Annotated in this window: 51 protein-coding genes and 5 tRNA genes; 44 read left to right on the forward strand and 12 right to left on the reverse strand. The window is 39.6% G+C overall.

The window, feature by feature from the left end:
• The first annotated feature begins 182 nt into the window (after positions 1-182).
• On the forward strand, positions 183-824 hold the full coding sequence (locus AACU98_RS08105) for a hypothetical protein (RefSeq protein ID WP_004243864.1): 642 nt from the start codon (positions 183-185) through the stop codon (positions 822-824).
• 95 nt (positions 825-919) lie between these two features.
• Here the strand turns inward: AACU98_RS08105 and hmpA are convergent, their stop codons facing one another.
• A complete protein-coding gene (hmpA, locus tag AACU98_RS08110) occupies positions 920-2,110 on the reverse strand; it encodes an NO-inducible flavohemoprotein (RefSeq protein WP_161735803.1) in 1,191 nt (396 codons plus the stop codon).
• A gap of 365 nt (positions 2,111-2,475) precedes the next feature.
• On the opposite strand from hmpA, the gene glyA reads away from it, so the two are divergent.
• The 4 genes from glyA to AACU98_RS08130 all read left to right on the forward strand — a co-directional run bounded on the left by glyA (position 2,476) and on the right by AACU98_RS08130 (position 7,120).
• Positions 2,476-3,729 carry a serine hydroxymethyltransferase gene (gene glyA / locus AACU98_RS08115; RefSeq protein WP_004243862.1) on the forward strand — a complete coding sequence of 418 codons (1,254 nt, stop codon included), beginning with the start codon at positions 2,476-2,478 and terminating at the stop codon, positions 3,727-3,729.
• 71 nt (positions 3,730-3,800) lie between these two features.
• The gene (locus tag AACU98_RS08120) at positions 3,801-4,976 is read left to right on the forward strand and encodes a 3-phenylpropionate MFS transporter (protein WP_017627964.1); all 1,176 of its coding nucleotides are present in this window, start codon (positions 3,801-3,803) and stop codon (positions 4,974-4,976) included.
• A 175-nt stretch (positions 4,977-5,151) separates the two neighbouring features.
• The gene (locus AACU98_RS08125; RefSeq protein WP_004243858.1) at positions 5,152-6,420 is read left to right on the forward strand and encodes a M24 family metallopeptidase; all 1,269 of its coding nucleotides are present in this window, start codon (positions 5,152-5,154) and stop codon (positions 6,418-6,420) included.
• 25 nt (positions 6,421-6,445) lie between these two features.
• Positions 6,446-7,120: a CerR family C-terminal domain-containing protein gene (locus AACU98_RS08130; protein WP_004248440.1), complete on the forward strand. Its 675-nt coding sequence runs from the start codon at positions 6,446-6,448 to the stop codon at positions 7,118-7,120.
• Positions 7,121-7,226: 106 nt separating this feature from the next.
• Here AACU98_RS08130 and suhB read toward each other — a convergent pair whose 3' ends face one another.
• Positions 7,227-8,030, reverse strand: a complete 804-nt coding sequence (suhB, locus tag AACU98_RS08135) for an inositol-1-monophosphatase (RefSeq protein ID WP_004243855.1) — start codon at positions 8,028-8,030, stop codon at positions 7,227-7,229.
• A 124-nt stretch (positions 8,031-8,154) separates the two neighbouring features.
• Between suhB and trmJ the strand changes: the two genes are divergently transcribed.
• The 23 genes from trmJ (at position 8,155) to AACU98_RS08250 (ending at position 34,447) form a co-directional block, all read left to right on the forward strand.
• Positions 8,155-8,883 (forward strand): tRNA (cytosine(32)/uridine(32)-2'-O)-methyltransferase TrmJ, encoded by a 729-nt coding sequence (trmJ, locus tag AACU98_RS08140; protein ID WP_012368128.1) that lies wholly within the window; start codon positions 8,155-8,157, stop codon positions 8,881-8,883.
• Between the two features lie 129 nt (positions 8,884-9,012).
• The gene (iscR, locus tag AACU98_RS08145; RefSeq protein WP_004248437.1) at positions 9,013-9,507 is read left to right on the forward strand and encodes a Fe-S cluster assembly transcriptional regulator IscR; all 495 of its coding nucleotides are present in this window, start codon (positions 9,013-9,015) and stop codon (positions 9,505-9,507) included.
• A gap of 67 nt (positions 9,508-9,574) precedes the next feature.
• The gene (locus AACU98_RS08150) at positions 9,575-10,789 is read left to right on the forward strand and encodes an IscS subfamily cysteine desulfurase (protein ID WP_004243849.1); all 1,215 of its coding nucleotides are present in this window, start codon (positions 9,575-9,577) and stop codon (positions 10,787-10,789) included.
• 24 nt (positions 10,790-10,813) lie between these two features.
• A complete protein-coding gene (gene iscU, locus AACU98_RS08155) occupies positions 10,814-11,200 on the forward strand; it encodes a Fe-S cluster assembly scaffold IscU (RefSeq protein WP_004243847.1) in 387 nt (128 codons plus the stop codon).
• Positions 11,201-11,290: 90 nt separating this feature from the next.
• Positions 11,291-11,614, forward strand: coding sequence for an iron-sulfur cluster assembly protein IscA (iscA, locus tag AACU98_RS08160; protein WP_004243846.1), 324 nt, complete (start codon positions 11,291-11,293; stop codon positions 11,612-11,614).
• A 48-nt stretch (positions 11,615-11,662) separates the two neighbouring features.
• Positions 11,663-12,184, forward strand: coding sequence for a co-chaperone HscB (gene hscB / locus AACU98_RS08165; protein ID WP_004243844.1), 522 nt, complete (start codon positions 11,663-11,665; stop codon positions 12,182-12,184).
• An 11-nt stretch (positions 12,185-12,195) separates the two neighbouring features.
• Positions 12,196-14,046, forward strand: coding sequence for a Fe-S protein assembly chaperone HscA (hscA, locus tag AACU98_RS08170; protein WP_012368127.1), 1,851 nt, complete (start codon positions 12,196-12,198; stop codon positions 14,044-14,046).
• A gap of 2 nt (positions 14,047-14,048) precedes the next feature.
• Positions 14,049-14,384, forward strand: coding sequence for an ISC system 2Fe-2S type ferredoxin (fdx, locus tag AACU98_RS08175; RefSeq protein ID WP_004243842.1), 336 nt, complete (start codon positions 14,049-14,051; stop codon positions 14,382-14,384).
• Positions 14,385-14,399: 15 nt separating this feature from the next.
• Positions 14,400-14,594 (forward strand): Fe-S cluster assembly protein IscX, encoded by a 195-nt coding sequence (iscX, locus tag AACU98_RS08180; RefSeq protein WP_004243841.1) that lies wholly within the window; start codon positions 14,400-14,402, stop codon positions 14,592-14,594.
• 280 nt (positions 14,595-14,874) lie between these two features.
• A complete protein-coding gene (pepB, locus tag AACU98_RS08185) occupies positions 14,875-16,170 on the forward strand; it encodes an aminopeptidase PepB (protein ID WP_004243837.1) in 1,296 nt (431 codons plus the stop codon).
• 27 nt (positions 16,171-16,197) lie between these two features.
• Entirely contained in the window at positions 16,198-16,623 is a 426-nt protein-coding gene (locus AACU98_RS08190) for an enhanced serine sensitivity protein SseB C-terminal domain-containing protein (protein WP_004248435.1), read from the forward strand.
• A 268-nt stretch (positions 16,624-16,891) separates the two neighbouring features.
• On the forward strand, positions 16,892-21,976 hold the full coding sequence (locus AACU98_RS08195; protein ID WP_004248434.1) for an alpha-2-macroglobulin family protein: 5,085 nt from the start codon (positions 16,892-16,894) through the stop codon (positions 21,974-21,976).
• A 47-nt stretch (positions 21,977-22,023) separates the two neighbouring features.
• On the forward strand, positions 22,024-24,345 hold the full coding sequence (pbpC, locus tag AACU98_RS08200) for a peptidoglycan glycosyltransferase PbpC (RefSeq protein WP_004250636.1): 2,322 nt from the start codon (positions 22,024-22,026) through the stop codon (positions 24,343-24,345).
• A gap of 235 nt (positions 24,346-24,580) precedes the next feature.
• The gene (gene ndk / locus AACU98_RS08205; protein WP_004243827.1) at positions 24,581-25,006 is read left to right on the forward strand and encodes a nucleoside-diphosphate kinase; all 426 of its coding nucleotides are present in this window, start codon (positions 24,581-24,583) and stop codon (positions 25,004-25,006) included.
• Positions 25,007-25,147: 141 nt separating this feature from the next.
• The gene (locus tag AACU98_RS08210; protein ID WP_004243825.1) at positions 25,148-26,329 is read left to right on the forward strand and encodes a bifunctional tRNA (adenosine(37)-C2)-methyltransferase TrmG/ribosomal RNA large subunit methyltransferase RlmN; all 1,182 of its coding nucleotides are present in this window, start codon (positions 25,148-25,150) and stop codon (positions 26,327-26,329) included.
• A gap of 85 nt (positions 26,330-26,414) precedes the next feature.
• On the forward strand, positions 26,415-26,849 hold the full coding sequence (locus AACU98_RS08215) for a hypothetical protein (protein WP_004243824.1): 435 nt from the start codon (positions 26,415-26,417) through the stop codon (positions 26,847-26,849).
• A gap of 72 nt (positions 26,850-26,921) precedes the next feature.
• A complete protein-coding gene (gene rodZ / locus AACU98_RS08220) occupies positions 26,922-27,884 on the forward strand; it encodes a cytoskeleton protein RodZ (RefSeq protein WP_004243822.1) in 963 nt (320 codons plus the stop codon).
• Between the two features lie 47 nt (positions 27,885-27,931).
• A complete protein-coding gene (gene ispG, locus AACU98_RS08225; RefSeq protein WP_161735805.1) occupies positions 27,932-29,053 on the forward strand; it encodes a flavodoxin-dependent (E)-4-hydroxy-3-methylbut-2-enyl-diphosphate synthase in 1,122 nt (373 codons plus the stop codon).
• A 122-nt stretch (positions 29,054-29,175) separates the two neighbouring features.
• Positions 29,176-30,459 (forward strand): histidine--tRNA ligase, encoded by a 1,284-nt coding sequence (hisS, locus tag AACU98_RS08230; protein ID WP_004243819.1) that lies wholly within the window; start codon positions 29,176-29,178, stop codon positions 30,457-30,459.
• Positions 30,460-30,469: 10 nt separating this feature from the next.
• A complete protein-coding gene (locus AACU98_RS08235) occupies positions 30,470-31,090 on the forward strand; it encodes a YfgM family protein (RefSeq protein WP_004243818.1) in 621 nt (206 codons plus the stop codon).
• A gap of 14 nt (positions 31,091-31,104) precedes the next feature.
• Positions 31,105-32,277: an outer membrane protein assembly factor BamB gene (bamB, locus tag AACU98_RS08240; protein WP_004243816.1), complete on the forward strand. Its 1,173-nt coding sequence runs from the start codon at positions 31,105-31,107 to the stop codon at positions 32,275-32,277.
• 119 nt (positions 32,278-32,396) lie between these two features.
• A complete protein-coding gene (der, locus tag AACU98_RS08245; protein WP_004248431.1) occupies positions 32,397-33,887 on the forward strand; it encodes a ribosome biogenesis GTPase Der in 1,491 nt (496 codons plus the stop codon).
• Between the two features lie 200 nt (positions 33,888-34,087).
• Positions 34,088-34,447: a hypothetical protein gene (locus tag AACU98_RS08250; protein WP_237612246.1), complete on the forward strand. Its 360-nt coding sequence runs from the start codon at positions 34,088-34,090 to the stop codon at positions 34,445-34,447.
• 79 nt (positions 34,448-34,526) lie between these two features.
• Here AACU98_RS08250 and hemF read toward each other — a convergent pair whose 3' ends face one another.
• Positions 34,527-35,435, reverse strand: a complete 909-nt coding sequence (gene hemF / locus AACU98_RS08255) for an oxygen-dependent coproporphyrinogen oxidase (protein ID WP_161735807.1) — start codon at positions 35,433-35,435, stop codon at positions 34,527-34,529.
• Positions 35,436-35,568: 133 nt separating this feature from the next.
• Between hemF and AACU98_RS08260 the strand changes: the two genes are divergently transcribed.
• From AACU98_RS08260 to cysM, 8 genes are all read left to right on the forward strand, one after another.
• Positions 35,569-36,006, forward strand: coding sequence for a GNAT family acetyltransferase (locus tag AACU98_RS08260; RefSeq protein WP_161735809.1), 438 nt, complete (start codon positions 35,569-35,571; stop codon positions 36,004-36,006).
• 294 nt (positions 36,007-36,300) lie between these two features.
• Positions 36,301-36,891 carry an RpoE-regulated lipoprotein gene (locus AACU98_RS08265; RefSeq protein WP_036918706.1) on the forward strand — a complete coding sequence of 197 codons (591 nt, stop codon included), beginning with the start codon at positions 36,301-36,303 and terminating at the stop codon, positions 36,889-36,891.
• A gap of 148 nt (positions 36,892-37,039) precedes the next feature.
• Positions 37,040-37,936 (forward strand): Dyp-type peroxidase, encoded by an 897-nt coding sequence (locus AACU98_RS08270; RefSeq protein ID WP_161735811.1) that lies wholly within the window; start codon positions 37,040-37,042, stop codon positions 37,934-37,936.
• Positions 37,937-38,199: 263 nt separating this feature from the next.
• A complete protein-coding gene (gene cysP, locus AACU98_RS08275; RefSeq protein WP_049218880.1) occupies positions 38,200-39,219 on the forward strand; it encodes a thiosulfate ABC transporter substrate-binding protein CysP in 1,020 nt (339 codons plus the stop codon).
• A complete protein-coding gene (cysT, locus tag AACU98_RS08280) occupies positions 39,219-40,052 on the forward strand; it encodes a sulfate/thiosulfate ABC transporter permease CysT (RefSeq protein ID WP_004243805.1) in 834 nt (277 codons plus the stop codon). Before cysP ends, cysT begins: the two co-directional genes overlap by 1 nt.
• Positions 40,052-40,894 carry a sulfate/thiosulfate ABC transporter permease CysW gene (gene cysW, locus AACU98_RS08285; RefSeq protein ID WP_004243804.1) on the forward strand — a complete coding sequence of 281 codons (843 nt, stop codon included), beginning with the start codon at positions 40,052-40,054 and terminating at the stop codon, positions 40,892-40,894. The genes cysT and cysW overlap by 1 nt, the downstream gene beginning before the upstream one ends.
• A gap of 19 nt (positions 40,895-40,913) precedes the next feature.
• Positions 40,914-42,002: a sulfate/thiosulfate ABC transporter ATP-binding protein CysA gene (cysA, locus tag AACU98_RS08290; protein ID WP_049197546.1), complete on the forward strand. Its 1,089-nt coding sequence runs from the start codon at positions 40,914-40,916 to the stop codon at positions 42,000-42,002.
• Between the two features lie 205 nt (positions 42,003-42,207).
• A complete protein-coding gene (gene cysM / locus AACU98_RS08295) occupies positions 42,208-43,089 on the forward strand; it encodes a cysteine synthase CysM (RefSeq protein WP_004243801.1) in 882 nt (293 codons plus the stop codon).
• Between the two features lie 90 nt (positions 43,090-43,179).
• On the opposite strand, the gene crr is transcribed toward cysM, so the two are convergent.
• From crr to cysZ, 5 genes are all read right to left on the reverse strand, one after another.
• Positions 43,180-43,689, reverse strand: a complete 510-nt coding sequence (crr, locus tag AACU98_RS08300) for a PTS glucose transporter subunit IIA (RefSeq protein ID WP_004243800.1) — start codon at positions 43,687-43,689, stop codon at positions 43,180-43,182.
• A gap of 49 nt (positions 43,690-43,738) precedes the next feature.
• Positions 43,739-45,466: a phosphoenolpyruvate-protein phosphotransferase PtsI gene (gene ptsI, locus AACU98_RS08305; RefSeq protein ID WP_004243799.1), complete on the reverse strand. Its 1,728-nt coding sequence runs from the start codon at positions 45,464-45,466 to the stop codon at positions 43,739-43,741.
• Positions 45,467-45,609: 143 nt separating this feature from the next.
• Positions 45,610-45,867 (reverse strand): phosphocarrier protein Hpr, encoded by a 258-nt coding sequence (gene ptsH, locus AACU98_RS08310; protein WP_004243798.1) that lies wholly within the window; start codon positions 45,865-45,867, stop codon positions 45,610-45,612.
• A gap of 330 nt (positions 45,868-46,197) precedes the next feature.
• The gene (gene cysK / locus AACU98_RS08315) at positions 46,198-47,151 is read right to left on the reverse strand and encodes a cysteine synthase A (protein WP_004248422.1); all 954 of its coding nucleotides are present in this window, start codon (positions 47,149-47,151) and stop codon (positions 46,198-46,200) included.
• Positions 47,152-47,299: 148 nt separating this feature from the next.
• Positions 47,300-48,070, reverse strand: a complete 771-nt coding sequence (cysZ, locus tag AACU98_RS08320; protein ID WP_004248421.1) for a sulfate transporter CysZ — start codon at positions 48,068-48,070, stop codon at positions 47,300-47,302.
• Positions 48,071-48,292: 222 nt separating this feature from the next.
• Between cysZ and zipA the strand changes: the two genes are divergently transcribed.
• The 4 genes from zipA to AACU98_RS08340 all read left to right on the forward strand — a co-directional run bounded on the left by zipA (position 48,293) and on the right by AACU98_RS08340 (position 53,348).
• Complete coding sequence (gene zipA, locus AACU98_RS08325) at positions 48,293-49,348, forward strand: cell division protein ZipA (protein ID WP_041701191.1); 1,056 nt, start codon at positions 48,293-48,295, stop codon at positions 49,346-49,348.
• Between the two features lie 174 nt (positions 49,349-49,522).
• Positions 49,523-51,550: an NAD-dependent DNA ligase LigA gene (ligA, locus tag AACU98_RS08330; RefSeq protein ID WP_046334448.1), complete on the forward strand. Its 2,028-nt coding sequence runs from the start codon at positions 49,523-49,525 to the stop codon at positions 51,548-51,550.
• Between the two features lie 228 nt (positions 51,551-51,778).
• On the forward strand, positions 51,779-52,963 hold the full coding sequence (locus AACU98_RS08335; RefSeq protein WP_004250649.1) for a NupC/NupG family nucleoside CNT transporter: 1,185 nt from the start codon (positions 51,779-51,781) through the stop codon (positions 52,961-52,963).
• A 163-nt stretch (positions 52,964-53,126) separates the two neighbouring features.
• A complete protein-coding gene (locus AACU98_RS08340) occupies positions 53,127-53,348 on the forward strand; it encodes a DUF3820 family protein (protein WP_161735813.1) in 222 nt (73 codons plus the stop codon).
• Here AACU98_RS08340 and AACU98_RS08345 read toward each other — a convergent pair.
• The gene (locus AACU98_RS08345; RefSeq protein WP_004248417.1) at positions 53,345-53,785 is read right to left on the reverse strand and encodes a MarR family winged helix-turn-helix transcriptional regulator; all 441 of its coding nucleotides are present in this window, start codon (positions 53,783-53,785) and stop codon (positions 53,345-53,347) included. The two genes, AACU98_RS08340 and AACU98_RS08345, sit on opposite strands and share 4 nt — an antisense overlap.
• A 156-nt stretch (positions 53,786-53,941) precedes the next feature.
• Between AACU98_RS08345 and AACU98_RS08350 the strand changes: the two genes are divergently transcribed.
• Positions 53,942-54,694, forward strand: a complete 753-nt coding sequence (locus AACU98_RS08350) for an SDR family NAD(P)-dependent oxidoreductase (RefSeq protein ID WP_161735815.1) — start codon at positions 53,942-53,944, stop codon at positions 54,692-54,694.
• Positions 54,695-54,788: 94 nt separating this feature from the next.
• Here AACU98_RS08350 and AACU98_RS08355 read toward each other — a convergent pair.
• The 3 genes from AACU98_RS08355 to gltX all read right to left on the reverse strand — a co-directional run bounded on the left by AACU98_RS08355 (position 54,789) and on the right by gltX (position 56,543).
• Positions 54,789-54,864, reverse strand: a tRNA-Ala gene (locus AACU98_RS08355).
• A gap of 26 nt (positions 54,865-54,890) precedes the next feature.
• Positions 54,891-54,966: transfer RNA gene (locus AACU98_RS08360), tRNA-Ala, on the reverse strand.
• 158 nt (positions 54,967-55,124) lie between these two features.
• Positions 55,125-56,543, reverse strand: a complete 1,419-nt coding sequence (gltX, locus tag AACU98_RS08365; protein WP_004243784.1) for a glutamate--tRNA ligase — start codon at positions 56,541-56,543, stop codon at positions 55,125-55,127.
• Between the two features lie 348 nt (positions 56,544-56,891).
• Here gltX and AACU98_RS08370 point away from each other — a divergent pair.
• The 3 genes from AACU98_RS08370 (at position 56,892) to AACU98_RS08380 (ending at position 57,201) form a co-directional block, all read left to right on the forward strand.
• Positions 56,892-56,967, forward strand: a tRNA-Val gene (locus AACU98_RS08370).
• Between the two features lie 39 nt (positions 56,968-57,006).
• A tRNA-Val gene (locus AACU98_RS08375) sits at positions 57,007-57,082 on the forward strand.
• Positions 57,083-57,125: 43 nt separating this feature from the next.
• Positions 57,126-57,201, forward strand: a tRNA-Val gene (locus tag AACU98_RS08380).
• Positions 57,202-57,303: the final 102 nt, after the last annotated feature.

Here is a 57,303-nt window from a genome sequence, read left to right on the forward strand (position 1 = left end):
CCTTTCTTTGTTCATAAAATGTTTTTTTATGTTTCACCTATTGTGCTATTTATATCTTATACAAGTCTATTGATGATAATAAACAATTTATTTTACTAAAATTCTCACCTTTTAAGGCACAAAATGTTATTCAATAACTTTTGTAGACAGTTATTATCATCAACTTAAATATTTATTATTCTATGGGTAATATCGTGCTTAGCTATTTATTAAAGCGTTTTGCTTTATTTTTGTTTTCCGCCATGATTGTGGCAATAACAACAGGGTTTATTTTCCTCGATATTTTGGTGCTGAATAATGGTATTTCTGAAACCTCAGCAACCGAACTGGGGCAAGAACTTATTGTGGCTATAATATGTCTTCTTTTCTTTATACCTGCTTATAAACAGCCAGAAATGAGAGGGGGATACACACTGATTATGGGCTTTTTCTTGTGTATCTTAATTCGTGAGTTAGATGGTGTTTTTGACCAATTAGCACATGGTTCATGGGTTTGGTTTGCATTAACGGTAACATTTGTCTGTATAGCGATCGCTATCAGAGAAGGGAAAAAAACATTATATGGCTTAACCCATTTTATAACGCATTCTAGTCAAGGAATGCTTATGGCGGGTTTACTCAGTGTTTTACTGTTCTCTCGCTTATTTGGTATGGGGATTTTGTGGGAGAAATTGTTAGGTGAAGACTATAACCGCACAGTAAAAAATATGGTGGAAGAAGGTAGCGAGTTGTTCGGCTATACACTCTGTTTAATTAGTGTTATTTGGTATCGCTATTCGTCTAAATATCATGTTATACCGACATCAATAAAAGTTACTTATTAAATAGTTAGTTGTTTCCAATATAAAAAGCGCTGAATAGTAAAATAATCAGCGCTTTTCCCTTATTATTTAATTTATTCTCTTACCTATTCTGGCTGTTATTGGCTAATAACAGTATGAGGGCCAAAGCACTCATAATGAAGTTTATCGCTTTCAATACCGAGAGTAATAAGTTGTTTAGCGACAGATTGCATAAAAGGTAATGGACCACAGAAATAGAACTGCATATTAGGTATTGATAGCCATTCATGCATCTTGGTTAAATCCATCAACCCTTCAAATTGATAGTCTTTATTGATTATATCTTCAGTACGAGGGAGACGATACCATACGGCTTGTTGATATTGTTCAATTTGCTTTCCTGCTTGTGCGATTTCTTCCTTAAAAGCATGCACGCCACCATGCTCCGCTGCATGTAACCAATTGACTTGTGCTTGGTGAGAAGAGAGGGTGTGCAACATCGCTAACATAGGAGTTAAGCCTACACCTGCTGAAATTAATGTGACAGGCGTTGTTGATGAGATATCTAAATAAAAATCGCCCCCTGGTGCGGCAACTTGTAAGATGTCTCCTTCTTGGATATGGTCATGAAGAAAATTAGATAAAATTCCTTTGTCTTCACGTTTTACCGCAATACGATAGGTTTTATTGTTTGCCGATTGCGTTAAGGAATATTGACGAATTTCTTGATTTGCAAGTTTCTCATCACGAATATAAATACTTAAATATTGGCCTGCACGGTAAGGTGTAACCGCTTGTCCATCTTCAGGCTCTAATTCAAAGCTGGTAATAACCTCACTTTGTTTTACTTTATGCTTAACTTTAAAGTGGCGTAATCCTCGCCAGCCTCCAGAAGCTTGTTCTTTTTGTTGATAAATTTGCTCTTCCCGATTAATAAAAACATCAGCCAAAACTTGGTAAGCGGCTCCCCAAGCATCAAGCACTTCTTTGCCCGGGTTAAACATTTCATCAATGGTGGCTAATAAGTTTTCTCCAACAATAGGATAATGTTCAGGAAGAATATTCAAACTGGCATGTTTTTGTGCAATTTTTTCTACCGCCGGCAAAATAGCAGGTAAATCCTCAAGGTGCGTTGCATAAGCACATATCGCATTAAATAACGCTTCACGTTGTGCGCCACTGCTTTGGTGGCTCATGGTAAAAATATCTTTTAACTCAGGATGGCGAGAGAACATTCTGTCGTAAAAATGCGCCGTTAACGCGGGGCCTGTTTTAGCAATAAGAGGAATAGTGGATTTAATTGTCGCGATAGTTTGTGCATCTAACATAATTGCTCCTGAAAAATATTCAGTTTAATATGATTTTTATAACATGTATTTTTAATACAACTTATATCTTTTTGCTTTATTTGTAAATCTGAGTTTTTATTTTTTTTAGGAAAATGGGGAAATCTTAGAGAATGATGTTGAGGGTTTACATAAATTAGCGAGATGTGCCTCAAAAAGAACAAAAACAGCAGATAAAATGAGGTTATCAAAAAGTAATAGAACTGTGTTATAGTGGCTTAGCAAACGATTGCGTATTTTTTCTTTTGGGACTATCTCAATGAGGAAAAAGAGTTTACACTGTATGTCATTCTTACTCCCGTAAGGGAGTTCGCCTTTAGTGAAGTTAGCTGAGTCAGGAGATGTGAATGTTAAAACGTGAAATGAATATTGCTGATTACGATCCGGAATTATGGAATGCAATGGAAGGTGAAGTGACTCGTCAAGAAGAGCACATCGAATTAATTGCTTCTGAAAACTATACTAGTCCTCGTGTTATGCAGGCGCAGGGATCTCAGCTGACCAACAAATATGCAGAAGGTTATCCAGGTAAACGCTACTACGGCGGTTGTGAATACGTTGATGTTGTTGAACAATTAGCTATTGATCGTGCCAAAGCACTATTTGGTGCTGATTATGCAAACGTACAACCTCACTCTGGATCACAAGCGAATGCGGCTGTGTATATGGCATTACTTAAACCGGGTGATACAGTATTAGGGATGAATTTGGCCCAAGGTGGTCACTTAACTCACGGCTCTCCGGTTAACTTCTCTGGTAAACTCTACAATATCGTTCCTTATGGTATTGATGAAGCCGGTAAAATTGATTACCAAGATATCGCTGAGCAAGCTAAAAAGCATAAACCAAAAATGATCATTGGTGGTTTTTCAGCTTATTCAGGTTTGGTTGATTGGGCTAAAATGCGTGAAATCGCAGATAGCGTAGGGGCTTACTTATTTGTCGATATGGCTCACGTTGCAGGTATGATTGCAGCGGGTGTCTATCCAAACCCAGTACCACATGCTCACGTTGTGACTACAACAACACACAAAACATTAGCGGGTCCTCGTGGTGGTCTTATCCTTGCTAAGGGTGGCGATGAAGAGTTTTATAAGAAATTAAACTCTGCCGTATTCCCTGGCTCTCAAGGTGGTCCTTTAATGCATGTGATCGCGGGTAAAGCCGTTGCATTAAAAGAAGCAATGGAACCTGAGTTTAAAGTTTACCAGCAACAAGTTGCAAAAAATGCGAAAGCAATGGTAGACGTTTTCTTAGCGCGCGGTTATAAAGTAGTATCTGGTGGCACAGAGAACCACCTGTTTTTATTAGACTTAGTTGATAAAGATATTACAGGTAAAGATGCTGATGCTGCACTGGGTCGTGCTAATATCACTGTGAACAAAAATAGTGTGCCAAATGATCCTCGCAGTCCATTTGTTACATCTGGTATTCGTATTGGTTCTCCAGCGATTACACGTCGTGGTTTTAAAGAAGCGGAAGCAAAAGATTTAGCCGGTTGGATGTGTGATGTCCTTGATAATATCAATGATGAAGCGAACATTGAAAAAGTGAAACAAAAAGTCTTGGATATCTGCGCTAAATTTCCAGTTTACGCATAAGTTTGTAACGATATAATAAAACCCGTTATACAAGCCCGCTTCGAGAACATGTTCTTGGCGGGTTTTTTTGCATGTTAAAAATGGGGGGTTGGATGGTTATTCCATCAACACTGTGGCTTGCCTTAGATTATTTTACGTATTTTTTCTCATATGGTATTTTCTTGCCTTTTTGGTCTATCTGGTTAAAGGGCGAGGGGGTTGATCCTGCGATGATAGGCTTACTACTTGGGGTGGGCTTAACCGCTCGTTTTGTAGGAAGCTTGATTTTAACGCCGGCTGTAAAAGATCCATCAAAGCTCATTACTGCACTGCGACTTTTTGCTTTTTTATCTCTCCTATTTACCGTTGCATTTATGTTGGGCACTCATTGGGCTTGGCTCTTTTTGGTAATGACCGGATTTAACGTTTTTTTTGCACCCATGGTGCCTTTGGGAGATTCACTTGCGGGAACATGGCAAAAACAATTTCCTTTAGATTATGGAAAAATTCGGGTTTGGGGATCTATTGCATTTATTATTAGTTCCTCATTATTGGGGATATTGATTGATGCTTTTGGACACCCGATTATTCTTTATGGATTGATTGCCAGTACTCTTGCATTATTCCTTACCTCAATGTTACGTCCGAAAATCATGCCCCAAGGTAAGGTCAAAAAAGCGGAACACCATCATGTTTCATTTATGAAACTGATTTCAGATGGCCCAGTCTGGCGTTTTCTATTATGTGTTTCTTTACTACAAGGTGCTCATGCTGCTTATTACGGTTTTAGCGCACTCTATTGGGAAAAAGCAGGCTATGATACAGCAACGATTGGTTATCTTTGGTCCTTAGGCGTAGTTGCTGAAGTGGTTGTCTTTATGTTTAGCCGTCGTTTATTCCGCCGTTGGAGTGCTCGAAACTTATTATTACTTTCAGCATTTGCAGGGCTATTGCGCTGGGGGATGATGGGCAGTTTTACAGCATTACCGGCACTTATTATTGTACAAATTTTGCATAGTGGCACATTTACCGTATGCCATTTAGCGGCAATGCGTTTTATTACTGCACGTCAAGAGCATGAAATTATTCGTTTACAAGCGGTTTATTCTGCTCTAGCAATGGGGGGAAGTATCGCTATTATGACGATTGTATCGGGATGGTTATATGAAAAACTTCCTAACCAAGAATACCTTATTTTCTGGTTGATGGCGGCATTAACTATTCCTGCAATGTTTATTAGACCGAAAGTACAACCGCAAAATACTTAATCCTTTTATTTCCTATTTTTCATAAACGTCTAAGCCTGTAATACCTTTTGATATTACAGGTTTTTTTCTTTTTATTTTTTAAAGCGCATTTTTTGATCAACCAAACGATTGATCATTTTAAATATTAAAGCTAAATTTAATTCATTCAAATGAATGAATAAAAAAAGGTATTACTATGAAAAGTAAATCAGTGATCCCAGCTAGTTTTTCTTTACAAGAAAGAGACCGACGCTGGCAGTTAGCTAGAGACATTATGAGAGATAACCAATTAGATACATTGATTATTTATGGTGATAGAGAATCTGCAGCACCTGCACCGTTCTGTATTGACCACTATTTTACAAATGACAGATTAGGATCGGTTGTTATTTTTCATGAAGATAAGAAACCATTGATAGTTACTTTTGCACCAATGATGATAGCTGATCATATGCAGGCAAAACTACGTGGTGATTTGCAGTGGGTTGATGAAGATAATCTTGTTGTAGGAAAAACAGGGCGTAGTATTGCTCATTTTCTAAAAGAGATGGGAGTACAACAAAATGCACATATTGGTATTATTGGCTTAGAACCTTATCCCCCATTTTATTTTGATGGTGCAATGCCATTTAATACTCTAAATGGTATTAAAGAAGCATTTCCTTATGCAAAATTTAGCAGTGTGTATCGTGATTTCTTTAGACGGGCATCAGTTAAAAGTGAAGAAGAGCTCGCTCATGTAAGATATGCTGCCGCCATTGGTGAAGCAATGAGCGAGGCAATGCGAGTGACAGCAAGGCCTGGTGCAACAGAGGCGGAGCTTGCGGCTGCAATTACTGCCACTTGTTTATCAAGGGGAGGATTTACCGCTGAAATTTTAATGGGATCAGGATCTGAGTATATCGGTTGGGGGCCTCCTGCTTGGCAATATCGCTCACAAGCACCTCGTGAAATTCAAATGGGTGATATTATATTATCAGAGATTTTTGCTTTATATGGAATGTATGAAACGCAACATCAAGCGGCGGTTGCTGTAGGTAAAATTCACGAAAACTTAGAAAAAGCAGCATTAGTTGCACGTGAATGCTATGAAATTGGCGTTGAACATTTAAAAGCAGGGATAACCTTTGGTGAAGTCGTTGATTTAATGGAAAAACCACTATTAGAATCAGGGGGATGGCATGTTCATCCACTTATTCACAGTATTAATCCTTATGGCCCAATCGGCTTTGGCACAGCGCCAGGTATTGAATCATTACCTCTTGCTCATCGTTATAAACAAATTGAGCGATTACCTAATCCAGGGAGAGAATTGGTATTACAAGAAGGTATGACATTTGCTTTTGAGCCTAATTGTGGCTTCGGCCACCACTTATGTAATTTAGGTGGCACTGTTGTGGTTGGCAAAAGCAAAGGGATTGAGTTAAATTCTAACTCAACACAATTAATGCGGGCAGATATATAGTCCTAATAGTAACCAGTTGATTATAATGAAAAACACCAGTAAAACTGCAGTAAGTACAGAACAAACTCAAGAGAAATTAGTGCAAGAAGGTATTAGGCTTTTTGCACTATATGGGATCAGTGGATTGAGAACGCGACAACTTGCGCAAGATGCTGGTGTTAATCAATCAGCAATACCTTACCACTTTGGCGGAAAATTAGGGGTTTATACAGCAGTGATCCGATATATTGCTACAGAATTAGCCTCTGAAATTCAGTTTGACCAATTTGATAATAAGCTTCAGTTTTTATTGAAAGAAAACCGACCTTATAAAAATGAAAAAGTGGCTGAATTAGTTCTATTACTAGTCACAGGTTTAACTCGTGCATTATTATCACCAAAACGCCATTATTACAGTCAGTTGATCCTACGTGAACAGTTAGAACCGACGGAAAATTACGATCTTATTTATAGTAATCTGATAGAGCCTTTTCATCTTCGCCTTTCTCGCTTAGTTGGATTAATGGATACAAAGAGTGATGAAGTAACAATCACTATTCGTGCTCATGCTCTTATTGGTCAGATATTAGGGTTTGTCATTGCAAGAAAAGCTTTTCTATTACGTGTTAATAAGCAAGAGATAACATCACAACTATTAGATAAGATTGCACAAGAAATTAGCCAACTTTCAGTAAATGCCCTTTTAATTGAAAACGCATAGGCAATAAAAAAGACCCCCAGTAATTGGCTGTCCAACTACTGGGGATCATTTTATAAGATAGTTTTTTTAAGATAGTTTTTTTATATTTTATTGTTATTCGTATCAATTAACGTTTTAAAGCATCAGTTAATTCGCTACGAATTTCTGCCAATAATGCTCGGACAACTCGAGGATTACCCGCAACAATATTACCAGTTTGTAGATAGCCGTGATTACCAGTAAAGTCAGATACAATTGCACCCGCTTCACGAGCAATAAGTTCACCTGCTAAGAAATCCCAAGGTTTTAAACCAATTTCAAAGAAGCCATCCACACGACCCGCGGCAACATAAGCTAAATCTAATGCTGCTGAACCTGTGCGACGAAAATCAGCGCATGGTACAAACAGTTTAGTCAGCATATTCATATAAGCTGCTGAATGTTGTTTTGCTTTGAATGGGAAACCAGTTGCTAAAACAGCACCATCTAAATCACGTGCATTAGAGCCACGGAGGCGGTAACCATTTAATTGTGCACCTTGACCACGAACAGCTGAGAAAAGTTCGTTACGCATAGGATCGTAAACCACAGCAACTTCTGTGCGACCTTTGATACGTACAGCGATAGAAACAGAAAAATGTGGTAGGCGTTTAATAAAGTTAGTGGTGCCATCAAGTGGATCTATAACCCATTGGATATCGTGATCTTCACCGAGTAACTCGCCACTTTCTTCCGTAATAATGGTGTGTTTTGGATAAGATTTACGAATGATTTCAATGATTGCCTGTTCCGCTTCGCGATCAACATTAGTGACAAAATCATTGCTACCTTTCTGGCTCGTTTCTACAGATTCAGGATTTTCGTAATTTTTGGCGATTAAATTACCAGCCTTACGTGCAGCACGTATGGCAATATTCAGCATCGGATGCATGGTTATCTTCCACAAGATGTTAAAGAACGGGGATAAAAAACGAGGCGAAGTATAACAGGCGTTCGCGTTTTTGGCTACATTTGTGATAAAATAGATGGATCATAAAACAATTAGTTAGAAATCAATGTTAGAAAATATTCGCATTATCCTTGTCGAAACTTCACATACAGGCAATATGGGCTCGACAGCTCGTGCTATGAAAACCATGGGATTAACGAATCTTTATTTTGTTAATCCTAAAGAAAAACCCGACTCTCACTCTATAGCCTTATCAGCAGGGGCAAGCGATGTTATTGGCAATGCCCATATTGTTGAGACTATTGATGATGCCATTGAAGGCTGTGGGTTAGTGATTGGAACAAGTGCGCGTAATCGTACGCTCTCTTGGCCAATGCTAGCACCTCGTGAATGTGGTGAACGTTGCGTAAAAGAGGCAGCAAATAAGCCCGTTGCGGTGATCTTTGGCCGTGAACGCACAGGCTTAACTAATGAAGAATTACAAAAATGTGATTACCACCTCTATATTCCTACCAACCCTGAATATGGCTCTTTAAACTTAGCGATGGCGGTGCAACTTGTTTGTTATGAAATTCGCATGGCTGCACTTGCTCAACAGGAAAAACAAGAGGAAAATGCTTCATCAGAGATTGATTATCCACCCGCTGAAGATATTGAACGCTTTTATGTTCACTTAGAGCAGGTACTTAATGAGTCTGGTTTTATTCGTCCTAAACATCCAGGACAAGTGATGAGTCGTTTACGCCGTTTGTTTACACGCGCACGTCCAGAAACACAAGAGCTTCATATCTTACGTGGTATTTTAACATCCGTTGAAAAATGGGCTAAGAAATAAAGGATTAAGTTGATTAACATGCGTCATTGTTGCTGAGCTTAATACCTGACTAAAACACTCAGATAAATAGTTGACTAAATTACTCAGGAATGACACAATTTGACTATTGTTCACCACGGAGTATTTGTTATGAGACTGACATCAAAAGGGCGTTATGCAGTTACTGCTATGCTTGATGTTGCATTGCATTCGCAGCAAGGCCCTGTCCCCCTCGCTGATATTTCTGAGCGTCAAGGGATTTCCCTTTCTTACCTTGAGCAGCTTTTTTCACGTTTACGTAAAAATGAATTAGTCGCAAGTGTGCGTGGCCCGGGTGGTGGTTATTTACTCGGTCGTGAAGCGGGGCAAATTTTTGTTGCTCAAGTCATTTCAGCAGTTGATGAATCTGTTGATGCTACCCGTTGTCAGGGTAATAAAGAAGGATGTCAAGGTGGCGATCGTTGCCTGACTCATACTTTGTGGCGTGATTTAAGTGATCGTATTACCAGTTTCCTTAGCAGCATTAGCCTTGAAGAGTTAGTTAATAACGAAGAGGTTATGGATGTCGCTGATCGTCAAGACAATGAAAAACGTCATGCTATCAATGGTCGTTTACAAGAAACCATTGTTAATATGCGAGTTTAACGGCGATCTCTAGGCAAACAAAACAAAATTATTAAAGAAGATCTGTCGTCTTTGGAGTTAGTGAGCAATGAAATTACCCATTTATCTAGATTATTCAGCAACCACACCCGTTGATCCTCGAGTTGCTGAAAAAATGATGCAATGCCTGACTATTGACGGCATTTTTGGTAACCCAGCCTCTCGTTCGCACCGTTTTGGATGGCAAGCTGAAGAAGCGATCGATATCGCTCGTAATCAGATTGCTGATCTTATTGGTGCTGATCCTCGTGAAATTGTTTTCACCTCAGGGGCAACTGAAGCAGATAACTTGGCACTAAAAGGTGTTGCAAACTTTTATCAGAAAAAAGGTAAGCACATCATCACATCAAAAACTGAGCATAAAGCGATTTTAGATACTTGTCGTCAGCTTGAGCGTGAAGGTTTTGAAGTGACCTACTTAGCACCAAAAAGCGATGGCTTAATTGATTTGAAAGAACTCGAAGCCGCTATGCGTGATGACACTATTTTAGTTTCTATCATGCACGTGAATAATGAAATTGGTGTGGTGCAAGATATTGCTGCTATTGGTGAGTTATGCCGTAGCAAAGGCATTATTTACCACGTTGACGCAACGCAAAGCGTTGGTAAATTACCAATCGATCTCTCCAAATTAAAAGTCGATTTACTTTCTCTTTCTGCACATAAAGTTTACGGACCTATGGGTATTGGTGCGCTTTATGTTCGCCGTAAACCACGCATTCGCTTAGAAGCACAAATGCATGGTGGTGGGCATGAGCGTGGTATGCGTTCAGGTACATTAGCCGTTCACCAAATCGTGGGTATGGGTGAAGCTTACCGTATATTGAAAGAAGAAATGGCTGATGAAACTAAACGTTTAAATGAATTACGTTTACGTTTATGGAATGGCATCAAAGATATTGAAGAAGTGTATATCAATGGTTCTTTAGAACATACAGCGCCAAATATTCTTAATGTCAGCTTCAACTATGTTGAAGGTGAATCATTAATGATGGCACTGAAAGATCTTGCTGTATCTTCAGGTTCAGCCTGTACATCAGCAAGTTTAGAGCCTTCTTATGTACTACGTGCTTTAGGATTAACCGATGAATTAGCACATAGTTCTATTCGTTTCTCTTTAGGTCGTTTCACCACTGAAGAAGAAATCGATTATGCAATTGAACAAATTCACAGTGCAATTGGTCGCTTACGTGATCTTTCTCCACTTTGGGAAATGCATAAACAAGGCGTTGATATCAACAGTATCGAATGGTCTCACCATTAATCAGACGTTTTCAGGAGTTAAATCATGGCTTATAGCGATAAAGTAATTGATCATTATGAAAATCCTCGTAATGTGGGTTCATTTGATAACAACGACCCTACAGTGGGGAGCGGTATGGTAGGCGCACCAGCTTGTGGTGACGTCATGAAGCTACAAATCAAAGTTGATGATAACGGTGTAATTGAAGATGCACGTTTTAAAACTTATGGTTGTGGCTCAGCGATTGCATCAAGCTCTTTGGTTACCGAATGGATGAAAGGTAAAACCTTAGATGAAGCAGAAGCGATTAAAAATACCGCAATTGCTGAAGAGTTAGAATTACCACCAGTGAAAATTCACTGTTCAATTCTGGCTGAAGATGCAATAAAAGCCGCGATTGCAGACTATAAAAGCAAACGCCAAGGCAAATAATTGCCTGTTATAATAAAAAAATAAAATATTGGCGGATGCTGAAGGTTATGTTTCAGTGTCCGCTTTCGTTCTTTATGAGTGAGGTGTGCCATGTCAATTTCCCTTACAGAAGCCGCTGCTAACCGTGTTCGCTCTTTTCTTGCTAATCGTGGCAAAGGCGAAGGTTTGCGTTTAGGCGTAAGAACATCAGGCTGTTCTGGGATGGCTTATGTTCTTGAGTTTGCTGATGTCATCAATGACGAAGATACCGTTTTTGAAGATAAAGGTGTGAAAGTTATTATTGACGGTAAAAGCATGGTCTATTTAGATGGAACAGAGCTTGATTTCGTTAAAGAAGGATTAAACGAGGGCTTTAAGTTTAACAACCCAAACGTGGCTAACGAATGTGGTTGTGGAGAAAGCTTTACCGTGTAATCAATATTTATACACGGTATTAATATCAATTAATCCAAGAGCAGAAGTATGGACTATTTCACCCTATTAGGCATGCCTAATCGTTTTGATATTGATAAACAACAGCTTGCTTCTCGTTATCAAGAGATGCAACGTCAATATCACCCCGATCGTTTTGCGGGTAAATCTGACAAAGAGCAAGTACAAGCAATTTCGTTTGCTTCGACTATCAATCAGGCTTATCAAACCTTAAAAAATCCACTTTCAAGAGCTGAATATATGCTCTCTTTACAGGGCATCGATATTGCTAATGAGCAACAAACGATGCACGATACGGCTTTTCTTATGGAGCAGCTTACGCTTCGTGAAGAGCTGGATGATATAGAGCATAGTACTGATGCTGAAAATTTACTGGCTGATTTTTCTGCGCGCTTAGAGAAAATGTACACTGTACGCTATGATGAAATGGTGAAAACACTGGACAGTCAGACTTGGGACATTGCCGCAGACAATGTGAGAAAATTACGTTTTCTCGCGAAATTAAAAGAGCAAGTCGAGCATCTTGAAGAACGCTTGTTTGATGGTTTTTAAGGAAAATTGTTATGTCATTATTACAAATTAGCGAGCCAGGACAAACACCTGCGCCACATCAGCGTCGATTAGCTGCGGGTATTGACTTAGGAACAACACACTCACTTGTTGCCACTGTACGTAGTGGGCAAGCCGAAGCGCTTTCTGATAGTGAAGGTCGCTATTTATTGCCATCTGTTGTGCAGTATCAAGTTGATAATATTAATGTTGGCTGGCAGGCGAAACAAGAAGCCGAAAAAGATCCCGCCAATACTATCAGCTCAATAAAACGAATGCTGGGGCGCTCGCTAAATGATATAACCAGTCGTTATCCTAACCTCCCTTACCATTTTCATGACAATGATAGTGGACTGCCATTAATTAAAACACCTGCTGGCATTGTCGATCCTATTCAAGTTTCTGCGGATATTTTAAAAGCCTTAGCAGAGCGTGCAATACAATCATTAGGTGGTGAACTTGATGGTGTGGTTGTCACTGTACCTGCTTATTTTGATGATGCACAGCGTCAAGGCACTAAAGAAGCAGCACGTCGTGCAGGTTTACATGTATTACGTTTATTAAATGAACCTACTGCTGCCGCGATTGCTTATGGATTAGATTCCGGAAAAGAAGGCACTATTGTCGTTTACGACTTAGGGGGCGGAACTTTTGATATCTCTGTCTTACGTTTAACTAAAGGGGTGTTTGAAGTCTTAGCAACTGGTGGTGATACTGCGTTAGGCGGTGATGACTTTGATATGATGTTAGCCGACTGGATCAGAGAGCGTGCGGGATTTGGCTATCAAAATGATGTTATTTTACAACGTCAATTACTTGATATTGCTTCAGAAACTAAAATCGCTTTAAGTGATAATGATGTGGCTGATATCAATATCAATGGTTGGAAAGGGGAAATTACCCGCGCTGAATTTGAATTATTAATTCAACCTTTAGTTAAACGTACGTTGTTATCTGTTCGTCGAGCATTAAAAGATGCTGATGTTGACGTGGATGAAGTGCTCGAAGTGGTTATGGTGGGCGGATCAACTCGCGTGCCGCTGGTGCGCCAAATGGTAGGCGATTATTTTAAACGTGAACCATTAACTTCGATTGACCCTGATAAAGTTGTTGCTATTGGTGCCTCTATTCAAGCAGATATTCTGGTAGGTAATAAACCTGATAGCGAAATGCTCTTGTTGGATGTTATTCCGCTTTCATTAGGTTTAGAAACCATGGGCGGGCTGGTTGAAAAAGTGATCCCACGAAATACCACTATCCCTGTTGCGAGAGCACAAGAATTTACCACTTTTAAAGATGGTCAAACTGCCATGAGTGTTCATGTGGTACAGGGTGAACGTGAAATGGTGAGTGATTGTCGCTCATTAGCCCGTTTTACTTTGCGGGGTATTCCGCCAATGGCGGCGGGAGGAGCACATATACGTGTTACCTTCCAAGTGGATGCTGATGGTTTATTAAGCGTTAGTGCGATGGAAAAATCCACTGGTGTTGAAGCCTCTGTACAGGTAAAACCTTCTTATGGTCTTAGTGATACAGAAATCGCTAATATGATCCAATCTTCAATGGAAAATGCCAAAGAAGATTTACAAGCTCGTCGTCTTGCCGAGCAAAAAGTCGAAGCCGCTCGCGTGTTAGAAAGTTTAACCGCAGCATTACAAGAAGATGCTCATCTCTTAACTGAAGATGAGAAAACGGCTATCGATAATGTTGTAGATACTTTAATAGAAAGCGTTGAGGGAACAGATCCTGTTGCCATTGAAAACGCCATTAAACAACTGGATAAGCAAACTCAGGAATTTGCTGCGCGTCGTATGGATACTTCCATTCGTCAAGCGTTGGCAGGTCATTCTGTGGATGAGATATAACTATGCCTAAAATTGTATTTTTACCCCATAGCACACTTTGCCCGGAAGGTGCTGTTGTTGATGCCACTGAAGGTGAGTCTATTCTTGATGTTGCATTACGTAATGGCATTGAGATTGAACATGCGTGTGAAATGTCGTGTGCGTGTACCACTTGTCACTGTATCGTTCGTGAAGGTTTTGACTCTCTTGATGAAAGTACAGAGCTGGAAGACGATATGTTAGATAAAGCGTGGGGATTAGAGCCAGAAAGTCGTTTAAGTTGCCAAGCGAAGGTAACTGATGAAGATTTAGTCGTTGAAATACCTAAATATTCTATCAACCATGCGAGAGAACACTGATTTTAGGAGTTTAAAATGAAATGGAGTGATACACGTGAAATAGGGGAAGCGCTTTATGATCTCTACCCCGATACAGATCCAAAAACCGTTCGTTTTACCGATATGCATCAGTGGATTTGCCAATTAGACGATTTTGATGATGATCCACAAAAATCGAATGAAAAAATTCTTGAAGCAATTTTATTAGTTTGGCTTGATGAATTTGAATAATCGAGTAAATGATTAATGCGAAAGACTGGTTAATTGCCAGTCTTTTTGTTTTTATTGCTCAGTATGATTTAACCTTAAAAGAGGAATAAATACCTCAAAAGACTGAGTAACCAGCGTTTGTTTATGGGATATTGCTCGTAAAGTAACATGCAATTAGCTAAAAGGCTTTAATGAGATTGGTCGTGACTGATTTTTTGCAGTAAATTGATCACGCTAAAAGGTAAATATCTGGTAGTCTGAATAGGTTAACTGCCATCAGTAATAATAAGTGAGATAATAAATGAATAAACAAATTATGCCTATCATGCTGTCTAATGAACCTGCAGCAGCATGTTGGGGAGAAAAAGCACTAATTAGCACTAACGAAACTGGCATGACCGTTCACTTAACGGAAGAAAACCGCTTAGGGGCCATTCAGCGTGGTGGACGCAAAATTGATGGTCAAGGTATTCGTAATGTTGCCCTAGTTGGTGACGGCTGGGATTTAGAACGTAGTTGGGCGTTTTGGTTAGGTTTTAGAGCACCTAAAGGCGCACGTTCAATCGAATGGCCACAATTAAGTGAAGCGGACAAAAAAGAATTAGAGTCGCGTATCCGCATTGTTGATTGGGTGCGTGACACAATAAACACCCCAGCAGAAGAGTTAGGGCCAGAACAACTGGCACAGCGTACTGTTGATCTGTTTTGTGGTTTAGATAAAGAAGATATCAGCTATAAAATCACCAAAGGGGCTGATCTTCGAGATCAGAACTATGCGGGAATTTATACTGTAGGTCGAGGCTCTTCACGTGATCCCGTCTATTTAGCATTAGATTTTAATCCAACTAAAGATGCCGAAGCCCCTATCTTTGCCTGTCTTGTTGGTAAAGGGATCACCTTTGATTCAGGCGGATATAGCATCAAACCTTCTTCTTCCATGAATTCTATGAAAGCGGATATGGGCGGTGCTGCAACCTTAGCTGGTGCTTTGGCTTTAGCTATTACACGAGGTTTAAATAAACGCGTAAAACTATTGCTCTGTATTGCTGATAATATGGTTAGCGGCAATGCCTTTAAGTTGGGAGATATTATCCGTTATCGTAATGGTAAATCCGTTGAAATCATGAATACGGATGCAGAAGGTCGTTTAGTTTTAGCAGATGGTTTAATTGATGCTAGCAACTTTGCCCCTGAATTGATTATCGATGCGGCAACATTGACAGGTGCTGCTAAAGTGGCCGTAGGCAATGATTATCACTCTGTATTAAGTTTTGATGATAAATTAGCGAATGAATTATTAGCAAGTGCAGATCAAGAAAATGAACTGTTCTGGCGCTTACCATTAGCTGATTTCCATCGTAGCCAGTTACCATCAAGTTTTGCTGATCTCAATAATATTGCTGCACCTTCACATACCGCAGGCGCAAGTACAGCAGCCGCTTTCCTTTCTCACTTTGTGAAAGATTATAAAAAAGGCTGGGTACATATCGATTGTTCAGCAACTTACAGAAAATCATCTGTAGAACAATGGGCTGCTGGGGCAACAGGATATGGTGTTCGTTCTATCGCTAATTTATTATTAACAAAAGCAAAATAATAAACATTATGTGATTTGGAGTTTGTAATGGATGTATCTGAACAATTTGAAGTACAAGAAATTGTTGCTGTTGAAGGTTCTTCTCTACAACTGAGTGTGCTTGAGCCACAGCCTGAAAAATTAACACAAGCATTGAGCGAATTTTTTGGTCAACATAAGCCTATTCGTCGTGCATTTATTGTTAATGCTTTGGAGCAAGGTGATGATGAGTCATTTTATTTGATTGGGCTAGAAATCACTGGAGAAGAAAATATTATTGCTCAGATACTCCCACAAGCTGCTGAAGCCGCTTTTGAGCACCTAGAAGAAGGACAATCTCTTGATTTCTGTTTTGTGAATAAAGATGAGCAAGGTGTAAGTCATTTTATGACTCACCATGTAACACCTTTTTATCAACGCAAATTAGGGGGCTTTCTTCGTAAGGGTATTCCAATCGTTAATTTGAATACCTAACCTAGTTTTTTTGCAGTTTAGGCGATATCTCATCAGATATCGCTTTTTTTTACCCTATAATAAGAAAATGATTAAAATAGCAAATGGTTTGCATTTATATGTAACTCTTTGTTTTACTATTATTTTGCTTAAAAACGCACAAACAAATAATTAGTAAAGCCTAAATAAGGCTGTAGTATTAGATAATTAATTTACTTAATACGTTGTATATTATTATAGCCTGCATAAAACATCATATAATTCAGGGGTTGAATTAAAGGAAATGGATATGAATCGAGATCAATTTAGACAGTACACGGAAAAAAGAGGGTACCGTTGGTGTACACTTGCAGTGGTACTGGCTTCAGCATTAGCTTTAACAGGCTGTGATGATAACAAAACAGAAGATGAGCAATCTTCGACGAGTGATAACTCACAACCAACACAAGTTGCGGAACAAAAAAGCACATCGCAACAAACGACAACACAACTTGGTGATAAAACCGCAGTTACAACCAAAACGAATAATCAAACTGCATTAACTAGCCAAGAAGTGCGCAATGAACTTGCTCGTCGTTATGCAGGTAAAGAGGTGACTGTACTAGATGCCTCTGAATTACAACGCGATGGCGCAAGTACGATGGTAGTGACTTTTTCAGTACCACTCGATCCTGACCAGAAATTTGATGATGTTATCCGTCTTGTTGATACTAAAAAAGGTAAATTAGAGGGGGCTTGGGAGCTATCTGATAATCTGATGGAGTTACGGTTCCGCCATTTGCCACCTTCAACAGAGTTAAACCTGACTATTGATGCTCAAATTAAAGGAATTAACGAACGTAAATTAGTAGAGCCATTTAGCCAAAAATTTACTACAGAAGAGATTTTTCCATCGGTTGGCTTTACCAGTAAAGGCTCATTATTACCGTTAGAAGCAACGGAAGGTTTGCCAATTAGCGCATTAAATGTCGAACAAGTCGATGTTAACTTTTTTCGAGTTAAAGATGATCGGTTAACACAATTTTTAACTCAATGGGAAAGCCGCTCTAATATTAACTATTGGGAATCAGACGATTTTCTGTCACAAGCGGATTTGGTGTATAGCGGGCGCTTTGAACTTGATACAGAAAAAAACACCCGTGAAAATGTCTTATTACCACTCAAATCTATTGAAGCCCTGAAAAAAGAGGGTGTCTATATCGCTGTAATGCAGCAGGCAGGTAAATACTCCTATACCATGCCGGCAACGGTATTTACTTTTAGTGATATCGGTTTATCAGTACATAGCTACCTTAATACGCTAGATATTTTTACTCAATCCCTGAAAAATGGCGCAGCATTAGACAATATTGAAATTCGTCTTTTAGATGAAAAAGGTAATTTAATATCTAAAACAAAAACTGATAATCAAGGGCATGCCACATTAGAAAAGAGTGATAAAGCACGTTTATTACTCGCTATTCGTAATGGGCAAACCAGTATGATTGATTTGCGTAAACCGGCCCTTGATTTATCCGAATTTGATATCGGCGGGCCACAAGGTTATAGCAAACAATTTTTTGTTTTTGGTCCACGCGATCTGTACCGCCCCGGCGAAACCTTAATCGTTAATGGTTTATTGCGAGATGGTGATGGAAACCCGATTAAAGAGCAACCTGTTAAAGTTGACTTATTAAAAACGGATGGTCAGGTTTCCCGTAGTTTTGTTTGGCAACCTGAAAATGGTTTTTATCAGTTGAAACTGATGATCCCTGAAAATGAGAGTACAGGTATTCGGAAATTACGTTTTGATTTAGGCGATGGCACTCCACGCTTCTACCAATTCCAAGTTGAAGATTTTATGCCTGAGCGTATGGCATTAGAGATCACCGGTAAAAAAGGCATTTTACTCAGTGGTAATAATGCTTATTTTGATATTAAAGGTCGTTATCTTTATGGTGCACCGGCAGCAGATAATCGCTTACAAGGGCAGGTTTTCTTAAAAGCTTCGCGAGAAGCCGTCAGTCAACTGCCGGGTTATGAATTTGGTGCCGTAAAAGATGAAAATTTAAGTCGTTTATTAGATGAATTTGAACTTACTCTTGATACGGATGGTGAAGGGGCATTAACGGTTGATAAAGACCGTTATGCTGAAGTGAAATCACCGATTAATATTATCTTACAAGCAAGCTTACTTGAAGCCGGAGGGCGTCCTGTTACTCGCCGTTATCAACAAGCGGTATGGCCAGCGACACATCTTGCGGGAATTCGCCCTGTTTTTGCTAAAAAAGAGGTGTATGACTACCGTAATGATAAATATAAATCAGGCTATAGTGTTGATGAAAACTCAATGGCGGAGTTTGAAATCGTTTATACCGATCAAGAGGGTAAAAAATTACCTGCTGATGACCTAAAAGTAAGATTTATTTACGAACGTTATGATTATTATTGGCGTTGGTCTAATTCAAATGGTTGGGAGTCTGGCTACAATCAAAAAGATCTGCAAATGGATGAGCAGACTATCAAAATAGCTAAAGATGGTACCGCAAAAGTGGCTTTCCCTGTTGAATGGGGTTCTTATCGTATAGAAGTGGTCGATCCTAAAACAGAACTTGTCAGTAGCTTACGTTTTTGGGCGGGCTATTCTTGGATGGATAATACTGGCGGAACCGGGGCAGTAAGACCTGATCAAGTTAAATTAAAATTAGATAAAGAGAGTTACTTACCGGGTGAAAAAGTCAAACTCAATATTGCAGCCCCTCATCCTGGTAAAGGTTATGTGCTATTAGAATCGAGTGATGGGCCGCTATGGTGGCAAGAGATTGATGTACCTGAAAAAGGGCTTGATGTTGAAGTACCTATTAATAAAGAGTGGGCAAGACACGATTTATATTTGACTTCGGTGGTGGTAAGACCGGGGGATACATCCAAACAAGCGACGGTAAAACGTGCCGTAGGTATTTTGCATTTACCACTACAAGATAACAATCGCCGTATAGATATTGCACTGGATGCACCTGAAAAAATTCGTCCAAATCAAGATCTAAAAATTCGGATTAAAGCTAAGCCCGTTGCAGGCCAGCCATTGCCGGAAAACATCAATGTATTAGTGTCTGCAGTTGATACAGGTGTCTTAAATATTACCGACTATAAAACGCCTGATCCGTACGAAGCTTTCTTTGGTCGTAAGCGTTATAGCGTTGATCAATACGATGTTTATGGTCAGTTAATTGAAGGTGAAGGGCGTTTAGCCAACCTACGTTTTGGTGGTGATGGAAGCGAAGAAAGCGCATTATCTCGTGGTGGTAAAAAGCCATTAACAGATGTGCAAATCATTGCTCAACAAGCCACACCTGTAAAATTAAATGCACAAGGTGAAGGTGAGGTTTCTTTACCTATACCTGAGTTTAATGGTGAAGTCCGCCTTATGGCTCAAGCATGGACTGCGGATAAATTTGGTAGCCAAGAAGGTAAAGTTGTTGTTGCCGCGCCATTAGTTACTCAACTCTCATTACCACGCTTTATGGCTGGGGGAGATGATGCGTTACTGTCATTAGATTTAACTAACTTAACGGATGCACCACAATCTATTACGTTAAATTATACGGCATCAGGATTAGTTGATTTAGCGGGTGTCGACAGTAAAACCGTTTCATTATCGAAAGGTGAACGAACTCAAGTTCAAATCCCTATTACGGCAAAACATGGATTTGGCCAAGGAGAATTTTCCCTGTCTATTTATGGTATTAAAGTACCTAATGAAGAGATAAAACCTTATCAAAATACTTGGAAAATAGGTGTACGCCCTGCGTATCCTGCTGAGACAATACATTACGCCAATACATTAGCAGATGGTGAGTCTTGGCGCCTACCAAACGAAGCATTAAATCAATTTAATCGCTCAACGCTTGAGGGGGAATTATTACTTACTAGTCGCCCTCCGTTACAGGTAGCGCGTTATGTTAGAGAGTTATTTGCATATCCTTATGGATGTCTTGAGCAAACTGTTAGTGGATTATATCCATCCTTGTATTCAACAGAGAAAGAGTTGAAACAATTGGGGATCAAAACACAAACAGATATGCAAAGAAAAGAAGCCATAGAAAAAGGGATTGCTCATATCTTAACAATGCAAAAATCCGAAGGAGGATTTGCCTTGTGGGCTCAAGGTGGGCGTGAAGAGTTTTGGTTAACGGCGTATGCAACAGATTTCTTATTTAGAGCGTCTCAACAAGGTTATGAAGTTCCTACTGAGGCATTAAAACGGGCAAATGATCGTCTACTACGTTATTTACAAGATAAAAATATTGTTAATGAAGAGTATGTGGTTAACCAAGATGCGGCTCGATTCTCAGCAAGAGCATATGCGGCTTTAGTTCTGGCTAATCAGCAAAAAGCCCCTTTGGGAGAATTGCGCCGTTTATATCTAGAACGTAATCAAGCGGGTAGTGGTTTAGCGCTTGTGCAGTTAGGTGTTGCTTTGAAATTGATGGGAGATAACTCTCGTGCTGAAAGCCTAATTGCTGAAGGTGTCACCATGCCACGTAAATATAATTACGGTTTAGGTGATTACGGCAGTACTATTCGTGACCAAGCGTTGATTATTGCGCTACTCAGTGAAAACAATTTGGAAACTCAAACTCGTGATGCCAGTGTTATTACATTATCTGATAACTTAACAGGGCGTGAATGGTTCTCTACACAAGAGAGTAACTCACTATACCTTGCTGGTCGTTTCTTTATTGATATGGCAGAGAAGCCTTGGGAAGTAACCATTAATCGTCAAGTGCCAGCAATGAGTAGTGATCGCGCAGTTAATGAAGCATTGACAGCAACACAATTGCAAGAAGGTTTAGAGCTAAACAACCAAGGTGGTACAACCATTTACTCTCGAATGAATGTTGTCGGATATCCAAAAGTTGCCCCAGCGCCTTATAGCAATGTATTGAAGATCAATCGTAGTTATTACGATCTAAAAGGCAATCGAGTCGATCCTAATCGCTTACAAAGTGGTGAAATGCTGGTGGTAAAATTAGAGGTTTCAGCTAATAGAGATGTACCTGATGCCTTAGTGGTTGATCTATTACCTGCGGGGCTTGAAATTGAAAATCAAAACTTAGCATCAAGTAGCGCAAGCTTAAGCGATAGTGCTGCTGATTTGCAGGAGTTTATTGATGATATGGGACAAGCCAATATTAAACATCTTGAATATCGTGATGATCGTTTTGTTGCCGCAATAGCGGTTGATAAATATCGTCCTACGACATTACTTTACTTAGCAAGAGCGGTAACTCCGGGGAGTTATCAAGTACCGCCACCGCAAGTTGAGTCAATGTATGTGCCTTATTGGCGTGCCGTAGGGGCAACAAAAAATAAAATTGATGTTGTGCCTTAAGCTAGACAGCCCTTTCTTCGGAAAGGGCTTTTCCTTTGAGTGATTGAATGAAACTAGGATATAAGCGGTTAATCGCCGCGAGCGTTATTTTTCTATTAGTAACACCATTATTGCTATGGATAGCAGATAAGATCTGGCCACTGCCAGATCCCGAGCCTCAAATCGCCACCATAGTAACGGCTGAAGATGGAACACCACTTTGGCGTTTTGCTGATAAAGAAGGAATATGGCGTTATCACGTTACCCTTTCTGATGTTTCCCCTGAATATTTGCAGGCGTTGATAGCTTATGAAGATCGCTGGTTTTATCAGCACCCCGGTGTTAACCCTATAGCTATTTTACGTGCCGCATGGCAAGACTTAAGCTCGGGAAAAATTGTTTCTGGAGGCAGTACGCTTTCAATGCAAGTTGCACGTTTGATTGACCCCCACTCACGGACTTTAGGGGGAAAATTAAAACAATTATGGCGGACATTACAGCTCGAATGGTATTACTCAAAAGATGAGATTTTAGAAATTTATCTTAACCGTGCACCTTTTGGTGGCACTTTAGAAGGGATTGGCGCTGCAAGTTGGGCCTATTTAGGTAAATCTCCCGCTGATTTATCAGCAGGTGAAGCAACATTAATGGCGGTATTACCTCAAGCACCCAGTCGTTTAAGGCCAGACCGGTATCCAGAGCGTGCTCAAGCTGCACGGGATAAAGTATTAGATAGATTAGCGGAATATCAAATTTGGCCCAAAGAGAAAGTGGCTGAAATAAAGCAAGAGCAAGTGCTACTTGCACCAAGACAAACGCCACAACTCGCGCCATTATTGGCTCGGCGTATGTATAACGAGCAAAAAGCGCCGGTGATCACAACCACGATTGATATTAATCTTCAACGACAACTAGAAGAGCTAGCCAAACAGTGGAAATATCAGCTAGCCGATAAAACTTCTCTGGCAATACTTGTGGTCGATCACACGGATATGAGTGTTAAAGGCTATGTTGGGTCGGCGGACTTTAATGATAATCAACGCTTTGGGCATGTTGATATGATAAGTGCATGGCGTTCGCCGGGATCAACCTTAAAGCCTTTTATTTATGGTCTTGCTTTGGATGAAGGATTGATCCATGCAGAATCACTATTACAAGATGTTCCGCGCCGTTTTGAAGATTACCGTCCTGGTAATTTTGATACTGGATTTAACGGTGCCGTGAGTGCGAGTGAAGCCCTTAGTCGTTCATTAAATTTACCTGCCGTTCAATTAATAGAAGCTTATGGCGCAAAAAAATTTGCAGCTAAGTTGCGACATAATCACCTTGAAATGCGTTTTCCTTATGGCTCTGAACCTAATTTAGCGCTTATTTTAGGAGGAACAGCAACACGAATGGATCAATTAGTGGCGACTTTTAGTGCGCTTGCAAGGCATGGAAAGACCGCGCCGTTACGTTTTACGCCAGAGCAAACCATCAATGAACGTATGTTAATGTCACCCGGTGCTGCGTGGATCATTCGGCGAATTTTAGCGGGAGAGGCACGGCCTCGTCCTGATAGTGCTATTTCAGCGGTTGTTCCCTTGGCTTGGAAAACAGGAACAAGTTATGGTTATCGTGATGCATGGTCGATAGGCGTTAATGCGCGTTATACCATTGGTGTTTGGGTGGGGAGACCTGATGGCACACCTGTTGCGGGGCAGTTTGGATTTGCAACCGCTGTACCGATAATGAATCAAGTTAATAATTTATTGACGAGTTATTTTTATCAAAATAAACAGCGGCCTCCTGTTGATCCTAGGCCAAATAGTGTCTCAGCCGCAGCTATTTGTTGGCCAACGGGAAAAGCTTTGCCTAAAGAAGATAGTAACTGTCGAGTCAGTCGACGAAGCTGGATCCTTGATAATACTATTCCCCCAACACTATTGAATGAAAGCCAAGAGGGCATTTTAGGCATCAATGAAAAAGTATGGATAGATAAAGAAGGAAAACGGACAGGGCCTAATTGTCCTGGTGCTCAATTAAAGGATATTGCTTTATGGCCGATAGCATTAGATGCTTGGTTGCCTGAAAAAGAGCGTAGAGCAAAACGATTACCACCAATTTCATTAACATGTCCACCGATTAAAGAAGATATGATCCCATTGTATATCTCTGGGATAAGAAAAGGGGATTTATTGCGTCCATTGCCTGGTGAAACTCAGCTTGAAATAACGGTTTCTACACAAGGGGGAAGTGGTATGCAATGGTGGTTTTTAAATGGTGAACAAATCGGTAAAACTGAAAATGGGGCAACGTTCTCTTATTTATTAGAAAAACGTGGCAAATACCAACTTTCGGTGCTTGATCTTAGCGGTCAAACGGATATGGTGAATTTCAGTTTTCGTTAAATAAGTGCAGAGTTTAATCAAATGAAGGCCAAAAATGTGATTAAATCGATAAATTATAACTTTTTTGCCACAGTTTTTTAAAAAAAAGCGGGATTTCATCTGTGCAATTTATTGTTATCCCCCTATAATCAATCCCTTATTTTTGCAGGGGATACGGTTTTGAGCTGTTTTTCCATGATCTGCGATAAAAACAGGCAACATAAGTTGTTATTAATACAATATTTTGAGGTAATACATGGCTATTCAGCGCACTTTTTCTATTATCAAACCAAACGCAGTGAAAAAAAATGTTATTGGTGCAATCTATAACCGCTTTGAAAGTGCGGGTTTCAGCATCGTAGCAGCAAAAATGTTGCATTTAACTCGTGAACAAGCAGAAGGTTTTTATGAAGAGCATAAAGGCCGTCCTTTCTTTGATGGTTTAGTTGAGTTTATGACTTCTGGCCCTATCATGGTACAAGTATTAGAAGGCGAAAATGCTATCCAACGTCATCGTGACTTAATGGGTGCAACTAATCCTGATAACGCTTTAGCGGGTACTTTACGTGCTGATTACGCGGATAGCTTTACAGAAAATGCAGTGCATGGTTCAGATTCAGAAGCTTCAGCTGCGCGTGAAATTGCTTATTTCTTTACTGAAAACGAAATTTGCCCACGCTAATTTATTAGCATCTGTATACGAAAAAATGTACAATGCGACGCCCTGTTAATCTTTAATGGGGCGTCTTTTTATTAATTAATAAGTATCCCGTTAATAGATTTTATTAACGTAGGCCGCATAGTGTAACAACGAGGCAATGTCATGACCCAATCTACCACTCCAGCGCCAAGCGCTTCTGTCGCTGTTTCTAAAGAAAATACTGTGAATCAAAAAACAAAAATCAATCTGTTAGATTTAAATCGTAAACAGATGCGTGAGCTTTTTGTCTCTATGGGCGAAAAGCCTTTCCGCGCTGATCAAATCATGAAATGGATATACCATTATTGCTATGATGATTTTGATCAGATGACAGATATCAATAAAGTGCTGCGTGCGAAGTTAAAAGAGATTGCCGAAATCAAGGCACCTGAAGTGTCTGAAGAACAACGCTCTGCGGATGGCACTATTAAGTGGGCGATTAAAGTAGGCTCTCAACAAGTTGAAACAGTCTATATTCCTGAAGATGATCGTGCGACGTTATGTGTTTCATCACAAGTGGGTTGCGCGTTAGAGTGTAAATTCTGTTCAACGGCACAACAAGGTTTTAACCGTAACCTTAAAGTTTCTGAAATTATCGGCCAAGTGTGGCGTGCTGCTAAAATTATTGGTGCTTTAAAAGAGACAGGCCGTCGTCCAATCACTAATGTTGTTATGATGGGAATGGGTGAACCATTACTTAACCTTAACAATGTTATTCCTGCTCTTGAAATTATGATGGATGACTTTGGCTTTGGGTTATCTAAACGTCGAGTCACCGTGTCTACATCCGGTGTCGTACCTGCATTAGATAAATTAGCTGATGCGGTTGATGTTGCTTTAGCGATTTCATTGCATGCACCAACAGATGATATTCGTGATGAAATTGTCCCTATTAACAAGAAATATAATATTGAAATGTTTCTTGATGGCGTGCGTCGTTATATTGCTAAATCTAATGCAAACCAAGGTCGAGTTACTGTTGAGTATGTCATGCTTGATCATATTAATGACAGCACTGAACAAGCACATCAATTAGCAGAGTGCTTAAAAGATACACCTTGTAAAATCAACTTAATTCCATGGAACCCGTTCCCAGGCGCACCTTATGGACGTAGTTCTAATAGTCGCATTGATCGTTTCTCTAAAGTGTTAATGGAATATGGTTTCACCACTATTGTACGTAAAACTCGTGGTGATGATATTGACGCTGCCTGTGGTCAACTTGCTGGTGATGTGATTGACCGAACTAAGCGTACTCTGAAAAAACGTCTGCAAGGTGAACCAATTTCAGTAAAAGCAGTCTGATAGAGGTGGATAACTCTCGCTTTGTGCTGTGGTTTTAAAACAAAGTAGAGAGTTGCAAGAATGAATTAATTTAAGGAAGATAACGATGATAAGGATGTCATCAAAGGTTGTTGCTATCTGCTTGGTGTTATTGACAATAGGCTGCCAATCAACAGCAAATAAAAAACATGTTGCAGTGCCTCTTCGTCTTCAATTAGGGGAAGCTTATCTGGCTGAGCAACAATATCAGATAGCCCAATATCATTTTCAAAAAGTGCTGTCAGTGATGCCTGAGCATCCTGAAGCAAATTTAGGAATGGCATTAACATCCCAGTTATTGGGAAATCCTATTCAGGCGCTAGATTATTACAAATTAGCGATGAAGTCGAAGCCAGTAAATGTTAATGTATTAAGGTTTTATGGTAATTTCCTTTGTGAACAAAATTTATTAAACAACAATAATGTGTTAATTGAGGATATACCGTCAGATTATTTGGTTTGTCAGCATGCTGAATACCAAAAATCACCAAATTCGCGATGAGGACGTTAAAAACTGTATTTTCTCGTGTTCATCAATGTTAAACATCCAATAGCCACAGTGCCTAGATTGCTAATGAATACTGAAAACAAAACCGAAGAAGTGAAATTAACAGCGGGTCAACTTTTACGTCAGGCACGTGAAAAAGCGGGGCTAACTCAGCAGACTGTTGCTGATCGACTTTGTTTGAAGTTAACAACAGTATGTGAAATTGAAGCTGATACTATCTCTTCTGGTATTGCACCGACATTTTTACGTGGTTATATGCGCTCTTATGCAAAACTTGTCGGTGTTCCTGAAAGCGCAATTCTAGGTCTAATTGATCAACAAGCCCCAATAAAACAAGTTAAAGTCACAACAACACAAAATTACTCATTGGGTAAGCGTCATAAAAAGCGTGAAGGCTGGTTGATGAAATTGACTTGGGTTATTGTAATAGCAATGATAGCTTTAGTCGGTTTATGGTGGTGGCAGGGGCATCAAGCCGATCAACAAGAATTAGTCTCTATGGCTTCGCAAGACATAGGACAAAATAGTCCGCAAGAAAACACCAATACGATAGAATCTCCTTTATCAACCTTAGATAATAATAGCCCATCATCTGAGGGTGAAAATGTACAAGTGCCTGCTTCTCCATTAGTAGATAATCAGGCTAATAAGGTTGCCGAGCCATCAGTAACAGATGCCACACCTGAGGCAGAAGTTAAAACAGTTCCATTACCGGTGTCACCATTAACCACATCAACGACTTCTCGTGCTGATTCTGCTGAAGGCAATTCAACACCCGCACCAATTGTGGAAAATCAACTGGTCTTGATGTTTGATGGTGAATGCTGGTTAGAAATTCGTAATGCTCAAAATAAAGTTTTATTTAATGGTATTAAGAAAGCCGGTGACCGTTTGGAATTTAATGGTGAGCAACCTTATAAACTAAAAATAGGCGCACCTTCTGTTACTCGTTTACAGTTTAATGGTGAAGCTGTTGACTTAAGCCGTTTTACTGGAAAAATAGCAAAAATAACAGTACCGAGCGCTTAATCTGACTATACATTTGAGCAAGCATGGAAGCATGGGAGAATTAATCAATGCATAAAGAATCACCTATTATTCGTCGTAAATCGACGCGAATTTATGTTGGTAATGTACCTATTGGCGATGGGGCTCCTATCGCGGTACAGTCGATGACGAACACACGAACAACAGACGTTGAAGCGACTGTAAACCAGATTAAGTCTCTGGAACGTGTTGGGGTGGATATTGTACGTGTTTCTGTACCAACTATGGATGCGGCTGAAGCATTCAAACTAATTAAGCAACAAGTGAAAGTACCTTTGGTCGCTGATATTCATTTTGATTATCGTATTGCACTTAAAGTTGCTGAATATGGTGTCGATTGTTTACGTATTAATCCTGGTAATATTGGTAATGAAGAGCGTATTCGTCAAGTTGTCGATTGTGCCCGGGATCGCAATATTCCCATTCGTATTGGTGTGAATGGGGGGTCACTAGAGAAAGATATTCAAGAAAAGTATGGTGAGCCAACCCCCGAAGCGCTAGTTGAATCGGCTATGCGCCACGTTGATATCTTAGATAAATTGAACTTCGATCAGTTTAAAGTCAGTGTAAAAGCTTCTGACGTTTTCCTTGCTGTTGATTCTTATCGTTTATTAGCGAAAAAAATTGATCAGCCTTTACATTTAGGGATCACCGAAGCTGGTGGTGCAAGAGCCGGATCAGTGAAATCAGCTATAGGCCTTGGGATCCTTCTATCAGAAGGTATCGGTGATACTTTACGTATCTCTTTAGCCGCAGATCCGGTTGAAGAAGTAAAAGTTGGCTTTGATATCTTAAAATCATTACGTATTCGCTCTCGTGGTATCAATTTTATTGCTTGCCCAACATGCTCTCGTCAAGAGTTTGATGTTATTGGTACAGTTAATGAATTAGAACAACGTCTTGAAGATATCATTACACCAATGGATGTTTCTATTATTGGCTGTGTGGTTAATGGTCCTGGTGAAGCCGAAGTTTCTACACTAGGTGTAACCGGAGCTAAAACACGCAGTGGTTTTTATGAAGACGGTGTAAGACAAAAAGAGCGTCTTGATAATAGTAATATGGTTGATTTATTAGAGGCGAAAATCCGTACAAAAGCGGCAATGCTTGACGGCAACCTCCGAATTAATATAAATCAATTGGATAAATAACACGCAATTAACAGGCTCATTAACTAATGAGCCTGTATTACTATTGATTTCACATTGAATACTGATTGTTTTCGCTTCTATAATCAGTTTATTGATCAATTAATAACTATTAGAGAAAAAAAGTGGCACAAAAAATCCAAGCCATTCGTGGTATGAATGACTACCTACCTGCTGATACGCGGGTATGGCAGAAAATCGAAAATACGCTAAAACAAATTTTAGCCGGTTATGGTTTTAGTGAAATTAGAACACCTATCGTAGAGCATACCCCTCTATTTCAGCGAGCAATTGGTGAAGTGACCGATGTTGTTGAAAAAGAAATGTATACTTTTACCGATCGAGGTGAAGACGCACAAAGCTTAACCTTACGTCCTGAAAATACCGCAGGTTGTGTCCGCGCAGGAATTGAACATGGTTTGCTTTATAACCAAGAGCAACGCTTATGGTATTTAGGGCCAATGTTCCGTTATGAACGCCCTCAAAAAGGTCGTTATCGCCAATTTCACCAATTAGGTGCAGAAGTATTTGGCCTACAAGGGCCTGATATTGATGCTGAACTGATTATGTTAACGGCACGCTGGTGGAAGGCTTTAGGTATTGCAGAGCACGTGACTTTAGAACTGAACTCTATTGGTTCACTCGAAGCGCGGGCAAAATATCGTGAAGCATTAGTCGCATTTTTAGAGCAACACGTTGATCAATTAGATGAAGATTGCAAACGTCGTATGTATTCTAACCCATTACGTGTTTTAGACTCTAAAAATCCTGAAATTCAGACTTTATTGAATGATGCGCCTGAACTTTTCGATTATCTTGATGACGAATCAAGAGAACACTTTGATGGTTTATGTGCATTACTTGATGCTGTAGGTATTACTTATCGTGTTAATCAGCGTTTAGTCCGAGGCTTAGATTATTATAACCGTACTGTTTTTGAATGGGTAACCAGTGCATTAGGTTCACAAGGAACGGTATGTGCGGGTGGTCGCTATGATGGATTAGTGAAACAATTAGGTGGACACCCAACGCCTGCGGTCGGTTTTGCCATGGGGATGGAGCGCATGATCTTATTAGTTCAAGCGGTTAATCCTGAGTTTGTTGCTGATACTCATGTCGCTGATGTTTACCTTGCGTCTTTTGGTGATAATAGCCAAAGTGCAGCATTAATGCTGGCAGAAGAAATCCGTGATCAATTACCTACATTGCGCTTAATGACCAATCACGGTAAAGGCAATTTTAAAAAGCAATTAGGACGTGCTGATAAACATGGTGCTAAAATCGCGTTAATTTTAGGTGAAGATGAAATTAACGCTGGCACAGTAGCCGTGAAAGATTTACGTTCAGGTGAACAGACCATTGTATCGCGTAGCGAACTGGCCCAACAATTGACGCTGTTATTAGGTTAAGGAGAGACTTGTGGAAGTTTATAGCACCGAAAACGAACAAGTTGATGCAATTAAACAGTTTTTAAAAAATTATGGTTTAACGATCATTCTCGCTATTGTCATTGGCGTGGGTGGAATTTGGGGTTGGAAATATTGGCAATCACATCAAGCCAACCGTCTACAAGAGAGTGCGGGTGAATTTGCAACAATAAATGAAGCATTAACGAAACCAACGCCTGAAAATATCGCATTAGCCGAAAAATTTGTTTCTGAAACTAACGATATTTATGGTGCTTTAGCCTCTTTAGAGTTAGCTCAATTAGCGATTGATGCCAACGATTTAGCCAAAGGTGAAACTCACCTGACTAAAGCAATATCTATGGTAAAGAATGAAGCATTTGCAGATATGCTTAACCTTCGCTTAGCACGTGTGCAACTGGCATTAGATAAAACTGATGCTGCGTTAATTTCATTAGAGCAAGTGAAAAGTAAAGCATGGGATGGAATGAAAAATTATATCCGTGGTGATGTATTAGCGAAAAAAGGCGATAACGCAGGTGCAGCCGCCGCTTATCGTAATGCATTGAATGATGAAAATGCAGGCGCTATTCGTTCATTGGTTGAACTTAAACTCAATAATTTATCCAATTAAAGGGATCTTCAGACATGCAACTGCGTAAAACTCTCCTGATCGGTCTACTAGCATCAGCATTATTAGCTGGGTGTTCTAGTGAGCAGGATAATGTGACAATGTCTCCATTGCCTGAGGTGCAGAGCCAATTTACCCCTTATGTGGTGTGGGACAAATCGGTTGGCAATGGTATTGGAAAATACTATTCCCACTTGTCACCAGCATGGGATGGTTCAGTTGTGTATGTCGCTGATCGCCATGGGGTAGTTAAAGCATTAGAATTAGAAACGGGTAAAGAGATTTGGTCTCAAGATCTCTCAACTAAAAAAGGTTTCTTCTCCTCTAATGAATCAGCATTACTTTCCGGTGGTTTAACCGTCTCTGGTACTCGTGTTTTTGTCGGCACAGAAAAAGCAAAAGTGTATGCTTTAAATACAGATGATGGCTCTATTGATTGGGAAACAGATGTTGCCGGAGAAGCGATTTCCAAACCTGTTGTTAGTGATGGTTTAGTGCTTATTCATACCAGTAACGGTATGTTGCAAGGGCTTGATTTGCTGACAGGTGAAGTATCATGGACTGTCAACTTAGATACACCATCATTATCCGTACGTGGTGAATCAGCACCTGCTGTTGCTTATGGTGCAGCGATTGTGGGCGCTGATAATGGCCGTGTTAGTGCGGTGGTGTTATCTCAAGGGCAATTAGTTTGGCAGCAAAATATTTCACAAGTGAAAGGCTCTACTGAGATCAGCCGCTTAAATGATGTCGATATTACGCCAATTATTGATGAAAATACTGTTTATGCCATGGCTTACAACGGTAATTTAGTCAGTCTAGATATGCGTTCAGGGCAGATCATCTGGAAACGTGATTTAGGTTCAGTTAATGACATGGTACTTTTGGGTGACAATCTATACCTTGTCGACCAAAATGACCGAGTTTTAGCTGTGCGCAAATCTGATGGTGTGACATTATGGACACAAGAAGACCTACTGCACCGTAATTTAACCGCACCGGCTATCGTTGATGGTTATTTAGTGGTGGGAGATGCAGAAGGCTATCTCCATTGGATTGATACCAGTACAGGCAAATTTATTGCTCAAAATAAAGTAAATAGCTCGGGTTTATTAAGCCGTCCACAGGCTGTTCAAGATAAACTGATGATCCAAGCACGTGACGGTAAACTTTATCTATATCGTCGGTAATTAAGCACTGACAAATATAATTATTTTACGGCTCCTTTAAAGGAGCCGTTTCGTCTTTTTAGTATTTACATGTAAAATACCATCAGATTTATGATTGTATTTTTATGAGGCATCAAAAAATGATACCCGTTATTGCCTTAGTAGGGCGCCCTAATGTGGGAAAATCCACATTATTTAACCGACTAACACGCACAAGAGACGCATTAGTTGCGGATTTTCCTGGACTTACCCGTGACCGTAAATATGGTCGTGCAGAATTAGACGGTGAAGAATTTATTATCATTGATACTGGTGGTATTGATGGTGCAGAAGAGGGTGTAGAAACCCATATGGCATCACAATCACTGCAAGCCATTCAAGAAGCCGATATTGTGCTATTTTTAGTCGATGCGCGAGCAGGATTAATGCCAGCCGACCAAGGTATTGCTAAACACTTGCGTGGTGTTGAGAAAAAAACCTATTTAGTGGCGAATAAAACAGATGGTATCGATATTGATACCGCCTTGGCTGATTTCTACTCTTTAGGATTAGGGGAAATATTCCCTATTGCTGCTTCACATGGTCGTGGTGTTTCTCAACTGATTGAGCAAGCGTTGTTACCTATTGTGGGTAAAGTCGTCGAAGAAGAGAAAGAATTAACAGAAGAAGAAGAGAATGCCGCTTATTGGGCTGCTTTAGAAGCAGAGCAGAAAGAGCAAGAAGAAGAGGAAGAAGAGGATGATTTCGATCCGACAACACTTCCTGTTAAATTAGCTATTGTAGGCCGCCCTAATGTAGGTAAATCAACTCTGACTAACCGTATGTTAGGTGAAGAGCGTGTTGTAGTTTACGATATGCCAGGCACTACCCGTGATAGTATTTACATACCGATGGAGCGTGATGGTAAGGAGTATATCCTTATTGATACCGCTGGCGTTCGTAAACGCGGAAAAGTAAAAGAAACGGTAGAAAAATTCTCAGTGATCAAAACATTACAAGCGATTGAAGATTGTAATGTTGCACTACTTGTTATTGATGCTCGTGAGGGGATTTCAGATCAAGACCTCTCTTTATTAGGTTATATTCTTAATTCTGGACGCTCTTTAGTTATTGCTGTCAATAAATGGGATGGTATGACCCAAGAAGATCGCGAACAAGTTAAAGATATGCTTGATCTCAAATTAGGTTTTGTTGATTTTGCCCGCGTTCATTTTATCTCGGCATTACATGGTAGTGGTGTTGGTAATCTGTTTGAGTCGATTCAAGAAGCCTATACTTGCGCGACACGTCGTGTTGGTACATCAATGTTGACGCGCATAATGAAGATGGCAGAGGATGATCACCAACCCCCTCTTATTCGTGGACGCCGTGTAAAAATGAAATATGCCCATGCTGGGGGATATAACCCACCTGTCGTGGTTATTCATGGTAACCAAGTGTCTGATTTACCTGATAGCTATAAACGCTATTTAATGAATTATTTCCGTCGCACACTACAAGTGATGGGAACTCCTATCCGTATTCAATTTAAAGAAGGGGAAAACCCTTATGCGGATAAGAAAAATAAATTAACAGCTTCGCAAATACGTAAACGTAAGCGCTTAATGGCTCATTTAAAGAAATCAAAATAAATTAAATAGCCAGTTAAATATAGAATAAAAACTGAGTTCGTTTCACCGGACTCAGTTTTTTTATTGCTTATTGATGAATTCTTCATACTTTCATAAAAGAAACCGAAATAATTTAAGCAAAAATTAAGTATTTTTTTCAAAAAACAGTTAAATTGTAACTGATTACTATTCGTATTAATGAGTTTTTTACTTTGAAAAAAATGACTATGGGTTTTGCTATTTTTTTACTTTCTGGCTGTGCCACCCCAGAAAAATGGCAAGTAAATATGAAAAATCCCACACCTTTAGATATCGCTAAAAATCTATGCATGCAAGAAGCAAAACAACGCTACCCTGAGCATTATTTGAGTTCAACGCCAAATTATAGCTATCCTTCTTCTTCAACGATAACAGTAGATGGTAAAGAAGTTACTATTCCTAATTCAAATTATCATTCCTATTCTCGTTATGATGCCAATGAATCAGAGCGTAAACAGTATTTTGATATTTGTATGAGAGGAGAGGGGTGGGAAAATAAAAATAAAGTGACTGGATTACTCGCCTTTTTATTTAATGACTAATTAATAAAGCAGTAATTTTTACCAAACTAAAGCCAATTATAATAAATAAATGGCTTTAGTTTTAATACATCAGTAACTGCTATACCCACTCTTTGTGAATTAAAAAATCAGTATACAGCTTAGCTTCGGGAGTATTAGGTTCAGGGCGATAATCATATGCAAAGCGAACTAATGGTGGCATTGACATTAAAATGGATTCAGTACGTCCGCCACTTTGTAAACCAAATAGCGTGCCTCTATCCCAAACCAAATTAAACTCGACATAACGGCCACGGCGATAAAGTTGGAATTGGCGTTCACGCTCTCCCCAGGGCATAGATTTGCGTTTTTCGACAATCGGCAAGTAGGCATCCAGATAACCCTGCCCGACACGTTGTACAAATTCAAAACAGTGATCGAAATCAGGAGTATTTAAGTCATCAAAAAATAGACCACCAACACCACGCGGTTCGTTACGATGTTTTAAATAAAAATAGTCATCACACCATTTTTTATATCGAGCATAATAATCTTGGCTAAAGGGATCACACACAGATTTAGCCACTTTATGCCAATGGATAACATCTTCTTCAAATCCATAATAAGGCGTTAAGTCAAAGCCTCCACCAAACCACCATACAGGAGCTTCTCCCTCTTTTTCAGCAATAAAAAAACGAACATTTGCATGTGAAGTAGGAATATAGGGATTAAGAGGGTGAATAACTAATGAAACGCCCATTGCTTGAAAACGACGACCGCTTAATTCAGGGCGATGAGCCGTGGCTGATGCAGGCAAGGCATCTCCATAAACATGGGAAAAATTAACACCCGCTTGTTCAAAAATAGCACCTTGGGTGAGCACTCGAGTACGACCACCACCGCCAGCTTCTCTTTGCCAATTATCTTGCTGAAAGGTTGCTTTTTGGTCTATATTTTCAATAGCATGGCAAATACTATCTTGCAACGACAAAAAAAATGATTGCACACGATGAATATCAGGTAAACTCATAATAACCTACAGTTTTTATCATATTTATTAAAAATGGAACGCGATATGACCTATGCTCTCATTTTGAAGTTGATTGATAAAGTAAACAAGGGATAATAAATTTAGTAACTTGTGAAAGATAACAGGCAAAACAATGGAAATACGTGTATTCCGTCAAGATGATTTTGAGGCAATCATTACACTTTGGGAACGTTGCGACTTGATCTCACCAGAAAATGATCCTGAAATTGATATTGAACGAAAGATTAACCACTCCCCCGATCTCTTTTTAATCGCAGAGGTTGCTGGCGAAATAGTCGGTAGTGTAATGGGAGGCTATGATGGTTATCGTGGCTCGCTTTACTATTTGGGCGTTCATCCTGAGTTTCGCGGTAGAGGAATTGCCAATGCACTAATCTCTCGGCTAGAGAAAAAACTCATTGCAAAAGGGTGTCCACAAATTACTTTAATGATCCCCGAAGAGAACGATGCCACTATTTGTATGTTTGAAAAGCTTCTCTATGAAGATCAAAATCAAGAGAATACGGCTTACACTAAACGCCTAATTATCGATCAGGACTTCGATCTTTAATTCTTCGCTAAATCCTCTTTTATTGACTGTTAAGATAATTTTAATCGGTTAATAGAGAGGATTTTCTTTTTTTGTACTTTCTTTCCTATCATGATGTTGCCTCGATAAAAAAGAACTTAACCTTGCTTATTTACTGGATAAAATCTGATATTGTCGATTTAAGGGAACAAACTTGGCTGAGTTATGGTCGTAACTAGTCTGAAGTATTCAGTTATTTTAGTTTTATGCGAGTAAAAACTTGTTGCCTTAGCATCAATTGAATTTATAACGAAAAAGTGAAATGGAGTATTTATAATGCCTAAATTTTGGTTACCCTTGTGCTTAAGCACAAGTGTCTTGCTATTAAGTGGCTGTTCATCCATGGGGGGAATGTCTTTTTCTGCACTTAATCCAATGAATTGGTTCTCAAATGAGACGTTAACGGTTTCTGCAAATGGATTAGATAATATCACCGCTTCAACGGCAGTGACAGAGCAAGCGATCGAAAAAGAGCTGGGTAGCCGTTTCCATTACCGACAAGGAATGGAAATGCAACAAGGCAATATTATAGTTATTGTGCAAGCACTTGAAGATGAAAAAGTACAAGTGGCTTTTTATGGCAAAGAAAAGGGCACAGTAGATAAAATCACGGTATCTGATCCTAATGCGAAAACAGCGTGGGGAACGACAATAGGTACACCATTTAAAGATATTTATAAAAAAGCATTTGGTATGTGCAGTAACGGGCCGAAAGTCGATAAACAAAAAACCATTCAATGCCAATCAGAACAAGCAAAATCAGTGAGCTATGTTTTTGCTGGGCAATGGGATGGCCCTGATGGTCTAATGCCACCCGATGAAACATTAGCAAATTGGCAGGTAACACAAATTGTTTGGCAAAAATAGGTTATTTTTAAGTGTTATTAATAAAATAATTTTATATTTACCTTTTCTGCTAACAAAAATTTGTTAAATAGCAAAGCCTAAAAATAAATGTTGGATATAATAAACCACATTAATTTATATATTTTTTATTATTTATTAGGGAAGCAATATGTCTCATGCACAAAGCGGTATTTTAGTCGCACATAGTAAATTCGGTCTATTTATTGAAGCAATGGTGGTGGGGGAAATTGATCAACTACGTCAAGGCTGCCAACAATTTATGCAATCTCTTAGCGAATTACAAAAACAGTATCCTGATGCTTCATTAGGTGCCGTGGTAGCTTTTGGTTCAGATCTTTGGAAAAAATTATCAGATAATAATAGTGCGCCAGAGTTAAAGCCATTTCGTCCATTAGGCAAAGGGTTAGCTCCTGCGACTCAGCGCGATATGCTTATCCATATCCAATCCATGCGTCATGATGTGAATTTCTCATTAGCGCAAGCTGCAATAGCTGCTTTTGGTAACGTGCTCCAAATAGAAGAAGAGATCCACGGTTTCCGCTGGATAGAAGAGCGTGATCTTAGTGGTTTTATTGACGGCTCAGAAAATCCAGTTGGTGACGAGCGCTATGGTGTTGCTTTAATTAATGAAGGTATTGATGCTGGTGGTAGCTATGTTTTAGTTCAACGCTATGAGCATAACCTAAAAAAATGGGCGCGTTTTAGTGAATCAGATCAAGAAAAAATGATTGGTCGTACTAAAAAAGAGAGCATTGAGTTGGATGAATCAGAACGCAATATTACCTCTCATGTATCCCGTGTTGCCATTGAAGAAAATGGTGAAGAGTTAGCGATTTTGCGTCATAGCTTACCTTATGGAACTGCTAGTGGTAAACATGGTCTCTATTTCTTAGCTTACTGTGGTCGTTTATATAATATTGAACAGCAATTACTCAGTATGTTTGGTGAAGTTGATGGTAAATACGATGATTTACTGCATATGAGTAAACCTGTGACAGGTAGCTACTATTTCGCTCCTTCTTATGAAGTATTAGCCGCTCTGTAAGTCTTAGCGTTACACTGCTATTTTGCCACGCCAGTATCATTTACTATGCTGGCGTTTTTATTTTGACGAGGTCGTTTCTCGATATCTCAATGTTGAATTATTTTCAGTTAAATCATTATGATGCTTATTTATTTGGGCAATCTCACTCTTTATCCATTTATAATAGCTATTAGTTATATCAAATAACAAAAGCTAACTACACTGTTATAAATAAAGCCGATAGAGTAACCATTAGAATAAGACTTACGCTGATGGGTACTATAATGAAGAACAAAACAATCCGAACTTTTGCATTACAGGCAACCGTTGCATTGTCTTTGGTTGCGAGTAGTTATGCAAATGCAGCTCAATTACTTAATAGCTCTTACGATATTGCTCGCGAGTTATTTACACAGCTTAATAGTGATTTTAAAACCCAATGGGATGCTCAACATCCTGATGACAAAGTCACTATCAAACAGTCCCATGCTGGCTCTTCTAAACAAGCATTAGCCATATTACAAGGTTTACCTGCGGATGTTGTCACTTATAACCAAGTGACGGATGTACAAATTTTGCATGATAAAGGCAAGCTTATTCCTGCTGATTGGCAACAACGTCTACCTAATAATAGCTCACCTTATTATTCCACAATGGCCTATTTGGTTCGTAAAGGAAATCCTAAAAATATCACTTCTTGGCAAGATTTGACCCGTGAAGATGTCAAAGTGGTTTTCCCTAACCCAAAAACATCAGGTAACGGTCGTTATACCTATTTAGCCGCATGGGGAGCGTTTGAAAAAGCTTATGGAAATGAAGCGCAAACCCGAGATGCTATGACAAAGTTACTCAAAAATGTTGCGGTATTTGATACCGGGGGACGGGGGGCAACGACCTCATTTATTGAACGTGGACTTGGTGATGTTTTAATTAGTTTTGAATCTGAAGTAAATAATATTCGCCAGCAATATGGTGAAGGTGATTATCAAGTTATTGTCCCTTCTGTAGATATTTTAGCGGAGTTTCCTGTGGCATGGATTGATAAAAATGTGCAACGCAATAAAACAGAAACTCTCGCCAAAGCTTACCTAAATTATTTATATAGCCCGAGAGCGCAGGAGATCATCACACAATTTAACTATCGCGTAAATGATAAAGCGGTGATGGCGAAAAAAGCAGATCAATTTCCAGCCACTTCATTATTTACCATTGAAGATGTGTTTGGTGACTGGAACCAAGTGATGAAAACGCATTTTGCTACAGATGGCACGCTAGATAAATTATTATTAGAAGGACGCCAATAATGTTTGCCACAGCCAGCAAGCGAGTATTACCCGGATTTGGGCTTAGTTTAGGTAGTACGCTTTTTTATACTTGTTTGATCTTATTACTACCTATGAGTGCGCTGGTTGTGCAGTTATCTGAAATGAGTTGGGCACAATATTGGGCGGTGATAACCCACCCTCAAATCGTGGCAGCGTATAAAGTCACTTTGTTGTCAGCCGGTGTTGCAAGTATTTTTAATGCTATTTTTGGCATGTTATTAGCGTGGATCATTACGCGCTATCGTTTCCCCGGCAGAAAATTTCTTGATGGATTAATGGATTTACCTTTTGCCTTACCTACAGCGGTAGCGGGATTAACCTTAGCAACGTTGTTTTCTACACAAGGATGGTATGGCTTGGTGTTAGATAAGTTTGATATCAAGGTGATCAATACATGGATTGGTATTGCTGTGGCGATGTCTTTTACTAGTTTGCCGTTTGTGGTCAGAACGGTGCAACCTGTTTTAGAAGAGTTAGGCCCTGAATATGAAGAGGCGGCTGAAACATTAGGGGCAAACCGTTGGCAAACGTTCCGTAAAGTTGTGTTACCTGAATTGTCTCCGGCGTTATTAGCCGGTACGGCGCTCTCTTTTACGCGTAGTTTAGGGGAATTTGGTGCTGTTATTTTTATTGCTGGCAATATTGCATGGCAGACCGAAGTGGTTTCTTTGATGATATTTATTCGATTACAGGAGTTTGATTATCCTGCAGCCAGCGCGGTCGCTTCTGTTATTTTATTGGTTTCATTAGTCTTACTGTTTTCAATTAATGGATTACAAAGCCGCTTTGGCAAGCGATTAAGGGGGCACTAATGTCGGATATAGCGCAACAACGCTCTCTTTATCGTCGCCAAATTGATTGGGTAAAATGGGGATTGATCCTTACAGGCGTTGTGTTATCCATTTTATTTTTAGTGGTGCCTATTGCGTGGATCTTTATGACTGCGTTTTCAAAAGGCATAGAAATATTTACCGACAACTTGCTAGATAGCGATATGTTACATGCTGTTTGGCTTACGCTACTTATCGCTTTAATTACTGTACCGATAAATATGTTGTTTGGTATTAGTATGGCATGGCTTGTTACGCGTTTTCGTTTTCCGGGGCGTCAGTGGTTAATGACGCTGATTGATATCCCATTTGCGGTATCTCCTGTCGTTGCGGGACTGCTCTATCTGCTTTTTTATGGTAGCAATGGTTGGGCTGGGCAGTGGTTGGAACAATTCGATATTCAGTTAATGTTCTCTTGGCCCGGTATGGTATTAGTGACGGTATTTGTCACTTGTCCTTTTGTCGTGAGAGAGCTTGTCCCAGTGATGATGAGCCAAGGAAGCCAAGAGGATGAAGCTGCTGTGTTATTAGGTGCCAGTAGTTGGAAAATGTTTTGGCGAGTGACATTACCTAATATTCGTTGGGCATTGCTCTACGGTGTGGTTTTAACAAATGCACGTGCTATAGGGGAATTTGGTGCCGTCTCTGTTGTCTCGGGGGCTATTCGTGGAGAAACCTATTCACTGCCTTTACAGGTCGAACTTTTGCACCAAGACTACAACACTGTGGGGGCTTTTACGGCAGCAGCATTACTTGCCATGATGGCAATTATTACATTAATGGTTAAAAGTGCGTTGCAATGGCATTTAGAACGTCAGCAATAACGCAAAACAGGGGCAAAATATGAGTATTGAAATTAATCATGTCACAAAATATTTTGATCGCACTGAAGTGTTGCATGACGTGAATTTAACGGTCAATTCCGGTGAAATGATGGCGCTATTGGGGCCATCAGGCTCAGGTAAAACTACTCTATTACGTATCATTGCAGGACTTGAGCATCAAACGGAAGGTAAAATCTGTTTTGCAGGGCAAGATGTCAGTCGCTTACATGCCCGCGAGCGCAAAGTTGGGTTTGTTTTCCAACACTATGCGCTGTTTCGCCATATGACGGTATTTGAAAATATTGCCTTTGGCTTAAGCGTATTACCACGTCGCGAACGTCCTAACAAAGCCGTGATTGATAAAAAAGTCACGCAATTATTAGAGATGATCCAACTGCCTCATTTAGCACAGCGTTATCCCGCACAACTTTCAGGAGGGCAAAAACAGCGCGTAGCTTTAGCGAGAGCATTGGCTGTAGAGCCGCAAATTTTATTACTCGATGAGCCTTTCGGTGCGTTAGATGCCAAAGTGAGAACTGAATTACGCAGTTGGTTACGGGAATTACATAGTGAGCTTAAATTTACCAGTGTTTTTGTCACCCATGATCAACAAGAAGCAATGGAAGTCGCTGATCGCATCGTTATTATGGGAAATGGCAAAATCGAACAAGTGGGTACACCGCAACAAGTTTGGCACACGCCTGAAAGTCGCTTTGTTTTAGAATTTCTCGGAGATGTTAATCATCTCCAAGGTGAAATTAATGGTGCGCAATTACAAATTGCTGGCTATCACTTACCTTTATCGGTTACGCCGCTCTATCAAGGCAAAGTTGATGTTTTTTTGCGCCCTTGGGAAATTTCACTTAACCCGCATAGTGATAGCTTATGTAAACTTCCCGTCAAAGTAATAGAAGTGACTCCTAAAGGACACTATTGGCAATTGGTTTTACAGCCTATTGAGTGGGGAAATACGCCAATTAGCGCGGTATGGAATGATATGACATCAATACCCCATAAAGGTGATATTTACTATATGGGCGGTGCAAAAGCACGGTTATATGCACAAGAGCGTCCCTTAACAACAGTTTCACTGGCATACACAGCTTAAAAAATAGCATTATTCTTTTATTACCGTTAATGATTGCCCATGCAGATTTTTTTGCATGGGTATTTTGGCTATTGAGTAAAACTGACTATACAGGCTATAACACGAAAAAGAATAAAATCTATCAAAAAATGTTAATTTTATTGCGTTAATAAGTTAAATATGATTTCTTCATTAATACAAACAAATAAATGATCAGGGATTTATTGTGGCAGGCTTAGAACAATTTATTGGTAATACACCATTGGTCAAATTACAACGACTTTCACAAGGATTAGATGCAGAAATATGGGTTAAGCTTGAAGGCAATAACCCGGCGGGTTCTGTGAAAGATAGAGCCGCGTTATCGATGATTGAGCAAGCTGAATTACGCGGTGAAATTAAACCTGGCGATACATTAATTGAGGCAACCAGTGGTAATACAGGGATTGCTTTAGCGATGATAGCGGCAGTAAAAGGTTATCGACTAAAATTATTAATGCCGGAAAATATGAGTAAAGAGCGTCAAGCATCCATGCAAGCGTATGGCGCCGAGCTTATTTTGGTTAGCCGCGAAATTGGTATGGAAGGGGCGAGAGATTTAGCGCAAGAAATGGAGCGTAAAGGTGAAGGGAAGGTATTAGATCAGTTTAATAACCCCGATAACCCTCGAGCGCATTTTACTTCAACTGGCCCTGAAATTTGGCAACAGACTCAAGGGCGTATTACCCATTTTGTTTCTAGCATGGGGACAACAGGTACGATAACTGGGGTGGGGAGTTACCTAAAAACGCAATCGGACACAGTAAAAATTGTCGGGTTACAACCGGAAGAAAAAAGTCAAATTCCGGGTATTCGTCGTTGGTCTCCAGCCTATTTACCCGGTATTTTTCGAAAAGAGTTGGTTGATAGTGTTATAGATATGTCCCAAACAGAAGCAGAACAAACTATGCGCCTCTTAGCGAGTAAAGAAGGTATATTCTGTGGCGTTAGTTCTGGGGGAGCCGTAGCAGGTGCAATACGCGTTGCTAAAGAGAACCCAGGGGCTGTGATTGTGGCGATTATTTGTGATAGAGGCGATCGCTATTTATCAACTGGGGTGTTTGGTTGAGTTTTCTGCCCTCGTTAAAGCTCATTCGCTTGCATATAAAAACCGCCACAGAGGAAATGTGGCGGTTTAAAAGTGAGAACAGATTAAAAATTATTTTTTGATCTGCATTACAACGGTTTCACCAACAGTTACTGGGCCTGTCATTTTAGTTAAACCTTGGATTTCATCCATATTAGAAATCACAACCGGTGTTAATACCGATTTTGCTTTTTCTTCTAATACCGCTAAATCAAATTCTAAAACAGTATCACCGACTTTAACTTGTTGACCTTCTTCAGCGATACGTTTAAATCCTTCACCTTTTAGTTCAACTGTGTCGATACCGAAGTGGACAAATAATTCGATACCGTTGTCAGACTCAATAGAGAAAGCATGGTTAGTCTCGAAAATTTTACCGATAGTACCATCAACTGGTGCAACAATTTTATGACCAGCAGGTTTGATAGCAATACCGTCACCTACAATTTTTTCAGCGAAAACAACATCAGGAACATCTTCGATATTGACGATTTCACCAGAAAGTGGTGCAACAATATCAATCGTGCCACTGCCTTTCTTTTCCTCTGAAACCAGTGATTTTAATTTATCAAACAGACCCATGAATCTTCTCCTAATTATTTTAGTTGGGACCGGGCTCTGGCTAACGTTATTAGCACAGTGTTTTTTCTTTAGTAAAAGTTTCTACTAAGTCCATTAATTCCTTTGCAGTCGGCTGAGCAAGTGCTTGCTCTGCCAGTGCTTTTGCATCATCAAAATTGGCGTTACGAATAATTTTTTTGATGCGAGGAATTGATATAGCACTCATACTAAACTCATCTAATCCCATGCCCAGAAGCAACATTGTTGCCCGTTCATCCCCGGCAAGCTCACCACACATTCCAGTCCATTTACCTTCAGCGTGTGATGCATCAATCACCTGTTTAATCAGATTAAGTACAGCAGGTGACATTGGATTATATAGATGAGATATCAGCTCATTTCCACGGTCTACAGCCAGAGTATATTGTGTTAGATCGTTAGTCCCAATACTGAAAAAGTCAACTTCTTTTGCCATATGGCGAGCCATAACAGCCGCTGCTGGCGTTTCAACCATAACACCAACTTCGATAGATTCATCAAAAGGCTTATTTTCTTCACGAAGCTGGCTTTTCAGTATTTCAAGTTCCGCTTTCAATGCTCGGATCTCTTCAACAGAGATAATCATTGGAAACATAATACGTAGTTTACCAAAAGCAGACGCTCTTAAGATAGCACGTAATTGTGGATGAAGGATCTCTTTGCGGTCAAGACAAATACGAATTGCACGCCAACCTAAGAATGGATTCTCTTCTTTTGGTAAATTCATGTAAGGTAAGTCTTTATCGCCACCAATATCCATAGTACGGATAATGACCGCAGGACTGCCTACAGCTTCAGCCACAGCTTTATAAGCTTGGAATTGCTCTTCTTCTGTTGGTAAGGAATCTCTATCCATAAATAGGAATTCAGTACGATAGAGTCCAACACCTTCCGCACCATTACGCTCAGCACCTGCGACATCACGTACAGTACCTATATTAGCGCAAACTTCAACTTGATGCCCATCAAGGGTAATTGCTGGTAAATCTTTTAGTTTTGCCAGCTCTTCTTTTTCATGTAGGTACTCTTCTTTGATAGCCTTTAATGCTTCGAGCTCTTCATCAGAAGGATTAATAATGATTTTATTGTTAATCGCATCAAGAACCAGATAATCTTCTTTTTTAATGGTTTCTGTTGCATTAGATGTACCAACAATCGCTGGGATCTCTAAAGAGCGCGCCATGATAGAGGTGTGTGATGTTCTACCCCCTAAGTCAGTGATAAAGCCTAACACATTGTCTAAGCTAAGCTGCGCTGTTTCTGATGGCGTTAAATCTGTAGCAACTAAAATCACTTTTTCAGAAATAGCACTTAAATCGATAATTGGCATCTCTAAGATATTACGCATTAAGCGCTTACCAATATCACGAACGTCAGCCGCACGCTCTTTTAAGTACTCATCATCTAAGGCTTCTAATGCGGTTGCCTGATCTTCAATAACAGATTGAACCGCTGCTTCTGCGGTTTTCTTGTCACTTTTGATGAGGGATATGATCTCTTGTTCGAGTTCCTCATCTTCTAATAACATAATATGGCCTTCAAAAATCTCAGCTTTATCGGCACCAAGATTTTTTTCAGCACGGGCTTTAATGATTTCTAGTTGTTGCGCTGATTTATTACGACCATCTTTAAAACGTTCGATTTGGGTGTCAACTTCGTCACTTTGGATTTTACGTTGGCTAATAATAATAGGTTCTTCTTTAAGTAGAAGAGCTTGACCAAATGCGATACCCGGTGAAGCTAAAATTCCTGAAATCATAATTTATCCTACGACTTGCTGGTGATAATTTTAAAAAAATAGGATCAAGAGACACTGCTGTTTTAAAATCATCGAGTTATAAATTCCCCTGAGCGATTTTCAGGGGAAAATAGGACGTTAATGAATAGCGAAAGGTAACTGGATTACTCTAACTCAGCCATTAACTTAACTAAATGTTCTACTGCTTGTTTTTCATCTTCGCCTTCAGCAGAAATAGTGACTACAGTACCTTGGGTTAATCCTAAAGTTTGTAATTTGAATAAGCTCTTCGCGCTGGCTGATTTACCACCAGAAATAAGGCTAATATCAGAAGAGAAAGTTTTAGCCTCTTTTACTAACTGTGCTGCAGGACGAGTATGTAAGCCGTTTGGTGCTGTAATAGTAACTTCTTGCTGGTACATAGGATTTTTTCCTTTTATAACTCAATTATTCACATTAAGTCAGGACTTAGTAAGTGTAGATGAAATTGTCCTGCTTTGCGTAGCAATATCAGATAATATAAGCCATGTTACGTTATCCGATAAAAATAGTCCCCAGAAATTGAAAGCAGTGCTGTTTTTATCACTTGCCTATTTTCTGATTAATTTCGACCTTCGAAATAATTACTTGATTAAATACTAAACTCGACAGAATAAATCACCTATCTGGATAACAAAGTTTGATCTCTACCACAAAAAAAGCACCCTCAAGGTGCTTTTTTAATAAATATTTTACATTTTAGGTGACGCGATTTAGCTGTCAGAGATATCAGCAAAAAGTGGGGTGCTGAGATAACGTTCACCTGAAGAAGGTAAAATCACTACGATTTCTTTATTAGCAAATTCTGGCTCTTTAGCTAATTTCACAGCAGCAGCAATTGCCGCACCGGATGAAATACCCGCTAAAATACCTTCTTTGGTCATAACGTCACGAGCTGTTTCAAATGCTTCTTCGTTAGTAATTTGGATCACGCGATCTAATAGTGATAACTCTAAGTTTTCAGGGATAAAACCTGCACCAATACCTTGGATTTTATGTGGACCAGGCTTAATTTCTTCACCTGCTAATGCTTGGCTAATAACAGGAGAATCTTTAGGTTCTACCGCAACCATAGTGACAGCTTTACCTTGGGTATTTTTCAAATAGCGACCAATACCCGTGATAGTACCACCCGTTCCGACACCTGCGATAACTACATCAACTTTGCCATCAGTGTCATTCCAAATTTCAGGGCCTGTGGTTTTCTCATGAATTTCTGGGTTTGCTGGATTACTAAATTGTTGTAGTAGAAGGTAACGGCTAGGATCGCTATCACGAATTTCGTTCGCTTTATCAATCGCTCCTTTCATACCTTTAGCGCCTTCAGTTAACACAAGGTTAGCGCCTAATGCTTTTAATAATTTACGGCGCTCAATACTCATGGTATCAGGCATAGTCAGTGTCAGTTTGTAGCCACGTGCGGCAGCTACATAAGCCAAAGCAATCCCAGTATTACCACTGGTTGGCTCAACTAGCTCTACGCCGGGTTTCAGGATACCTTTTTTTTCTGCATCCCAAATCATATTTGCACCGATACGGCATTTTACACTAAAGCTTGGATTACGAGATTCTACTTTAGCTAAGATATTGCCATTACCGAAATGTTTTAAACGAACTAGGGGGGTATGGCCAATAGTTTGCGAGTTATCTTCGAAAATTTTGCTCATTTTTATCCTCGGTACATGATTTTTTATAAGGTCAGATGAAATTACCATACGCCATCAAGCAAAAGATGGAAATAAGCTTTATGAATATCCTTATAACTTTTTTTACTTTTTATTCCAAAAGATTCTAATCACAATGAAACCAGTGGTATTACCACTGGCCTGCTTGTACATGTTGATGACGATATCGATCACACCACATGGCAGTGGCACCACAAATTGCAACCGGCATAATGACTAGGTTTAAGATTGGGATCATAGTGAAGATATTAATTACCATACCAAATTGTAAATTGTTCCATTTGTCTTTTTTCAGCGTTGATTTCATATTGGCGAAAGAGACTTTATGGTTATCGAATGGAAAATCGTTATATTGGATTGCCATCATCCAAGCGCCAAATATAAACCAAAGAATTGGGGCGACAGTTTGTCCAACAACGGGAACAAAATAGAGCAATAACAATACAATGGCTCTTGGCAAATAATAAACGACCTTGATGATTTCTCGTTTTAAAATACGTGGAATATCTTTTGTAATACCTAATAAACCGGTATCCGGAGGATTAATACCCGTTATTTGGCCTTCTAATTTTTCCGCTAATAATCCATTAAAAGGCGAAGCGATAATATTAGCTATGGTGCTAAAGAAATAGGTAAAGACCAGCAAAATAAAAATAACTGACAGTGGCCAGATAACATAGCTTAACCACTGTAGCCAATCAGGGACTTTTTCCATCATCCAATTGACCATTTCACCAATCTGGCCATATAACCACCAAAAGGCACTACCGAGAATAATAATATTGGCAAGTAAGGGTAAAATAACAAAACGTTTTAGACCTGGGCGAGTAATTAATCGCCACCCAAGTGCAAAATAGTGAAATCCATTTAAATTTTTGGTCGATTCTGTCAAATTTGTCATACTTCCTATTCTCTCCTATAAGGGCAAGCTAGTATCATATAGAGAGATAATCAGCCTTACTAGTGATAAATTGTCTAAAAAATGCGCATAAGGTATTGAAGAGTGTATCTTTGTGACAAGAAAATTAAGTATTGGCTTGCACTTATAAGCATTGGCAAATACTCTTAGTAAAAGTAATATTCGCCATTGTGGCTATTAAACCTCAAGACAACAGAGATAGAAATGATGCAGCAAAATTTGCGTCTGATATTAATCGTTGTTGGTGCGATTTTAATCATAGCTTTGTTATTACACGGCTTATGGATTGGTCGAAAAGAGCGTTCTAAGCTTTTCCGTAATCGCCCAGTAAAACGTCAGAAACAGAATTATCAGTCAGATGAGAACGATGATGAACCCCAGTATACTGAGGCAAATCATCAGATGTCGTCTTTAACTTCAACGCAGGAGGCTCAAAGTGTGCCACCGGTTAAATCGGAGCCAACACTTGCGCCACAATCCTCAGTTGCAGATAAAGATCCACTTATGTCTGGAACACCAGCACAGGGACATTCTAACGATACTTCATTACAACGAGAGCCTAGTCTTGGTGTTTTTGATGTTATTGAACAAAATAATGACTCTGCGCCTCAGCAAAAGCAACCGATACCCGAGGTAGAGGTAAACCATGCTGATGTAAAAGAAGGTGATATTAGTGAGACAAAACTTGCCGATGTAGAGCCAGTGCCAGTATCGTCGAACTCTGTTGCTAGTGATGAAATACATACCACTGATACAGATAGGCCATTGGATGCTGAAACCTCATCTGATGTGAAACAAGCTGAGCAAGCTTTATCTGGATCAGAAGAGCCAAAAGCAGAGGAAGAGCTGGTATTAGTATTAAATGTCAGTGCTCATCATGGTCAAATGCTTGACGGTGAGGTGTTAATGCAGAGCATTATTCAAGCGGGTTTCCAGTTTGGTGCGATGAATATTTTCCATCGACATCTTAACCCGACGGGTAATGGCCCTGTATTGTTTAGTCTTGCCAATATGGTAAAACCGGGTACTTTCAATATTGATACGATGGCTGAATTAACCACGCCTGGCGTATCCATGTTTATGATGGTGCCATCTTATGGTGATGCTAATCAAAACTTTAAATTGATGTTGCAAGCAGCTCAGCGTATTGCCTCTGATGTGGGCGGTGTTGTGCTTGATGAAGAGCGCAAACTGTTAACACCACAAAAAATTGAACTTTATAAATCTAGAATTCGTAGAACACTAGATTTACATCAATAGTCTTTTTATCAAAAGCTCGCTTGCGGTGCTAGGTTGGATAGATTTAAAGAAATCAGGAAAATTAATGACTTGATTTTCGGCTGATAATACAAAGTGGGGAAATTTGGTTTTTCTCACATTGCCAACAACCTCAGCCCCCGCTTGCGGGGGCTTTTCTTTCTTTGGTGATACCTCATGAATCAAAATATTCAACAACAAATTGATGAACTTCGCGTTACACTACGTCACCATGAATATCTCTATCATGTCATGGACGCACCTGAAATTCCTGATGCTGAATACGATCGCTTAATGAATAAGCTAAAAGCATTAGAAGCCGAACATCCTGAACTCATTACCCCAGATTCTCCTACTCAACGGGTAGGGGCATTACCTTTAACGGCTTTTGAGCAAGTTAGGCATGAAATTCCAATGCTCTCTTTAGATAATGCTTTTGATGAAACAACCTATTTAGCATTTGATAAACGTTTACGTGACCGTCTGAAAAATAATGAAGAGATCACTTTTTGTTGTGAATTAAAATTAGATGGACTTGCGGTAAGTCTACTATATGAAAATGGTCGCTTAGTACAAGCTGCAACCCGTGGTGATGGTACCACTGGAGAAAATATTACTGAGAATGTCAGAACCATTAAAGCCATTCCTTTGCGTTTATATGGCGATAATATCCCCGCACGAATTGAAATTCGTGGAGAAGTCTTTATGACTGAAAAAGGGTTTGAGCATTTAAATGAAGAAGCTCGACGCACGGGAGGAAAAGTATTTGCTAATCCTCGTAATGCAGCAGCGGGTTCATTACGTCAGTTAGATCCTCGTATTACAGCCAAGCGCCCTTTGACTTTCTTCTGTTATGGTGTTGGCGTGCTTGAAGGCGGTGAATTACCGACAAGCCATTATGCACGTTTACAGCAATTTAAAAAATGGGGATTACCTGTTAGTGATGCTATTAAATTATGTACAGGAACTAAAGCTGTACTTGATTTTTACCATCATGTAGCAGAAATTCGCCCTAATCTAGGCTTTGATATTGATGGTGTGGTTATCAAAGTAGATGATATAGCTCTACAAGAAGAGTTGGGATTTGTGTCTCGTGCTCCCCGTTGGGCGATTGCTTACAAATTCCAAGCCCAAGAGCAGATGACGGTGATTAAAGATGTTGAATTTCAAGTGGGGCGTACAGGGGCGATTACACCTGTCGCTCGTTTAGATCCCGTACAAGTGGCAGGGGTAATAGTCAGTAATGCCACACTTCATAATGCTGATGAAATTGAACGTTTAGGATTACGTATTGGTGATACGGTGGTTATTCGCCGTGCAGGCGATGTTATTCCTCAGGTTGTGAGTGTGATTGAAGAAAAACGCCCTGAGAATGCACAAGAAATTGTTTTTCCAACCCAATGCCCTATTTGTCAATCTGATATTGAGCGTATAGAAGGTGAGGCTGTTGCCCGCTGCACGGGGGGATTAATTTGTGCAGCGCAACGTAAAGAGGCGCTTAAACATTTCGTTTCTCGTCGTGCGATGGATGTTGACGGCATGGGAGATAAAATTATCGACCAATTGGTTGAAAAAGAGTATGTCAAAACACCGGCTGATTTATTCCGTTTAGATGAAAAGATCTTATCTGGTTTAGAACGTATGGGGGAGAAATCAGCCAAAAAACTGCTTAATGCATTAGAAAAAGCAAAATCAACCACTTTTGCCCGTTTTATCTATGCCCTTGGTATTCGTGAAGTAGGAGAAGCAACGGCCAATGGATTAACCGCTCATTTTGTTTCATTAGAGGCATTACGTGAAGCAAATATTGAAGCCTTAAAGGCAGTTCCTGATGTGGGTGATATTGTTGCAAAGCATGTGGTTAATTTTTTCCAAGAAGAACATAATAAAAATGTGATTGATCAACTTGTTAATGACATTGGCATTACTTGGCCGGCACCGGTTGTGGCTACTCATGAAGCAGGTGATAATCCTTTTGCTGGTAAAACAGTCGTGCTGACAGGCTCTCTTTCTCAATTAACGCGAGATGAAGCAAAAGATAGATTAGTTGCACTTGGTGCAAAAGTGAGTGGTAGCGTTTCGAAAAAGACAGATATGGTCATTGCTGGTGAAGCGGCGGGTTCTAAATTAGCCAAAGCAAATGAATTAGGTATTACTGTTATTGATGAAGACGAAATGATCCGCTTGCTTGATCAATCTAAATAATCGTTTACAATAATCTTAGATGCTATTGAGAGCAGTTCTCAGTAGCATCTTTAACTTAAGCTAAATTCACATTTCGTGTTACTTAAGTTACTCCTAAAGTGTGATCAACCTATCTTATTTAATAAATAGTGTGTATATGGTTTCACTGTATTGTGACAATAATCACATCGTAATGTTACGCGTTACATAAAATGCTCTCCAAGATTTATTTTTATTTTTGGAGCATGCATGTCTTCTATCATTCACTTTGTTTTGGCTCTCGCAGTTATTGGTGCATTAGCATTTATTGCAAGTAATAACCGCAAAGGGATCCGTCTGCGTTATATTGTGCAGTTATTAATTATTGAAATCGCATTGGCATGGTTCTTCCTCAATTCTGATATTGGTGAAGGTTTTGTCCGTGGTTTCGCTGGGCTATTTGATCACTTATTAGGTTATGCCGCACAAGGTACTGAGTTTGTCTTCGGTGGTATGATGAAAGGTGGTCTAGCATTCTTCTTCTTGAATGTATTATGTCCTATCATCTTTATTTCTGCATTAATTGGTATTTTGCAACATATCAAAGTATTGCCTTTCGTGATCCGCATTATCGGTACAGTGCTGTCCAAAGTGAACGGTATGGGGAAACTAGAATCGTTTAATGCGGTTAGCTCCTTAGTACTTGGCCAATCTGAGAACTTTATCGCTTATAAAGATGTATTGGGCAAAATGTCTCAGCGCCGTATGTACACTATGGCGGCGACAGCGATGTCTACGGTATCAATGTCAATTGTTGGTGCTTATATGACTATGCTTGATCCTAAATACGTTGTTGCTGCACTGGTTCTGAATATGTTCAGTACTTTCGTTATTTTATCAGTGATTAACCCATATTCTGTTGAAAATGAAGAAGATATCCAGATGGGGAATCTGCATGAAGGTCAAAGCTTCTTCGAAATGTTAGGTGAATATATCTTAGCTGGTTTCAAAGTTGCTTTAATCGTTGCGGCAATGTTGATTGGTTTTATCGCATTAATTGCTGCGGTAAACGCTATCTTTAGTATGATTTTCGGTATTAGTTTCCAAGATTGCTTAGGTTATGTGTTCTATCCATTAGCATGGGTGATTGGTGTGCCTGAGCAAGATGCATTACGTGTAGGTAGTGTGATGGCAACTAAATTAGTCTCTAATGAATTCGTCGCGATGGGAAGCTTGCAAGATCTGGCTGCTGAATTAACACCACGCTCTGTTGGGATCTTATCTGTCTTCTTAGTCTCATTTGCTAACTTCTCTTCTATCGGTATTGTTGCAGGGGCTATTAAAGGTCTGAACGAAATGCAAGGTAATGTGGTTTCTCGTTTTGGTCTTAAATTACTATTTGGTTCTACGCTAGTTAGCTTCTTATCTGCTGCTATCACAGGCCTGTTTGTTTAATCATTGAGATAAGACAGATAGCATGTGAAATAAATAACAATGTAAGATGGATAACTTAGTTATCATGTAACATAAATCAAGCAGTACCCGTCGGTACTGCTTTTTTTATCGTTAAATTACCTTATAATCCTTATCATTCCTTCTCGATAAAGCGATAGAGATCATGCTAGAAAAACAGCATCTTATTGATATAGCCAACACACAAATGCCATTTGGTAAATATAAAGGGCGAATGCTGGTGGATTTACCTGAAGAGTATTTATTGTGGTTTGCCAAGAAAGGCACCTTCCCTGAAGGAAAGCTAGGGCAACTAATGGAAATGACCCTAGCAATTAAAATTGATGGCTTAGAAGGGGTACTAAAACCATTAAAGCAGTCGCGTTAATCAGGCTCTGTAGGTAACTTATCCGCTATTAGTGCGTTAATAACTTTATGACTCAATTCAATAAACATAGCTTGTTCTGCAGGTGTTAATTGCGCTTGTAGCTTCTGTGCGTTCTGTTTTCGGCCTAAAGCGGCTCTTGCTAAAAAAGCTTTACCTTCATCTGTTAAATGCGTAATTAATTCACGTTTATCTTTCTTAGAACGATCCTGAGCAATAAAACCTAATGATTTTAATCCTCGCATAAACTTAGATAAATTTTGGCGTGAGATAGCTAAAATTTCACAAAGTTGAGATGGCGTTAAATCACCGCGTAAACGCAATAATTCTAAAATATCATATTGTCCCCAAGTTACTTGCTCTGGTGTATAACGGGTGCGTTGTGCAACCAGAGTACACTGTAAAAGCGATAGGGCGTTTTCTAGCTCAAGTTGCTCCATTAGTACCTACATTTTTCTATCAAATTAATTGAAGTTAATAATAACAGCTCATTTTAGCTGAAGAAAATCTATATTGATTAACTTTAGTTAATCAAATATCCTATTTAACATGATTAACTAAAGTTAATTACTTAAACTAAGTGAACTGAGGTGAATATGAGCTATTTTGAAGGCAAAACGGTGTTAGTGACTGGGGCTGCAACAGGAGTAGGGGAAGGCGTTGCCCAACGATTATATCAAGCGGGTGCAACAGTCTTTATAAGTGGACGACAATTAGAACAGGTTAAAAAAACCGCTTACACAATCGATCCTACAGGTGAAAAAGTCATAGCATTACAAGCAGATATGACATTACCTGAGCAAGTTAAAAGCATGTTTGAAACAATATTAGCACAAACAGGCGCATTACATGGATTAGTGAATAATGCAGGTATTACAGGTCCGCACAATACATCGATTGTTGATTATAATATTGATGATTGGAAAGCGGTTATGGATACCGATATTAACGGCGTATTTTACGGATTGAAATATGGTATTCCGGCCTTACTAAGAAGTGGTGGAGGGAGTATCGTTAATTTATCTTCGACAAATGGTATTGTCGGTATTGCCGGAATTTCTGCTTATACTGCAGCCAAACATGCTGTGTTAGGGATCACCCGTTCAGCCGCCTTGGAATTTGCACAGCAAGGTATACGTGTGAATGCAATAGGGCCTGGGTATGTAGACACACCGCGAATGCAACAGTTACCGAATGAAGTCCGTCAATGGATGGCATCAACACATCCCATGAAGCGAATGGCAACGCGAAAAGAAGTGGCTAATATGGTGGCCTTTTTACTTTCAGATGAGAGTAGTTTTTCAACAGGCGCTTTTTATGCGGTAGATGGGGGATATACTGCGCAGTAGTTTTATCTTTGCGGGTAGTGTTAATCACTAATTAAGTGAATACATTGGTGAAAATAAAAAATCCTGAAGATTTCTCTTCAGGATCTTAAGATTCTGGTGGAGCTAAGCGGGATCGAACCGCTGACCTCTTGCATGCCATGCAAGCGCTCTCCCAACTGAGCTATAACCCCACATAATGGATTGTTCAAAAGTATATTGGTGGAGCTAAGCGGGATCGAACCGCTGACCTCTTGCATGCCATGCAAGCGCTCTCCCAGCTGAGCTATAGCCCCAACATACTGGAACGGGCTTGATAATAGGCAACAAGCACAATGCTGTCAATCACTTAATCTCACATTATTTATTGATTGATGAAAAAGAATACAAAAAAAGAGTCGCCGCTTAAAAATAAGTGACGACTCTTCGTTGTGAAATAAGATAATCAGCTCAATTAAGCTTGATTTTCTCTGTCAGTAATAAAATCTAATGCTTTATTAATACGAGCGATGCTACGAGCTTTACCAATAGCATGAACAGTAACATCTAGTGCAGGAGATTGGCCCGCACCTGTGACAGCAACACGTAGAGGCATACCGACTTTACCCATACCAACTTCTAATTCTTCAGCGGTTTCTTGGATTGCTTTATGTACATTTTCCGCTGTCCAATCAGTAATTGCTGATAATTTATCACGAACTACTTCTAATGGTTGACGAGCGACAGGACGTAAGTGTTTTTTCGCCGCGGTTTCTTCGAAACTATCAAAGTCAACATAAAAGTAGTGACAACTTTCCGCCATCTCTTTTAATGTTTTGCAACGCTCGCCGAGTAATTTAATCAATTCAACCAGTGATGGGCCATTACTAGTATCAATATTTTGTTGTTTGATATGCCAATCTAGGTGTACGGCTACTTGTTCAGCAGGTAAGGTATTAATATAGTGATGGTTTAACCAAAGTAATTTGTCAGTATTAAACGCACTTGCTGATTTACTAATAGCTTCTAAAGTGAAATCTTTAATCATTTCATCGATGCTAAAGATCTCTTGGTCGCCATGAGACCAACCTAAACGTACTAAGTAGTTTAATAACGCTTCTGGTAAATAACCGTCATCACGATATTGCATTACACTCACTGCGTTATAGCGTTTAGATAATTTTTTACCATCATCGCCTAAGATCATGGATACGTGTGCATATTCAGGTACTGGAGCACCAAGTGCTTTTAATATATTGATCTGACGAGGGGTATTGTTGATATGATCTTCACCACGAATAACGTGTGTAATTTCCATATCCCAGTCATCAATCACCACACAGAAGTTATAGGTAGGTGAACCATCAGTACGGCGGATAATTAAGTCATCAAGCTCTTGGTTACTAAACTCAATCGGGCCACGAATTTTGTCATCAAAAATCACAGATCCTTCTTGAGGATTTAAAAAACGAACTACATGGGGTTCATCTGGGGTATGGTTGTGATCACCGTGACGGCAACAACCATCGTAGCGAGGTTTCTCACCTTTCGCCATTTGATCTTCACGTAGTTTCTCTAAACGTTCTTTAGAACAATAACAACGATAAGCAGTACCAGCTGCTAACATTTGATCGATAACTTGATTATAACGATCAAAGCGTTTGGTTTGATAGTAAGGACCTTCATCCCAGTTTAGATTTAACCAATTCATACCGTCCATAATTGCATCAATGGCAGGTTGAGTTGAACGTTCTAAATCGGTGTCTTCAATACGCAGTACAAACTCACCCTTGTTGTGACGGCTAAATAACCAGGAATACAGTGCAGTACGAGCACCACCAACATGTAGATAGCCTGTAGGACTTGGTGCAAAACGGGTTTTTATTTTACTCATTGAGATTGCCTTAGTACGTTTTACTTATATTCTTTCTTATATAAGGAGCCAAAAATAGAAGATAAGTAACCGTGATTATCAAAAAAACGAAATTGTTGCTTTATTTTATCACTGGATGCTAATTCCTCAATGGCATTAAGCTTTTAACCTGCAGAAAAATTTCAAATAGGTTATTTTTTGTTTGACGAAGTAACAACAACGGATTATTTTGGTTAATTGCTGTGTCAGTTATGGTGCTAAAAAAAGCATCTTGACTAAAAATAAAACGAACGATCATTTTTACGATAAAAAACCGATAAAAATCGTTGACTCATAGCGCAGTATCCCTATAATGCACCCCATCACGACGGGCGGTTAGCTCAGTTGGTAGAGCATCTCCCTTACAAGGAGGAGGTCGTTGGTTCGAGCCCAATACCGCCCACCATTATTATTCGTTGTGATAGTTGTATTATTTAATGTAATTGGGCGGTTAGCTCAGTTGGTAGAGCATCTCCCTTACAAGGAGGAGGTCGTTGGTTCGAGCCCAATACCGCCCACCAATTACATTAAAGCGTGGTAATGAGAATTTAGTCATTATGAAGTGGGCGGTTAGCTCAGTTGGTAGAGCATCTCCCTTACAAGGAGGAGGTCGTTGGTTCGAGCCCAATACCGCCCACCACTTCATCCGGTTATTTTACGCAATATCACACAGTTAGGTATGGGTCGTTAGCTCAGTCGGTAGAGCAGTTGACTTTTAATCAATTGGTCGGGCGTTCGAGTC

The sequence above is a fragment of the Proteus sp. G4380 genome (assembly GCF_963885725.1).
Classification (GTDB): Bacteria; Pseudomonadota; Gammaproteobacteria; order Enterobacterales; family Enterobacteriaceae; genus Proteus; species Proteus mirabilis.

What these genes read in the sequence shown, in the direction of transcription:
- pbpC (WP_004250636.1), top strand. Translation starts at nt 22,024, where the DNA reads ATGAAACTAGGATATAAGCGGTTAATCGCCGCGAGCGTTATTTTTCTA.
- iscA (WP_004243846.1), top strand. Translation starts at nt 11,291, where the DNA reads ATGTCAATTTCCCTTACAGAAGCCGCTGCTAACCGTGTTCGCTCTTTT.
- trmJ (WP_012368128.1), top strand. Translation starts at nt 8,155, where the DNA reads ATGTTAGAAAATATTCGCATTATCCTTGTCGAAACTTCACATACAGGC.
- AACU98_RS08335 (WP_004250649.1), top strand. Translation starts at nt 51,779, where the DNA reads ATGTCTTCTATCATTCACTTTGTTTTGGCTCTCGCAGTTATTGGTGCA.
- AACU98_RS08125 (WP_004243858.1), top strand. Translation starts at nt 5,152, where the DNA reads ATGAAAAGTAAATCAGTGATCCCAGCTAGTTTTTCTTTACAAGAAAGA.
- AACU98_RS08120 (WP_017627964.1), top strand. Translation starts at nt 3,801, where the DNA reads ATGTTAAAAATGGGGGGTTGGATGGTTATTCCATCAACACTGTGGCTT.
- suhB (WP_004243855.1), bottom strand. Translation starts at nt 8,030, where the DNA reads ATGCATCCGATGCTGAATATTGCCATACGTGCTGCACGTAAGGCTGGT.
- AACU98_RS08130 (WP_004248440.1), top strand. Translation starts at nt 6,446, where the DNA reads ATGAAAAACACCAGTAAAACTGCAGTAAGTACAGAACAAACTCAAGAG.
- hmpA (WP_161735803.1), bottom strand. Translation starts at nt 2,110, where the DNA reads ATGTTAGATGCACAAACTATCGCGACAATTAAATCCACTATTCCTCTT.
- AACU98_RS08345 (WP_004248417.1), bottom strand. Translation starts at nt 53,785, where the DNA reads ATGGAGCAACTTGAGCTAGAAAACGCCCTATCGCTTTTACAGTGTACT.
- cysZ (WP_004248421.1), bottom strand. Translation starts at nt 48,070, where the DNA reads ATGACAAATTTGACAGAATCGACCAAAAATTTAAATGGATTTCACTAT.
- AACU98_RS08350 (WP_161735815.1), top strand. Translation starts at nt 53,942, where the DNA reads ATGAGCTATTTTGAAGGCAAAACGGTGTTAGTGACTGGGGCTGCAACA.
- AACU98_RS08195 (WP_004248434.1), top strand. Translation starts at nt 16,892, where the DNA reads ATGAATCGAGATCAATTTAGACAGTACACGGAAAAAAGAGGGTACCGT.
- AACU98_RS08250 (WP_237612246.1), top strand. Translation starts at nt 34,088, where the DNA reads ATGACTATGGGTTTTGCTATTTTTTTACTTTCTGGCTGTGCCACCCCA.
- iscX (WP_004243841.1), top strand. Translation starts at nt 14,400, where the DNA reads ATGAAATGGAGTGATACACGTGAAATAGGGGAAGCGCTTTATGATCTC.
- ispG (WP_161735805.1), top strand. Translation starts at nt 27,932, where the DNA reads ATGCATAAAGAATCACCTATTATTCGTCGTAAATCGACGCGAATTTAT.
- pepB (WP_004243837.1), top strand. Translation starts at nt 14,875, where the DNA reads ATGAATAAACAAATTATGCCTATCATGCTGTCTAATGAACCTGCAGCA.
- ligA (WP_046334448.1), top strand. Translation starts at nt 49,523, where the DNA reads ATGAATCAAAATATTCAACAACAAATTGATGAACTTCGCGTTACACTA.
- cysA (WP_049197546.1), top strand. Translation starts at nt 40,914, where the DNA reads ATGAGTATTGAAATTAATCATGTCACAAAATATTTTGATCGCACTGAA.
- ptsH (WP_004243798.1), bottom strand. Translation starts at nt 45,867, where the DNA reads ATGTACCAGCAAGAAGTTACTATTACAGCACCAAACGGCTTACATACT.
- hemF (WP_161735807.1), bottom strand. Translation starts at nt 35,435, where the DNA reads ATGAGTTTACCTGATATTCATCGTGTGCAATCATTTTTTTTGTCGTTG.
- cysW (WP_004243804.1), top strand. Translation starts at nt 40,052, where the DNA reads ATGTCGGATATAGCGCAACAACGCTCTCTTTATCGTCGCCAAATTGAT.
- hscA (WP_012368127.1), top strand. Translation starts at nt 12,196, where the DNA reads ATGTCATTATTACAAATTAGCGAGCCAGGACAAACACCTGCGCCACAT.
- hscB (WP_004243844.1), top strand. Translation starts at nt 11,663, where the DNA reads ATGGACTATTTCACCCTATTAGGCATGCCTAATCGTTTTGATATTGAT.
- gltX (WP_004243784.1), bottom strand. Translation starts at nt 56,543, where the DNA reads ATGAGTAAAATAAAAACCCGTTTTGCACCAAGTCCTACAGGCTATCTA.
- AACU98_RS08210 (WP_004243825.1), top strand. Translation starts at nt 25,148, where the DNA reads ATGACCCAATCTACCACTCCAGCGCCAAGCGCTTCTGTCGCTGTTTCT.
- cysT (WP_004243805.1), top strand. Translation starts at nt 39,219, where the DNA reads ATGTTTGCCACAGCCAGCAAGCGAGTATTACCCGGATTTGGGCTTAGT.
- crr (WP_004243800.1), bottom strand. Translation starts at nt 43,689, where the DNA reads ATGGGTCTGTTTGATAAATTAAAATCACTGGTTTCAGAGGAAAAGAAA.
- ptsI (WP_004243799.1), bottom strand. Translation starts at nt 45,466, where the DNA reads ATGATTTCAGGAATTTTAGCTTCACCGGGTATCGCATTTGGTCAAGCT.
- AACU98_RS08215 (WP_004243824.1), top strand. Translation starts at nt 26,415, where the DNA reads ATGATAAGGATGTCATCAAAGGTTGTTGCTATCTGCTTGGTGTTATTG.
- iscU (WP_004243847.1), top strand. Translation starts at nt 10,814, where the DNA reads ATGGCTTATAGCGATAAAGTAATTGATCATTATGAAAATCCTCGTAAT.
- AACU98_RS08265 (WP_036918706.1), top strand. Translation starts at nt 36,301, where the DNA reads ATGCCTAAATTTTGGTTACCCTTGTGCTTAAGCACAAGTGTCTTGCTA.
- cysK (WP_004248422.1), bottom strand. Translation starts at nt 47,151, where the DNA reads ATGAGCAAAATTTTCGAAGATAACTCGCAAACTATTGGCCATACCCCC.
- glyA (WP_004243862.1), top strand. Translation starts at nt 2,476, where the DNA reads ATGTTAAAACGTGAAATGAATATTGCTGATTACGATCCGGAATTATGG.
- iscR (WP_004248437.1), top strand. Translation starts at nt 9,013, where the DNA reads ATGAGACTGACATCAAAAGGGCGTTATGCAGTTACTGCTATGCTTGAT.
- der (WP_004248431.1), top strand. Translation starts at nt 32,397, where the DNA reads ATGATACCCGTTATTGCCTTAGTAGGGCGCCCTAATGTGGGAAAATCC.
- AACU98_RS08105 (WP_004243864.1), top strand. Translation starts at nt 183, where the DNA reads ATGGGTAATATCGTGCTTAGCTATTTATTAAAGCGTTTTGCTTTATTT.
- AACU98_RS08260 (WP_161735809.1), top strand. Translation starts at nt 35,569, where the DNA reads ATGGAAATACGTGTATTCCGTCAAGATGATTTTGAGGCAATCATTACA.
- AACU98_RS08150 (WP_004243849.1), top strand. Translation starts at nt 9,575, where the DNA reads ATGAAATTACCCATTTATCTAGATTATTCAGCAACCACACCCGTTGAT.
- cysP (WP_049218880.1), top strand. Translation starts at nt 38,200, where the DNA reads ATGAAGAACAAAACAATCCGAACTTTTGCATTACAGGCAACCGTTGCA.
- AACU98_RS08270 (WP_161735811.1), top strand. Translation starts at nt 37,040, where the DNA reads ATGTCTCATGCACAAAGCGGTATTTTAGTCGCACATAGTAAATTCGGT.
- AACU98_RS08340 (WP_161735813.1), top strand. Translation starts at nt 53,127, where the DNA reads ATGCTAGAAAAACAGCATCTTATTGATATAGCCAACACACAAATGCCA.
- fdx (WP_004243842.1), top strand. Translation starts at nt 14,049, where the DNA reads ATGCCTAAAATTGTATTTTTACCCCATAGCACACTTTGCCCGGAAGGT.
- ndk (WP_004243827.1), top strand. Translation starts at nt 24,581, where the DNA reads ATGGCTATTCAGCGCACTTTTTCTATTATCAAACCAAACGCAGTGAAA.
- AACU98_RS08190 (WP_004248435.1), top strand. Translation starts at nt 16,198, where the DNA reads ATGGATGTATCTGAACAATTTGAAGTACAAGAAATTGTTGCTGTTGAA.
- bamB (WP_004243816.1), top strand. Translation starts at nt 31,105, where the DNA reads ATGCAACTGCGTAAAACTCTCCTGATCGGTCTACTAGCATCAGCATTA.
- rodZ (WP_004243822.1), top strand. Translation starts at nt 26,922, where the DNA reads ATGAATACTGAAAACAAAACCGAAGAAGTGAAATTAACAGCGGGTCAA.
- zipA (WP_041701191.1), top strand. Translation starts at nt 48,293, where the DNA reads ATGATGCAGCAAAATTTGCGTCTGATATTAATCGTTGTTGGTGCGATT.